General features: G+C 29.7%; 60 protein-coding genes, 1 pseudogene, 3 riboswitches and 1 other annotated feature (2 of these 65 only partly in view). Of the genes and pseudogenes, 12 read left to right on the top strand and 49 right to left on the bottom strand.

Features of this window, described 5'->3' with window-relative positions:
* Positions 1–69: the 5' end (the start) of a ribonuclease H1 domain-containing protein gene (locus AC4PG3_RS11750; protein ID WP_492196813.1), read on the bottom strand. It extends 588 nt beyond the left edge of the window; the window shows 69 of its 657 coding nt (coding positions 1–69); the start codon lies at positions 67–69; the stop codon falls past the left edge of the window.
* A 243-nt stretch (positions 70–312) separates the two neighbouring features.
* Between AC4PG3_RS11750 and rocF the strand changes: the two genes are divergently transcribed.
* A complete protein-coding gene (gene rocF / locus AC4PG3_RS11755; RefSeq protein WP_492196814.1) occupies positions 313–1,212 on the top strand; it encodes an arginase in 900 nt (299 codons plus the stop codon).
* A gap of 22 nt (positions 1,213–1,234) precedes the next feature.
* Here the strand turns inward: rocF and AC4PG3_RS11760 are convergent, their stop codons facing one another.
* Positions 1,235–1,726 carry a phosphatidylglycerophosphatase A family protein gene (locus AC4PG3_RS11760; protein ID WP_492196815.1) on the bottom strand — a complete coding sequence of 164 codons (492 nt, stop codon included), beginning with the start codon at positions 1,724–1,726 and terminating at the stop codon, positions 1,235–1,237.
* Between the two features lie 206 nt (positions 1,727–1,932).
* Between AC4PG3_RS11760 and AC4PG3_RS11765 the strand changes: the two genes are divergently transcribed.
* Positions 1,933–2,268, top strand: a complete 336-nt coding sequence (locus AC4PG3_RS11765; RefSeq protein WP_492196816.1) for an FMN-binding protein — start codon at positions 1,933–1,935, stop codon at positions 2,266–2,268.
* A 35-nt stretch (positions 2,269–2,303) separates the two neighbouring features.
* Here AC4PG3_RS11765 and tatC read toward each other — a convergent pair whose 3' ends face one another.
* The 13 genes and pseudogenes from tatC to AC4PG3_RS11830 form a co-directional block, all read right to left on the bottom strand.
* Positions 2,304–3,038 (bottom strand): twin-arginine translocase subunit TatC, encoded by a 735-nt coding sequence (tatC, locus tag AC4PG3_RS11770; RefSeq protein ID WP_492196817.1) that lies wholly within the window; start codon positions 3,036–3,038, stop codon positions 2,304–2,306.
* Positions 3,019–3,198 carry a twin-arginine translocase TatA/TatE family subunit gene (locus tag AC4PG3_RS11775; protein ID WP_492196818.1) on the bottom strand — a complete coding sequence of 60 codons (180 nt, stop codon included), beginning with the start codon at positions 3,196–3,198 and terminating at the stop codon, positions 3,019–3,021. Before AC4PG3_RS11775 ends, tatC begins: the two co-directional genes overlap by 20 nt.
* A 154-nt stretch (positions 3,199–3,352) precedes the next feature.
* Positions 3,353–3,751, bottom strand: a pseudogene (locus AC4PG3_RS11780) (C-GCAxxG-C-C family protein); the annotation flags it as partial.
* Positions 3,752–3,775: 24 nt separating this feature from the next.
* On the bottom strand, positions 3,776–4,000 hold the full coding sequence (locus tag AC4PG3_RS11785; protein ID WP_492196819.1) for a hypothetical protein: 225 nt from the start codon (positions 3,998–4,000) through the stop codon (positions 3,776–3,778).
* Between the two features lie 240 nt (positions 4,001–4,240).
* Positions 4,241–5,443 (bottom strand): carboxylate--amine ligase, encoded by a 1,203-nt coding sequence (locus tag AC4PG3_RS11790; RefSeq protein ID WP_492196820.1) that lies wholly within the window; start codon positions 5,441–5,443, stop codon positions 4,241–4,243.
* 274 nt (positions 5,444–5,717) lie between these two features.
* The gene (locus AC4PG3_RS11795) at positions 5,718–6,383 is read right to left on the bottom strand and encodes a class A sortase (RefSeq protein ID WP_492196821.1); all 666 of its coding nucleotides are present in this window, start codon (positions 6,381–6,383) and stop codon (positions 5,718–5,720) included.
* A 39-nt stretch (positions 6,384–6,422) separates the two neighbouring features.
* Entirely contained in the window at positions 6,423–7,130 is a 708-nt protein-coding gene (cuyB, locus tag AC4PG3_RS11800) for a cysteate racemase (protein WP_492196822.1), read from the bottom strand.
* Positions 7,131–7,153: 23 nt separating this feature from the next.
* Positions 7,154–8,236 carry an FAD:protein FMN transferase gene (locus tag AC4PG3_RS11805; protein ID WP_492196823.1) on the bottom strand — a complete coding sequence of 361 codons (1,083 nt, stop codon included), beginning with the start codon at positions 8,234–8,236 and terminating at the stop codon, positions 7,154–7,156.
* A 94-nt stretch (positions 8,237–8,330) separates the two neighbouring features.
* A complete protein-coding gene (locus AC4PG3_RS11810; protein ID WP_492196824.1) occupies positions 8,331–9,497 on the bottom strand; it encodes a hypothetical protein in 1,167 nt (388 codons plus the stop codon).
* 92 nt (positions 9,498–9,589) lie between these two features.
* Positions 9,590–11,125 carry a Mur ligase family protein gene (locus tag AC4PG3_RS11815; RefSeq protein ID WP_492196825.1) on the bottom strand — a complete coding sequence of 512 codons (1,536 nt, stop codon included), beginning with the start codon at positions 11,123–11,125 and terminating at the stop codon, positions 9,590–9,592.
* 50 nt (positions 11,126–11,175) lie between these two features.
* Positions 11,176–11,760, bottom strand: coding sequence for a DUF5317 domain-containing protein (locus tag AC4PG3_RS11820; RefSeq protein WP_492196826.1), 585 nt, complete (start codon positions 11,758–11,760; stop codon positions 11,176–11,178).
* Complete coding sequence (locus tag AC4PG3_RS11825; protein WP_492196827.1) at positions 11,760–13,016, bottom strand: HD-GYP domain-containing protein; 1,257 nt, start codon at positions 13,014–13,016, stop codon at positions 11,760–11,762. Before AC4PG3_RS11825 ends, AC4PG3_RS11820 begins: the two co-directional genes overlap by 1 nt.
* 215 nt (positions 13,017–13,231) lie before the next feature.
* The gene (locus tag AC4PG3_RS11830; RefSeq protein ID WP_492196828.1) at positions 13,232–13,867 is read right to left on the bottom strand and encodes a hypothetical protein; all 636 of its coding nucleotides are present in this window, start codon (positions 13,865–13,867) and stop codon (positions 13,232–13,234) included.
* Positions 13,868–14,145: 278 nt separating this feature from the next.
* Between AC4PG3_RS11830 and AC4PG3_RS11835 the strand changes: the two genes are divergently transcribed.
* On the top strand, positions 14,146–14,688 hold the full coding sequence (locus AC4PG3_RS11835) for a LemA family protein (protein WP_492196829.1): 543 nt from the start codon (positions 14,146–14,148) through the stop codon (positions 14,686–14,688).
* Between the two features lie 29 nt (positions 14,689–14,717).
* The gene (locus AC4PG3_RS11840) at positions 14,718–16,397 is read left to right on the top strand and encodes a DUF2207 family protein (protein WP_492196830.1); all 1,680 of its coding nucleotides are present in this window, start codon (positions 14,718–14,720) and stop codon (positions 16,395–16,397) included.
* A gap of 42 nt (positions 16,398–16,439) precedes the next feature.
* On the opposite strand, the gene AC4PG3_RS11845 is transcribed toward AC4PG3_RS11840, so the two are convergent.
* The 3 genes from AC4PG3_RS11845 to AC4PG3_RS11855 form a co-directional block, all read right to left on the bottom strand.
* Positions 16,440–18,545, bottom strand: a complete 2,106-nt coding sequence (locus tag AC4PG3_RS11845; protein ID WP_492196831.1) for a stalk domain-containing protein — start codon at positions 18,543–18,545, stop codon at positions 16,440–16,442.
* A gap of 73 nt (positions 18,546–18,618) precedes the next feature.
* Positions 18,619–19,662 (bottom strand): AI-2E family transporter, encoded by a 1,044-nt coding sequence (locus AC4PG3_RS11850; RefSeq protein ID WP_492196832.1) that lies wholly within the window; start codon positions 19,660–19,662, stop codon positions 18,619–18,621.
* 59 nt (positions 19,663–19,721) lie between these two features.
* Positions 19,722–19,931, bottom strand: a complete 210-nt coding sequence (locus AC4PG3_RS11855; RefSeq protein WP_492196833.1) for a thioredoxin family protein — start codon at positions 19,929–19,931, stop codon at positions 19,722–19,724.
* Between the two features lie 334 nt (positions 19,932–20,265).
* Between AC4PG3_RS11855 and AC4PG3_RS11860 the strand changes: the two genes are divergently transcribed.
* Positions 20,266–21,057, top strand: coding sequence for a J domain-containing protein (locus AC4PG3_RS11860; protein ID WP_492196834.1), 792 nt, complete (start codon positions 20,266–20,268; stop codon positions 21,055–21,057).
* A 10-nt stretch (positions 21,058–21,067) separates the two neighbouring features.
* Positions 21,068–21,460, top strand: coding sequence for a hypothetical protein (locus AC4PG3_RS11865; RefSeq protein ID WP_492196835.1), 393 nt, complete (start codon positions 21,068–21,070; stop codon positions 21,458–21,460).
* 14 nt (positions 21,461–21,474) lie between these two features.
* On the opposite strand, the gene AC4PG3_RS11870 is transcribed toward AC4PG3_RS11865, so the two are convergent.
* The 5 genes from AC4PG3_RS11870 to AC4PG3_RS11890 form a co-directional block, all read right to left on the bottom strand.
* Positions 21,475–21,681: a hypothetical protein gene (locus tag AC4PG3_RS11870; protein WP_492196836.1), complete on the bottom strand. Its 207-nt coding sequence runs from the start codon at positions 21,679–21,681 to the stop codon at positions 21,475–21,477.
* A gap of 12 nt (positions 21,682–21,693) precedes the next feature.
* Complete coding sequence (locus AC4PG3_RS11875; RefSeq protein WP_492196837.1) at positions 21,694–22,695, bottom strand: ABC transporter permease; 1,002 nt, start codon at positions 22,693–22,695, stop codon at positions 21,694–21,696.
* A 12-nt stretch (positions 22,696–22,707) separates the two neighbouring features.
* Positions 22,708–23,814 carry an ABC transporter permease gene (locus AC4PG3_RS11880; protein ID WP_492196838.1) on the bottom strand — a complete coding sequence of 369 codons (1,107 nt, stop codon included), beginning with the start codon at positions 23,812–23,814 and terminating at the stop codon, positions 22,708–22,710.
* A 1-nt stretch (position 23,815) separates the two neighbouring features.
* The gene (locus AC4PG3_RS11885; protein ID WP_492196839.1) at positions 23,816–24,670 is read right to left on the bottom strand and encodes an ABC transporter ATP-binding protein; all 855 of its coding nucleotides are present in this window, start codon (positions 24,668–24,670) and stop codon (positions 23,816–23,818) included.
* A 79-nt stretch (positions 24,671–24,749) separates the two neighbouring features.
* A complete protein-coding gene (locus AC4PG3_RS11890; RefSeq protein WP_492196840.1) occupies positions 24,750–25,385 on the bottom strand; it encodes a TetR/AcrR family transcriptional regulator in 636 nt (211 codons plus the stop codon).
* Between the two features lie 134 nt (positions 25,386–25,519).
* A riboswitch (Lysine riboswitch) is annotated at positions 25,520–25,701 on the top strand.
* Between the two features lie 86 nt (positions 25,702–25,787).
* On the opposite strand from AC4PG3_RS11890, the gene AC4PG3_RS11895 reads away from it, so the two are divergent.
* The 4 genes from AC4PG3_RS11895 to feoB all read left to right on the top strand — a co-directional run bounded on the left by AC4PG3_RS11895 (position 25,788) and on the right by feoB (position 31,291).
* Entirely contained in the window at positions 25,788–27,158 is a 1,371-nt protein-coding gene (locus AC4PG3_RS11895) for an APC family permease (RefSeq protein ID WP_492196841.1), read from the top strand.
* A 20-nt stretch (positions 27,159–27,178) separates the two neighbouring features.
* Positions 27,179–28,777 (top strand): amidohydrolase, encoded by a 1,599-nt coding sequence (locus tag AC4PG3_RS11900; RefSeq protein ID WP_492196842.1) that lies wholly within the window; start codon positions 27,179–27,181, stop codon positions 28,775–28,777.
* A gap of 111 nt (positions 28,778–28,888) precedes the next feature.
* Positions 28,889–29,131 (top strand): FeoA family protein, encoded by a 243-nt coding sequence (locus AC4PG3_RS11905; protein WP_492196843.1) that lies wholly within the window; start codon positions 28,889–28,891, stop codon positions 29,129–29,131.
* A gap of 15 nt (positions 29,132–29,146) precedes the next feature.
* Positions 29,147–31,291, top strand: coding sequence for a ferrous iron transport protein B (feoB, locus tag AC4PG3_RS11910; protein ID WP_492196844.1), 2,145 nt, complete (start codon positions 29,147–29,149; stop codon positions 31,289–31,291).
* On the opposite strand, the gene AC4PG3_RS11915 is transcribed toward feoB, so the two are convergent.
* The 16 genes from AC4PG3_RS11915 to AC4PG3_RS11990 form a co-directional block, all read right to left on the bottom strand.
* Positions 31,288–32,013, bottom strand: a complete 726-nt coding sequence (locus AC4PG3_RS11915; protein WP_492198233.1) for an amino acid ABC transporter ATP-binding protein — start codon at positions 32,011–32,013, stop codon at positions 31,288–31,290. The two genes, feoB and AC4PG3_RS11915, sit on opposite strands and share 4 nt — an antisense overlap.
* A 7-nt stretch (positions 32,014–32,020) precedes the next feature.
* Positions 32,021–32,683: an amino acid ABC transporter permease gene (locus AC4PG3_RS11920; RefSeq protein WP_492196845.1), complete on the bottom strand. Its 663-nt coding sequence runs from the start codon at positions 32,681–32,683 to the stop codon at positions 32,021–32,023.
* Between the two features lie 11 nt (positions 32,684–32,694).
* On the bottom strand, positions 32,695–33,561 hold the full coding sequence (locus tag AC4PG3_RS11925) for a substrate-binding periplasmic protein (RefSeq protein WP_492196846.1): 867 nt from the start codon (positions 33,559–33,561) through the stop codon (positions 32,695–32,697).
* 66 nt (positions 33,562–33,627) lie between these two features.
* Positions 33,628–33,870 (bottom strand) — a binding site (T-box leader).
* A gap of 70 nt (positions 33,871–33,940) precedes the next feature.
* Positions 33,941–35,140: a hypothetical protein gene (locus tag AC4PG3_RS11930; RefSeq protein WP_492196847.1), complete on the bottom strand. Its 1,200-nt coding sequence runs from the start codon at positions 35,138–35,140 to the stop codon at positions 33,941–33,943.
* Between the two features lie 111 nt (positions 35,141–35,251).
* Positions 35,252–36,157, bottom strand: coding sequence for an EamA family transporter (locus AC4PG3_RS11935; RefSeq protein ID WP_492196848.1), 906 nt, complete (start codon positions 36,155–36,157; stop codon positions 35,252–35,254).
* A gap of 125 nt (positions 36,158–36,282) precedes the next feature.
* Positions 36,283–37,422, bottom strand: a complete 1,140-nt coding sequence (locus AC4PG3_RS11940) for an aldo/keto reductase (RefSeq protein ID WP_492196849.1) — start codon at positions 37,420–37,422, stop codon at positions 36,283–36,285.
* Positions 37,423–37,515: 93 nt separating this feature from the next.
* Positions 37,516–38,259: an ABC transporter ATP-binding protein gene (locus tag AC4PG3_RS11945; RefSeq protein WP_492196850.1), complete on the bottom strand. Its 744-nt coding sequence runs from the start codon at positions 38,257–38,259 to the stop codon at positions 37,516–37,518.
* Positions 38,260–38,289: 30 nt separating this feature from the next.
* A complete protein-coding gene (locus tag AC4PG3_RS11950; protein WP_492196851.1) occupies positions 38,290–39,288 on the bottom strand; it encodes an ABC transporter substrate-binding protein in 999 nt (332 codons plus the stop codon).
* 16 nt (positions 39,289–39,304) lie between these two features.
* Positions 39,305–40,081 (bottom strand): ABC transporter permease, encoded by a 777-nt coding sequence (locus tag AC4PG3_RS11955; protein WP_492196852.1) that lies wholly within the window; start codon positions 40,079–40,081, stop codon positions 39,305–39,307.
* Positions 40,050–40,346 carry a thiamine-binding protein gene (locus AC4PG3_RS11960; RefSeq protein WP_492196853.1) on the bottom strand — a complete coding sequence of 99 codons (297 nt, stop codon included), beginning with the start codon at positions 40,344–40,346 and terminating at the stop codon, positions 40,050–40,052. Before AC4PG3_RS11960 ends, AC4PG3_RS11955 begins: the two co-directional genes overlap by 32 nt.
* Positions 40,347–40,426: 80 nt before the next feature.
* Positions 40,427–40,533: riboswitch (TPP riboswitch) on the bottom strand.
* A 63-nt stretch (positions 40,534–40,596) separates the two neighbouring features.
* On the bottom strand, positions 40,597–41,709 hold the full coding sequence (locus tag AC4PG3_RS11965) for a DUF4097 family beta strand repeat-containing protein (RefSeq protein ID WP_492196854.1): 1,113 nt from the start codon (positions 41,707–41,709) through the stop codon (positions 40,597–40,599).
* Complete coding sequence (locus AC4PG3_RS11970) at positions 41,709–42,314, bottom strand: HAAS signaling domain-containing protein (protein WP_492196855.1); 606 nt, start codon at positions 42,312–42,314, stop codon at positions 41,709–41,711. Before AC4PG3_RS11970 ends, AC4PG3_RS11965 begins: the two co-directional genes overlap by 1 nt.
* Positions 42,311–42,628, bottom strand: coding sequence for a PadR family transcriptional regulator (locus tag AC4PG3_RS11975; RefSeq protein ID WP_492196856.1), 318 nt, complete (start codon positions 42,626–42,628; stop codon positions 42,311–42,313). Before AC4PG3_RS11975 ends, AC4PG3_RS11970 begins: the two co-directional genes overlap by 4 nt.
* Before the next feature lie 120 nt (positions 42,629–42,748).
* On the bottom strand, positions 42,749–43,876 hold the full coding sequence (locus AC4PG3_RS11980) for an ABC transporter permease (RefSeq protein ID WP_492196857.1): 1,128 nt from the start codon (positions 43,874–43,876) through the stop codon (positions 42,749–42,751).
* Complete coding sequence (locus AC4PG3_RS11985) at positions 43,863–44,918, bottom strand: ABC transporter permease (RefSeq protein WP_492196858.1); 1,056 nt, start codon at positions 44,916–44,918, stop codon at positions 43,863–43,865. The genes AC4PG3_RS11980 and AC4PG3_RS11985 overlap by 14 nt, the downstream gene beginning before the upstream one ends.
* A gap of 1 nt (position 44,919) precedes the next feature.
* On the bottom strand, positions 44,920–45,852 hold the full coding sequence (locus tag AC4PG3_RS11990; protein ID WP_492196859.1) for an ABC transporter ATP-binding protein: 933 nt from the start codon (positions 45,850–45,852) through the stop codon (positions 44,920–44,922).
* A gap of 153 nt (positions 45,853–46,005) precedes the next feature.
* Between AC4PG3_RS11990 and AC4PG3_RS11995 the strand changes: the two genes are divergently transcribed.
* Entirely contained in the window at positions 46,006–47,043 is a 1,038-nt protein-coding gene (locus AC4PG3_RS11995) for a sensor histidine kinase (protein WP_492196860.1), read from the top strand.
* Position 47,044: 1 nt separating this feature from the next.
* Positions 47,045–47,665, top strand: coding sequence for a response regulator transcription factor (locus tag AC4PG3_RS12000; RefSeq protein WP_492196861.1), 621 nt, complete (start codon positions 47,045–47,047; stop codon positions 47,663–47,665).
* 206 nt (positions 47,666–47,871) lie between these two features.
* On the opposite strand, the gene AC4PG3_RS12005 is transcribed toward AC4PG3_RS12000, so the two are convergent.
* The 10 genes from AC4PG3_RS12005 to thiC all read right to left on the bottom strand — a co-directional run bounded on the left by AC4PG3_RS12005 (position 47,872) and on the right by thiC (position 57,452).
* Complete coding sequence (locus AC4PG3_RS12005) at positions 47,872–48,084, bottom strand: helix-turn-helix domain-containing protein (protein ID WP_492196862.1); 213 nt, start codon at positions 48,082–48,084, stop codon at positions 47,872–47,874.
* Positions 48,085–48,093: 9 nt separating this feature from the next.
* A complete protein-coding gene (locus AC4PG3_RS12010; RefSeq protein WP_492196863.1) occupies positions 48,094–48,570 on the bottom strand; it encodes a DUF2975 domain-containing protein in 477 nt (158 codons plus the stop codon).
* Positions 48,571–48,726: 156 nt separating this feature from the next.
* A complete protein-coding gene (locus AC4PG3_RS12015; protein WP_492196864.1) occupies positions 48,727–49,089 on the bottom strand; it encodes a zinc ribbon domain-containing protein in 363 nt (120 codons plus the stop codon).
* 124 nt (positions 49,090–49,213) lie between these two features.
* On the bottom strand, positions 49,214–51,376 hold the full coding sequence (locus AC4PG3_RS12020) for a type IA DNA topoisomerase (protein WP_492196865.1): 2,163 nt from the start codon (positions 51,374–51,376) through the stop codon (positions 49,214–49,216).
* Positions 51,377–51,451: 75 nt separating this feature from the next.
* On the bottom strand, positions 51,452–52,648 hold the full coding sequence (locus AC4PG3_RS12025; protein WP_492196866.1) for a class I SAM-dependent rRNA methyltransferase: 1,197 nt from the start codon (positions 52,646–52,648) through the stop codon (positions 51,452–51,454).
* A 182-nt stretch (positions 52,649–52,830) separates the two neighbouring features.
* Positions 52,831–53,532 (bottom strand): ABC transporter ATP-binding protein, encoded by a 702-nt coding sequence (locus AC4PG3_RS12030; RefSeq protein ID WP_492196867.1) that lies wholly within the window; start codon positions 53,530–53,532, stop codon positions 52,831–52,833.
* A 4-nt stretch (positions 53,533–53,536) separates the two neighbouring features.
* A complete protein-coding gene (locus AC4PG3_RS12035) occupies positions 53,537–54,295 on the bottom strand; it encodes an ABC transporter permease (RefSeq protein WP_492196868.1) in 759 nt (252 codons plus the stop codon).
* Complete coding sequence (locus AC4PG3_RS12040) at positions 54,270–55,250, bottom strand: ABC transporter substrate-binding protein (protein WP_492196869.1); 981 nt, start codon at positions 55,248–55,250, stop codon at positions 54,270–54,272. Before AC4PG3_RS12040 ends, AC4PG3_RS12035 begins: the two co-directional genes overlap by 26 nt.
* 400 nt (positions 55,251–55,650) lie before the next feature.
* Positions 55,651–56,136, bottom strand: a complete 486-nt coding sequence (gene thiW / locus AC4PG3_RS12045; protein ID WP_492196870.1) for an energy coupling factor transporter S component ThiW — start codon at positions 56,134–56,136, stop codon at positions 55,651–55,653.
* Between the two features lie 2 nt (positions 56,137–56,138).
* A complete protein-coding gene (gene thiC, locus AC4PG3_RS12050) occupies positions 56,139–57,452 on the bottom strand; it encodes a phosphomethylpyrimidine synthase ThiC (RefSeq protein ID WP_492196871.1) in 1,314 nt (437 codons plus the stop codon).
* A gap of 159 nt (positions 57,453–57,611) precedes the next feature.
* Positions 57,612–57,671: riboswitch (TPP riboswitch) on the bottom strand; it runs 50 nt beyond the window's last position.

Below are 57,671 nucleotides of genomic sequence, written 5' to 3' on the forward strand. Positions count from 1 at the left end.
ACATTCTTTCCAAGTATTATATACTCCTGGAAGCTTGCCTTCTTTTACTGCATAATAGTTTTTTTTCATACTTCACCTCTTTGTTTAATTTAGAACTCAAAAGGAGAATTTAGATTTTCCAAATTCTCCAATTCTACCCTTGTGTACAATATCTTTTTATCTATGTCAGATATATTTCATATTCATATCCTTTTCTAAATCTATAATTTGGATATAATAGCTTTGTTTTTTTAAATTATATCATATTATACTATAATGACAAAATAGGATATAAGGTATATAATAAAAGAAAAGCTTTAGGAGGCTAATGTTATGAATATCAACTTAATAGGGGTTCCACTTTATTATGGATGTGATATAGTTGGAGTACAATTAGGCCCTGATACTCTCAGAGACTCAGAGATTAAATCAATCTTACAGACTAATGATAATAAAGTATATGACATGGGAAATATCTACGTCCCTTATATAAATGAAAAAGATAAATATAAATGGCACAGTGAAATGAAATATTTAAATCCGATATTAGAGGCAAATACTGATTTGGCACATGCTGTATACTCTTCATTAAAAACAAATTCTTTTCCACTTGTAGTAGGAGGAGATCATAGCTTAGGTCTAGGGAGTATTTCAGGTGCTAGTAAATATTTTAAAAATATGGCTGTAATTTGGGTAGATGCACATGGAGACATTAATGACCATAAAACCTCTCCATCTGGAAATGTTCATGGAATGCCTTTAGCTGGGGCTATGGATGTAGGAGATTCATCTTTGACTAATTTATATTATCAGGGTCAAAAAGTAAAACCAGAAAATGTATATATAATTGGAGCTAGAGATTTAGATCCCGGAGAAGTAAAACTTATAAATAAACTAAATATAAATCTATACGGAATGGGAAAAATTAGAAATACTTCCCTTGAAGGAGTTTTAAAAGAGGTAATAGAGAAAATTAAAGCTTCTAATGTAGATGGTGTTCATCTAAGCTTTGATATAGATAGCTTAGATCCTTCCATTGTACCAGGGACTGGTACACCTGTATTGAATGGATTCACATTAGATGAAGGAAAGACTATACTAAAAGAAATATTTGACTCTAGATTAGTTACTTCTATGGATTTTGTAGAGTTCAATCCTAAAATAGACGATGAAAATAATACTACTTTAAAAACATGTATTGATTTAATCAAATTTTTCTCTAAGCTAATTTAAAATAGACCAAGTTTTTCTTGGTCTATTCCTTTGCTGAATGTGCAATTCTACTAGCTGTAGCTGCAGCTATAGCGGCAACTAAATCATCTAAAAATGTATTGCACTGTGTTCCCTTTTCTTCATCTAATTTTTTAATAATGCCTATTTTTTCTTTGTCTAAATATCCATAGTTTGTAAGGCCAATTGTTCCATAGACATTTACTATGGATAGAGGGATTATTTCATCTATTCCATATAAGCCTTCATCTACTTCAACAATGCTTTGAAGAGGTTGTGGTAATTGTTTTTTTTCTGCTAATTCATCTAGGGCTATGCCTGTTAGGATTGCATGGATAATTTCTCTTTTACTAAGCACAGCCTTTATATTTTCAATACACATTTCTATAGTTAAGCTAGGGTAGTATTTAGATTGTAGTTCCATTACTAGTTCTCCAATATCTTTTAGTGTAACCCCTCTTCTCTCTAACATCTCTATTGCTTCTTCTTTTAATTCCTTCATATTGTAATTATACATATTATCACCCTTTTCTAAGTAATTTAATTTTATACTTACTCACGAATTCCATATACTTACCTTACTATTTTTAGTATATCTTTGCAAGTATCATTGTATTCCTATTATTCTTAAGTCAAAGATAAAGATTTACATTATTTGACTTGATAAAAACTTGTTTAAGTTATATAATGATATTGTACAATATATGGAAAGGGGATGTTTTTGTGAAAAAACATATTTCAATGGTTTTGGTACTTGTATTACTTGCTACAGCTTTAGTTGGATGCGGTGGTACTAAGTATACAGACGGTACTTATGAAGGTGAAGCTACAGGTATGGAACTTTTAAAAGTATCTGTTGAAGTTAAAGATGGTGAGATCGCTTCTGTTGAAGTTACAGAACAAAATGAATCAGAAGGATATTCTGAACCAGCTTTAGAACAAATACCACAAGCTATAGTTGAAAAAAATTCAACTGATGTAGATGCGGTTTCTGGAGCTACTGTTACAAGTGATGCTATAAAAGAAGCTGTAGACAATGCATTAGAAAATGCTCAATAAATAAAAAATCCGTTATATTAAAATAACGGATTTTTTTATTTATCTTTTTTCTTCTTTTGTGCTATTTTTGATAGTAATATTCCCAGTTCAAATAGGGCTAACATAGGTATCGCAAGTAGAGATTGAGATATTATATCTGGCGGAGTCAAAACTGCTGCCAATACAAATATTATAAGTACCATATACTTTCTATATTTTACAAATAAACTTGGGTTTAACAATCCAAATCTTGTTAATAATAACATCACAATTGGCAATTCAAACACTACTCCAAATGAAATAAGTATGTTGATAACAAAAGTTAAATAGTTATTAAAGCTTATCATAGGCTTAATCTGCGATGTTTGAAATCCAGAAAAGAACTTGAATATTATAGGCATTACTGTTGTATAAGAAAATACCACTCCCAATACAAAGAATCCTCCTCCTAAAATCAATGATATTATCAAGTATTTCTTTTCTTTTTTATCAAATCCAGGACTTATAAAAAGCCAAATCTGACCTAGTATAAAAGGAGCTGCTATTACTAGTCCTGATACTACAGCAAGCTTTATATATGATAACATAAGCTCTGGAGGAGATATATATACAAAATCCATATCTGGGGCTCTTGAAATTATGTCATCAACTATAGTTTCAGCAAATCTATAGGAAATAAATGCTGCTATGATAAAGAGGAATCCAGAATAGATTACTCTTTTTCTCAATTCCTCTAAATGACCAACTACTGTTAGGTCTTTATTTTTATTTTTATTCTTCTTTCTTGTCATCTGAGTCATCCTTAAATTCATCTGTTACTTTGTTTGCTTGAGATTTAAATTCACTTAAAGCTTTACCTATAGATCTTCCCAACTCTGGAAGTTTAGATGGTCCAAAGATTACTAAAGCTATACCTAGAATCAAAATAAGCTCAGTTGTACCTAGTCTCATAATTTATTTCCCTCCTTATCTATCCGTCGTAAGATAATAAATTACAATAGATTTATATATATTTTACCTTATAATCAAAATAATATCTATCTAAAAAACGAGGAAATATTTCCTCGTTTTAAAATTCTAAATTATAAAATTTAATTTAATAGTTCTACACTAAAGTTTCGTTTAGCAATTCTACAGTCTTTCTAAGTACATCTCCTGTAACTCCTGCACAACGAGCCTTTCTCTCATGATCTCCATGCTCACAGCCTTGAATTTCTTTGAAAGTTTCAACACTATCTTCACATAGAGTTGATCCTGCTACTGTGTGTGCTAAGTTTAAGTTTTCAGGTTGATATATAGGTAGTTCTGCATCTTTATACCAGTTATAAAGATCTCTAACTAGTTTTTTAGAAGTGTCTACATCAGTTACCATACCTATACATGTAGCTGCTACCCCTAAAGCACCACAAAGTGTACCTTGACCATATCCTGAACCAGCATGAGTAAATGCTGCAGTTGGAATTTGATTATATGGATATCCTACTTCATCTGCTAATAAACCGAAGAACCCTTCGGCTACACCAACGCCTCAGCCACCCTTTTCGAAATATGTGTCATAACCTCTTTTTTCAGCTTCTGCTGGATCAATCTTTACGTACTTAAATGGATATGTTGGAGCTTCAACATCTGCTGATGCTGTAGAAGTACATCCAGTAAGTAAACTACTTACTCCACCTACTACTGCTACGCCTGCTATAGAAGTACCCATTTTCTTAATAAAATCTTTTCTTGAAATTTCTTTTGAATGAGTCATTTATATCCTCCTTTATTTCATATATTATATATCTTCTAGTATGACAATATAGTAACATAATTGTTAAGAATAAATCAATACCTTCCATTGAAGTCTATATATTCCGAATATTTATTTTTCATAAAAAGCACTATTAAAATAGTGCTTTTAGTCTATCCCTTAAAATGTTGGGCTTTATAAACCTTTAAGCTCCAACATTTTAAGGGATATATTCACAGAGAATTTAAAATAGGTCTATAATTATTTTTTATCCCTACCTAATTTTTTGCTTATTATTTTTCCACCAACAGTTTTCATAAAATAAAGTCCAGGTCTAGGGTCATCCCAACTCCAAGTTGAAGATACCTTTTTAAAAGTATGGTCTTTTAAAACCTTTTTAGTGCTCATTTGTCCAGTTTTAAGATATTCCCTTATTGCAAATAAGTCTTCATACATATAGTGGAATGTATATCCTGTATCATAATCTATACACTTGTTTGGAGGTATCTTATCTGTCATATCCATATATGTGATATATGGGAAATTAAGCCCTACTTTAGCTAACATCTCATTAAAGTTTATAATTCTAACATTTACTTCTATAAGATAGATTACCCCAGTATTTACATCTCTTTTAAATTCTATTTCAGCAAATCCCTTAAATTTAATCCCCTCTAAAAAAGGTTTACCTATTTTATGTAATTCAGGTATATACTTTTGTCTCGCATATGTAGATGCTCCAAAGTTTATAGGCCATTGTCTTATCTTATGAACAGTCATCCAATGGGTTACCTTTGAATCTTGGTTTAAATATGCATCATAGCAATAACAATTTTCTTCAGGTCCAGGTATAATTCTCTGTATCACTATAGGTGAATTATCACGATGGAATCTATCTACTTTTTCTATTAATTCTTTTTCATTCTCGATTATAAATACTTTATGTCTGTATTTCCTTACAAATGAAGCAGAATCCATAGGTTTTATTATACATGGATACTTAATTTCTTCCCTTACTCTTTCAACTAGGTTTTTGTCCTTTGAGTTTATAGTCTCTGGAACCTTTACATTGAATTTTTCGGCAAGTAAACTCATGGTATACTTATCCATGACCTCTGTCCAAAACCCTTTTCTATCCATAGGAAATAAATAATGCTCTTTTAATTCATAAAAATATTTATCTATAAATTCTACATATGGGTCTGCACCTGGAAATAAAACTGGCTTCTTATCTTGTTTTTTAGAAAACTCAATTAAAAAATCCAAAAGTCCCTTTGGGTCTTCTTTATAATGAGGTGCCAATAGTTTTTCACTCAAGAACCTGGATTTTGCACCATATCTACTCTCTTCACTATAATCTATAGCTGCAACAGGTATTCCTTTTCTTCCTAAGCTTCTTATAATACTAAGCCCTATATAATAATTTGATCCTAATACAACAGCTTTATTTTTTATTTTCCTCACCCCTCATAATATTATTTTTATAACGAAATAGGAAAGTTCTACTTTAATAATTATATAAAAGAACTTTCCATCAATAACTTTTAAGCAGATTACCGAAATCTTTGATTTCATGTAAGTCACTTATGCAAAGCCAAGAAAAGCCTCCTTAAATTTAAAATTTCATAGAAGCTTTTCTAATAATATTATCATCTACATGGATTTAATACAAGATGATAATATTATTATATGTTATTTTGTGTATATTAATTATTCCCATTTATAATATTTTATTATATTATAAATCTTCTAAACTATAGGCATATTTATCTTCTAGTTCTCCTAATGCAAAAAATCTCTTTCCATTTTTAGAGGTATAATAGCAAGACATAAGAGATATAATAGGCTTCCCTCTTTTTTCTGCTTGCTGTTCCTCTAACATATAAAGAGCCGTTTCAGGTACTATCTGTGTATCATAAATTATATATTCATATATATATTCTTTATCTGTTATCTTTACTTTAGATCCTATTTCAATATCTATAAGCCCTCCAAATAATACCCCTTTTCTGTTTGCATAATGACCAGACAAGGAGTAATTACCTTCCCCCATCTTTATTCCATCTTTCATAGTAGCAGCACCTACAAGTAGATTTGAATTATTTACTCCCTTTAAAATAGGTAGATGTAGGTCTATACTATCTATTTTAATTTCACCTATCATAGATTTGTAGTTAAATTTAGGTGTATCTTTAATCGTAGACACTATTTCTACATCCTGAATACTTTCATAATCAAATTCTGCATCTAAGTTTTCATTTTCTTTTAATTGTTCACTCGTAAGTTCTTCCATTACCTCTTGTTTCTTATTGACATTATATTTTATAATCTGTCTATTTATAAATGGTAAAGAAATTATAATTATCCCTATTATAATTAATACTGTTGAAACTATTTTTTTCATATAATCACCTACTATATTTTTATAGTAGATATATACCCACTAGATATCTTTTATCTCTCTTCCTGAAAATTTAATTGCCCTTTCAGTTAAAACTTCCAATGGATCTACAAACTTACCCTTTAAGCCATATAAGTCTAAAGCAACTGAAATCTCTGTACAGCCAGTTATAAATAAGTCTACTCCCTCTTGTTTCATTTCATCCATAGTCTTATAAAACCCATCTAAATTATCTTGAGGTATATCTTCTTTTATATTATAAATTAATCTAGTTACATATTTTTGATTTTCCTTAGATGGCTTTATCACGTCTATATTGTGTGGTTTAAATACATTATCATATACCTTTGCCTTTATAGTACCTTCAGTAGATAATAGTCCTACCTTTTTTATATCTGGATAGTTTTCCTTTATATACTCTAAACTAACTTCTATCATATTTATAAATGGTATATCTATTTCTCTCACAATATCTTTATAAAAATTATGGGCTGTATTACAAGGCATAACCAAAAAATCTGCCCCCATATTTTCCAGTCTTTTAGCAGAAGTAATTAACTCTGTTCTAGGATCTTCATTTTTATGGTCTAGTATAAAACTTGTTCTATCTGGAATATTTGTATTATTGTCTATCAATATATGAAGATGCTCTTGGTCAAAATTTGCTTTAGTTTTTAATACTATTTTTTCAAATAATTTTACTGTGGCTAAAGGTCCCATACCACCAATTATCCCTAATGTCTTATACATAAAATCATCCCCTATAATATTTTTTATTTGCCTCCAGTTGCACCTTCACTTAGCATAATATCTTTCATTCCCTTTGTAGTTATTATTTCTCCATCATCAAACACCCACATAGCCTCTACTCCTTCTAAAGATTCTACTAAATCTTTGGCTTCATCCATATTCATTAGAAATATACTCGTAGAAAGAATATCTGCTACTCCTGAGTCTTTAGTAACTAAAGTAACTGCCCTATAGTGATCTCCTGGCATTAATGTATCTGGATCTATTATATGATGATAGATTTTCCCACCTACTTCATAAAATCTTTGATAATCTCCACTACTTACTACAGAAGCATTATTTAAAAAGATTGTATTAAGTATATTTGACCCAGTATCAAATATTGATTTATCTGGATTCTGTAAGCCAACTCCCCATTTCTCTCTTATATTGTCCATTGGCTTGCCAATAGTTCTAATGTTTCCCCCTGCACTTATTATGGCAGAAGAAAGTCCTTCACTTTGTATTTCATTTGCTATTATTTCTGTAGCATATCCCTTTGCCACTGCCCCTACATCTAGGCTCATTTCTACATCTTCTAAATAAACTGTGCTATTTTCTTCATCTACAATAATCTTTTCTATATCAGTATACGCTTTTGCTTCCTCTAAGAACTCCATAGGGGGAAGCTTAGCATTTTCAGGATCATTCATGCCTTCTTCTCTATATTTTGACCAAATTTCAATGACAGGTCCAAAAGCTATATTAGCTTTTTCACCAGATTTATAATACCATTCTTTAGAAAATAGAATTAAATCTATTATTTCTCTATCTACTTTCACAGGCTTTATCCCCGCATTGTCATTTATGGTCTTTATATTATTTATCCCATCATAATTATTGTATTTATCAAATAGTCTATGTAGTTCAAAAAACCTATCTTCCATCTTTTTCATATAGGTATTAAACTCTTCTTCACTTGTAGTATAAGCTACTATATTAGTCCATGTATCAAATGCATCAAAGAAGCTTCCTGAATACTTTTCATAACTCTCTTGTTTCTCGCATCCTAAACTAAGCATTAGAAGTATGCTAATGACCAAAATAATAGAAATCTTTTTTTTCATTTTATCACCCTTGTGTTTTAAATCTATTTTATCAAAATTCTACTTTAGTAACAATACTAAAAAACTCTCCCGAAGGAGAGTTTTTTAATATTTATTATCTTGCGTTGTCTATTGCCTCTTCAGTTGCCTCTATATAAGTTCCAACATCTATTGTAACTGTTGAAGCTAACTCTGGTGTATCTGGAACTGTTGGATGAGCTTCGTCTTTTTCTTTAGTTGGAAGAGATGTAATCTCATCTTTAGTTTTTCCTATCATCCACTCTTGGAAAGAATTCATTTGCTCATACCATTCTTTACCTATACCTATTTTTTCTGAAACTGTCTTCATTCCATAGTCTTCTTTTAATTCATGTTTTGTCTTTAATTCAGCTTCTCTATCATTAGTTATCTTTCCATCTTTATCAAAATTCACTTTTACTTGAGCAGTATCCACTATAGATCCTACAACTTGATCATCAGAATTTAAAGCTATTGCACTCATAGTAACATCAGCTTGTGCCACTGGAAGTACTTCTTTTCCATCTTGGTCTGGATTATAGTCTTTAGATTTAGCTATACTAGCTTTTACTCCAAGACCTACTCTTTCTCCACCTTCTACATCAACAGCTTTTTCCCAAGCTTCTTCTACTGCTGCTATATAACTCTCTACAGTTATAGTTACTGTAGAAGTTAATTCTGGCACATCTGGTACGTTTTGATGAGATGGATCTCTTTCTTTAACTTTTAATCCTGTTATTTCATCTACAGTTTTACCTATCATCCACTCTTCAAATGAAGCCATTTGTTCATCCCATTCTTTACCTATACCTGTTTTTTCTGAAACTGTCTTCATTCCATAGTCAGGTCCTAAATCTTTTTTAGATTTAACTTCTTCATCTCTATTTGCTGTAACTTTTAAATCTTCATCAAATGGAACTTTAGCTTGAACTACATCTACTGTAACACTTGCCACTTTGCCTTCACTGTCAAATCCTACAGCCGCCATAGTCACATCCGCTTGTGCAGATGCTGTAACTGCCTTACCCTCTTCATCAGTTCCTGCATCTTTTGATCTATCGATTGATATTAAATTTCCTAAACCTAATTTTACAACTTCCCCAGCTTCTGCATCATCAGGAGTTTCTTCAGATTCATCTGGAGTCTCCTCTGTTTGCTCACCATCTACAACTGGATCTTCATTTTCTTCTGCTGGTTTGCTACAACCTACAGCAAATGCCATAATCATTGTAAGCACTAGTAATATTGAAATAAATTTCTTCACTTTTTTACCCCCTTAAATTTTTAAATATTATTTATCAAAATTATAGCATATTGATTAAAAATAAACAATATATTCATAAAAATTCAGTAAATTTATACTATTCTATTTTTTAAAGGTTTAAATAATTCTACTTCATCTAGTTCAGGTTTCATCCTTTTTAATTCTTCTAATATCACCTTTCCTCCCTGGTCCATGCCTTGACATCCTGCTAATAAAATTATATCCTTTTTCTCCACTTTATTTAGAGTATGAATTATTGATTCCTTTAAGGAGTCATATATGAAAGTTTTTATATTGCCTTCTTCCATAACTTCCTTAAATACTTTTTCTTCATCTTCATGAACCATATCCTTACTAGTTACATCTCCAATACTTTTAGTAGCTATAATCTCTTTTAAATTTAATTTATCTTTCCAATCTAATATGGTCTGTGCATTTTCTTTATTTACTGTAACACCTCTGTTTCCTCTTATTGCATATACTAAATGTAGATTATTATAATCCATGTATTTTAGAGTCTCAAGGGTTACATTTATGTTCCCTTTATTAGCAAAATGATCATCTACAATTATAAAGTCATCTTCATATATATATTGAAATCTTCTTTCTACTCCAATAAATTCTTCAAGTCCTTTTTGTATATCTTTAATAGAAATTCCATATATTAAGGCAATAGTTATTGCTGACATAGCATTTGCAACTGAATGGTATCCTGGAATACCTAGAGATATTTTAAACTCTCCTTCAACTTCTTCTCCAATCAAATTCTTAAATGGTTTATTTATTTTTACTATAAATTTTCCTCTTCCAGTCTTTAAGTCTAAATTTTTACAATAGAGATTTCCCTTTTCTCCAGTTAAGGAATATGTAACTACTTTCCCCTGAGTTTTATTTACTAAAGAGCTTGAGTAATCATCATCTAAGTTCAAAACCACATATGATTCCTTTTTTGCCCTTCTTATAAGACTAGACTTTATATTCCAGTAAGTTTCAAAACTTCCATGTTGATCTATATGTTCTCTACTTATATTGTTTAAAGCTACAATATCAAAATCCACATCTTCGACTCTTGAAAGTTCAAGGGCAGATGATGACACTTCCATAGCCACTGTTTCTATTCCATTATTTTTCATATTGTAAAGGTATCTTTGTAGATCTACACTTTCTGGAGTAGTCAAAGTAGACGGTATGATTTCATCACCAGCTTTAGTTATTACACTTCCAATGAGTCCGCTTTTTATATTTGTCTTACTAAATATACTATCCAACATAAATGTAGTAGTGGTTTTTCCATTTGTAGCAGTTACTCCTATCATCTTCATATTCTTTGATGGATGATTATAAAATTTATCACTTAATAAGGATAAAGCTCTTCTAGTATTGCTTACTTTATATTGAGGTATATTTATCCCTTCTTTAAATTCTTCTACTATTATAACTTTTGCCCCATTCTCTATTGCTTTGTCTATATATCTATGTCCATCAGTTATATATCCCTTTATGGCTACATATATATACCCTGGTTTTATATAGTCTGTATGATTGGCAATTCCCTTTATTTCTAAGTCTTCATTGGCATTTATTTTACCTATTACTTTAATTTGATTTATTAATTCGTATAATTTCATTTTTACCTCCTAAATATCTCCTAATAATATTATATCCCAAGTATATTGATTTAGTAATCATACTTGGGATTTTTCCTTTTAGTCTTTTCCACCATAGTCTCTTGAAAAAATATGAATACTCCACTGATTAAAAATATATCCCCTATACTAATTATCTTTGGTAAGGGGTATGGAGGTGGTATACGTATTATATCTGCTAGATAAGGAAGATTTGTATCCTCTCCAATAGATTTATGCTTTATATCAAAATCTTGAACTTCTATATCTATAGTAGAATTATTTATCCCTTTAATCCCCTCTATAGATACAGGCATTTTCCCCCCATTTGAAAAGATGACTAGAAAGTTTAATATAATTCCAATCAAAAAAGCTTTCATATATGTTCTCTTTATATTTAAAAATGCAACTATAATTAATAATAAATAAGTTAAACCATGGAAATAAAAAAAATATTTTTTTACAAATATATTCCAAATTTCTAAATTATATGCTTTTAATATGGAAAGCCCTATTTGCAAAATTGCAGAAAGGATTAAAAAATACCATCCTTTTATATGTACATTCTCTAAGTTTTTAAACTTTCCATTTCTTATCTTTGCTATAACAATAGAAAAAATAGTAGGTTCTAAGAACATTAAACCTCCTCCTTGTTAAGCATTATCAAGACAAATTTCCTTGCTAAAACCGGATGAAATTGAGTCCCTGCATTTTTTTGTATTTCCATAAGAGCAGTTTCTTTTTTCAAAGACTTTCTATATGGTCTATCTGAAGTCATGGCATCAAAGGAATCAGCAATAGCTAATATACAAGCCTCTATTGGAATTTCAGCTCCCTTTAATCCATCAGGATAGCCTGTCCCATCATATTTTTCATGATGATGTCTAACTATAGGTGTAATATCTTTAAATATGTCTATCTTTCCTATTATATCTGCTCCTATACTTGGATGTGTCATTATTTGAGCAAACTCATCTTGAGTCAATTTATCAGTCTTATTTAAAATACTGTCCTTTATTCCAATCTTGCCTATATCATGTAATATAGCCGCAGTCTTTAAGCTTTCCATTTTTTTATTATTTAATCCATAGGCTCTAGCTAAAATCATTGCATACTCTTCCACTCTAGTAGAGTGTCCACTTGTATATGCATCCTTTGCCTCTAGAGTCTTACTTAATGACTGAATAGTAGCTAAGTTGAAATTTCTCATCTCTACATAGAGTTTAAAAGAATATCTAGCTAAAAGAAGTGGTCCAAAGAATAACAATACAGCCCAATATCCATAGCCTATAAATGAAAGTGCAATTATTACACCCATGATTCCCACAGCTAAGGCACTCCAGATAACCCCTTTAATATTATTTATCCATATCTTAATAAATTCTTCTCCTTGAAGAAAGCTCATAAGTCTAGAAATAATTATAGTATTTAATATAGTTCCAATCAATAACATATATATGGTCTGTAAGAAATAAAAATCTCCAGTTTTCCCTCCAGTATATAGATATACTAAGCCCATAGCACCTGTAACTATAATTCCTTGGGATACATTAAACATGGTCATATAGTAGGGTGTATTTAATATATGCCTATAACTTTTCCTATGAGGTACATAGGGAACTCTAAATAATAGGCCTATTGAATAAACTATAGCCCCTAACAGTGGTCCTCCTATTATTATAGCTGCAAGATTTATAGCTGTACCTACAGATACTGCCATATTATTATTAGGTAAAATTATAGGAAGTGACTCTACAACTATGGACATCATCCCCCAGAATAATACTAATTTAAGACTGGGAAGTTCAAAGTTTAAAAACAAATAAGAAGAAAGTAAAATAGCAATAAAAAATACGAAAAATATATAATTATAAGCTCTTTTATTTGGTTTCATACTTACCTCCTATATATTTAAGCCGACTAATAAGTTTGTTAAATTATTAGATCCATGTAAAACTTGCGCCTGCTGATAAAACTAAAGCAAGAATGCTAAGCATAGCTAAAAATATCTTTTTCATCGAATATAGCCCCCTTTTAGAGTACTATACTGCTTCGCTATGGCAATATGCTATATTCGCTTCGCTTAATATTAGTCGGCTTAATAGCTAATTATTTTAAAATACATCTATTAATTGCATCTAAAGTTGCCTTGACAACTGATTGTCTATAATCATCTTTAATAAGGCATGATCCACACATTCTTTTTTCTTCTCCATTTAGAAGACACATTATAACTACTAATACCACCTTGTCCATGGATAGTTGTACACTCTTTATATCTTCTAATATAAAACTATCTTCAACTTCAAAGGCCTTTTCTACATTTTTTAATGTGGAGTTTACAAGCATCCTATCAATATTTCTACAGGTATTTACTCCAGTATCAGATTGTGTATAAATCTTTTCTCTATCAGATAAGCTAACTGTAATGGAAGCTTTTAGTCCATTATTTTCATAGGAAACTCCTTCTAATTTAAGTCTAGGATGGACCTTATTTAAATCCATATCAGGTATTTCTGCAATGCTTATCTTTTTATAGTCTACTTCTATATCATATGTAGCAATTAAAATTGATTGTATGTCTCGAGAAAGTTGTTTTGCACTTCTTTTTCCATTTGAAACTATATGTATTTCTCTTATATCTTCAATGTCATCTAGGACAAAACGAGCTGATAGTATTGATTCTATCTTTTCAAGACTTTTTTCAATTAGTTTAAAGTTATTTTTTGATGTTCCTGTCCCCATACTTATCCTCCTAATCCTATAAAGACTTAAATTTTATGATTCCCTATGATTTTATCACTAATATAGTGAATTTACAATGTATTTAGACAAGCTTTAGAAAAAATATGGAAATTATATATTTCCATATCCTACTTAAAATAATATAGTAAACTTTATTCTAAAGTATAATCCTACTCCAATGATATTAAATGAAAAGATAGTTATAACTCTATGTTTTAACTTTGTGGTATAATAATAAATACAAAAAAGTATAATATATTATTTGAGGAGGTTTTAAAATGATTTATATTCCTATTATTATTTTGGTGTTAATTGGACTTTGGGCAATTGGAGCTTATAATGGATTTGTAAGTTTAAAAGAGAGAGTTAATAATGCTAGGGCACAAATATCAACTCAATTAGAGTCAAGATGGGATGCACTTAAAAGTCTAATTCAAGCTACAAAGCAATATGCTAAACATGAAGCAGAAGTTTTAGAAAATGTAACCCAGTCTCGTGCCTCAATTGGTAGAGATGCAAGTGTAAATCAATTAGAAGAAAATGCTACAAAATTTAATAATGTCTTAGGTAGACTTATAGCTGTAGCAGAAAGCTATCCAGATTTAAAGGCAAGTACTGTATACCAAAGTGCTATGAATAGTGTTGATGAGTATGAAAATAAAGTAAGACAATCTAGAATGATCTATAACGACACAGTTACTATGTATAATAGAAAAACTAAAACATTTCCATCTAATATTATAGCTAGAATGTTTAACTTTACAGAGGAATCTTATTTTGAAGTTACAGAATCTAAGACAGATATGCCTAGTTGGGAATAGTAGATACCTTTATGCAAAGAGGTGATTATATGTTTAAGAAAAAATCTAGAATTTGGATTTTCCCATTAATTCTAATCTTATTGGTGGTTTTAAGTAGTATGTCATTTGCTGCACCCCATGAATTAGAAAAGTTAAATATAAATGTATTTATAAATGAAGATGGAAATGCTACAATCACAGAAAATAGAGTATCCTATCTCTCAGAGGGTACAGAAAACTATATAGTCATAGAAAATCTAGGTGATTCAGAGATTATAGACTTTAAGGTTGAAAAATCTGGGATAGTCTATGAATATATAGATGATTGGAATATAGATGCTAGTAGAGAAGAGAAAGCCTTTAAAAATGGGATTATAGAAACAAAAAATGGATATGAACTAGCTTGGGGTATAGGAGAGTATGGTCCACAGGAAGTTACACTAGAATACACTGTTACAAATTTCATAAAAAACTTCCAAGAAACCCAAGGAATGTTTTGGGAATTTGTAAATGATGGGACAAATATTCCACCTCAAGATGTAAGTCTTATAATAGAAAGCGAAAAAAGCTTTAATGATAATACTTCAAATATATGGGCCTTTGGATATGAAGGAGTTATAGAATTTAGTGAAGAAAAGATAGTGGCACAAAGTTCTAAATCATTTGAACCATCAAACTATCTTACAGTTTTGGTAGAATTTGAAGAACCTTTATTTAACAGCAACTCCTATGTAGATATTCCCTTTGAAGAAGTTAAAGAGAGAGCTTTTGATGGAAGTGACTATGGGGAAGAAGATGGTGGAGGATTTTTTAAATTCTTAGGTTATATTTTGCCAATTTTAATTTCAATATTCTTTGTATTTATGATCCCTTTTATTAAAGAAGTAAATAATAACTCTATAAATAGAAATATTAAGCTAAAGAGAAAGTTTAAAGAAGAATACTATAGAGATTATCCCTATGAAGGAAACTTTGAAGATTCATTTTATCTTTTAAATAGAATGGGAGTTACAAGTCCAGAGATGTTAATTACAGCTTTTATTTTAAAATGGATAAATCAGGGATGGATTGATATTAGAAAAGAAGAAGTTGGATTCTTATTTAAAAAGGAAGAAACTGCTTTTAAATTTATAAAAAAAGATGTAGATGAAAACTCTGTTGAAGGTAGTCTATATACTATGATGAAAAAAGCAGCAGGAGCTAATGAAATCCTTGAAAATAATGAATTTAGTAAATGGTCAAAGAAACATTACCAAGAATTTGAAAGCTGGGAAAAAACAGCCTATGAAAATTCCAAAGAAAAGATGAAATCCTTAGGATATTTTGAATTAAAACCTGAAAAGTTTTTATTTATAACTACAAACAAACTAGAGCTTACTAAAAAGGGGCAACAATTAGAAGATAATGTCTATAAATTTATAAATTATCTCCATGATTTTTCAATTTTAGGGGAAAGAGAAGCTATAAATGTAAAGCTTTGGGATAATTTAATGATTTGGGCAGGATTGCTTGGCTTAACTGAAGTGGTAAATAAGGAGTTCAAAAAACTATACCCTGAATATGAGACAGAAAGTAATTATAGAGGAAATGGTGTATACACAGCTTATATCTTTGCAAATAGTGCTACTAGAGCTTATACTTCAGCTGGAACTAGCGGTAGTGGTGGGTTTAGTAGTATAGGAGGAGGCGGCGGTTCATTCGGTGGAGGTAGCGGCGGTGGAACTAGATAAAAAAATTAGACTTTCAATTGAAAGTCTAATTTTTTTATATTATTATATCCCCACTTTATCTAATTCTCTTAGATCATATCTATCTATAATATCCATTAACTTTAAAGGATACTTACTGTCCGTTGCATACCCTGCTCTTCTTATAGCCCAAGCACCCTTAGTGCTATCATACATTACATCTCTAAATATAGAATATCTTTCACCTTCTAAAAGAAATGATTTATGGTCCTTCCAGCTATCCTCCATATTTTTATAAGCTCTGAATTCTGCATCTATACGATAGGTTGTCCCATTATATTCTTCCCAAGTATTTGAAATCACTGCTCCCGCGTCTGCTCTACCCTTTATTCCAAATAAATTGTTTGAAAGTTTTCCAGTATATTTATCTGTAGGCACACTTTGTCCCCAGCCTGTCTCTAATATAGCCTGTGCAGTTTGAAGAGCTGCTGACATATTAGTATCTCTATAAGACTCTTTTGCTAGATTTGATGCAAAATTTAAGAACTTATCCTTTTCAATAATAGGAGTAGGTCCATAAAGTTCTCCTAAATATATTTTAACAGGAATATCTTCACTTTTAATTATCTTTCCATTATACATAGCTATGGCTCTAAATATTCTTTCACCTTCGTCTTTAACTGTAGGTATAAATTTAAATTTAGAATTATAGTCTTCTAACGTTTTAAGGCTATTTTTCTTCCCAGTTTTAGGATCCTCCAAAATATATTCTACACTATCTAATTTCACATTGCTAAAACTAGATATTTCTAAATCTGAAGTTATGACTTGTTTTGGTCCTATTCCACTTACTATAATCTGAGGCTTCCCTTCTAAATAAACACTAACTGGCTCACTGTCATGACTTTTTCCTTTTGTATCTTTAACTCTTACTAAAAGTTCTTTGTTTCCTTTATATTCTTCTCCAGGAAACCAAGTATAATTGCCATATCCTTGAGTACTCAATATCTCTTCTCTACCAGTTCTTGTATCTTTTAAAATAAATTGAGTTTCACTTACGTGGAAATTTCTAGAAGCACCTAAACTAATAGGTCCATCAATAGTCATGTTTGACTCAACTCCAGTTAGCCTCAATCTATGAGGTGGATATACTTTTGCCTTTATAGCTTTGCTTTCATAGGCTTTTTCGTTTTCATCATAAGCTATTAGTTTAAATTCATATTCTCCTTTATCATGTACCATAGGAGACCATGTATATGAACCATAAGGATCTTGAGCTTCTGACAATACTACTTCATCTGTAAAGATATTTTTTATTTCATATTTTACATACATAGGAGAAAAATTCATCTCTGGTTTTAAACTTATTGATTTATCTAAAACCTCTCCTTCTTTGATGCCTTCTAAGCTAAGTTTAGGCTTTGGATCCACTTTTATTCCTAGAGCATCTCCTGCAATAAAATCTCCATTTTCATCATACAAAGCTGCTACTAGGACTTTTTCTCCACTATCTTCTATCTTAGGAGAGTAAGCATATTCTCCTGTTAGCAATTCTCCTCGAGCTATTATAAAGCCCTTTGCACTAACTGGGTCTAAAAGAAGATATTTTATCTCCTTAGCTTCTTTTTCTAAATCTCCTATAACTACTTGTAGTGGAATTTCTCCTTCTACAACTTGTCCAGAAACTGGAGTCACAAATTCCATATCAAATGCCTTTTCAATATCTGATGATTTTTTAGAATCTACATATATATTTCTATTTTCTTCATCCCAAGTAATTCCTATATTAAGAGCATTACTTACTAATCTCAATGGTACATAGGTACTTTCCTCTATGATTATAGGAGCAGTATCACTTAATCCATAAGTTTTTTTATCTTCACCGTAGGATATAAGTCTACTATCTATCTTCAAACTAATAAAACTATTATCTTTCTTGATTTTCACAATCCTATTTTCTCCATCCCAAGATACCTCACCACCAAGTTGCTCTGTAATGGCTCTAATTGGAACTAAGGACCTACCTTCTTTTATCACTGGATTGGCACTTTTAGTGATATTTTCTCCATCTACTATTAATTCTATAGGTTTTGCAGCTAAAGCATCTTGAATATATATCCCTACAAATGTAAATGCAAGTAAAAAAACTGTTAAAATCCCTAATTTTATAGATTTTTTCTTTGCCTTCATGTATCTATCTCCTCCCTATTATGTCCATTATATACTCTATTTTATTTAAAATAAAGTAGTTAAAGATTACAAATTATACTTCTTCCTTATTTATATTATATAGAGTTCTAAAAATAGTTACAGTTACTAAGAATAAAGGAGTTCCTATAAAGGCACCTATAATTCCAAATAAACTTATGCTCACAATTACTATAATAATTACAGCTAGTGGATGTAACTTTAATTTACTTCCCATAATATTAGGTGTAATTAAATTTCCCTCTAATTGCTGTACTACTAAAGCCGTTATTCCTATTTTTACAACTAATCCAAAGTCCATAGTAAGTGCTATTAGTATAGCAGGAAGTATTCCTAGAATTGGACCTATAAAAGGTATCACTGAAGTTATAAGAGAAAACACTCCCATAAGTAAAGCATTTGGCATTCCTATAATTATATATCCAATGAACATTAAAACCCCTATAACAAAAGCAACTAAAAGCTGTCCGTTTATATATGTGGAGAGTATATCATCAATTCTTTTAAACATTGACCTTATCTCAAATTTATGTTTATTAGGTATCTTTTCAAAAAGTTTCTCTTTAAACTCTTTATCATCTTTTAAAAGATAAAACACTATGAAGGGTACCAAGATAAGTTGGGTTACAATATTACCTACACTAGAAAATATTCCTATTGCATTTGAACCAATACTGGTTACAAAGCTATTTATATTATTACTTATCCTATCGAATATATTTAAATCAGGAAGTATCTCCTGTAACTTGCCATTTAAATACTCTCTATAATCTAGTAATTTATCTTTGTTTTTTATAAAAGCATCTTCAAATTGAGTTTTTACTACTTCTCCTCCATTTATAACTACAATAGTTAAAACGGCCAAAACTAATAATATGGCAAGTAGGGATGCTATTCCATGATTTTTCACAAGGTTTAAAAGCAATTTTTTTAAAGGTCTCAAGGCATAGTATAAAAATCCACCTATGATAATAGGAATTATAAGCATTCCTATTACTTCAAGTATTGGATTTATAATAGGTTGTATTTTCATAAATAAAAATATTATTGTAAGTATGATTAAAATTCGAATAAGAATTTTAGTTTCTTTTATGTTCAAAATATGCACCTCTTTAGACTTAATTTCACTTATACTGATTATACCCTTATTTAAGAAATCTAATTTGAAACCTGTTCCAAAATTTTCTCTATCCTATTAAAATCTATAAATCTTGCTTCTCTTAAGATTTCTTTTTCTTCATGGATTATTAGAATAGTAGGCATTACAAAGGCTAAAAATTGTCCAGCAATCTCCAATTGAGAATCAACATCAATTTTTACAAGTTTTATATCATAATCATTTACTACTTTTTTTAACTGTGGAAACACAGATGTACATATACTTCATTTATCTGTCCCCAAATATATCATAATAGCTTTTTCGTTTTTAATTAATTCGCTTAATTCTTCATATGAATCTATGTCTTTTATAATATGCATAAATTTCCTCCTATATAAATGATGTGTCATAATATTCTTCTAATATACCTTAATTATAACATAATTAATCAAATATTTTTTATTTATTAAAGCTAATACTATGAATAAATTTCTCATTACATTTATTGCATTTTTAATTTTACCTTTATACTAATAAGCTTTAATGATATAATGGATTTTATAACAAAATTTAAAATTAATAGTTTATTAGAGGAGTTAAAAAATGAATATATTTAATATAGGTTTTGGTAAATTTTTATTAGGCCTTTCCAAATCCATTTCATGGATTTTTGATGGGCTTATAATTGTAACCGAGACAATTATAAGTTTAATTGCAAATATCGCAAGAGGTTTTATTGCACTTTTAGGTATGGGAGGTTGTCTTCTTTTATTCCTACTTAGTGGTCCCCTGGGTCTGTTTATTTTATTAAATCCAGTTGTAATACTTACAGTACTATTTTTTATAATAGTTCCAATTTTAGGTACTAAATTTATATCTTATTTAAAGTACTTGAGATACTCACTTACCCAATATCTAAATGACCGAGCTGAATACTTTATATCAGGTAAAAAAGACTTTAAATCCTTCTATGAATATGGAAATAAATATAGAAAGATGGAAGAAGAAAAATGGAGAAAAGAACAGGAACGAAGAAGAGCTGAACAACAAAGACAATGGGAAGAAAGGTTTAGGCAATGGTCTGAATACCAAAATTCTCAAAGAGGTTCTGGTTATGGCGGATATTATACAGGTGGAAATGCTGGGTATGGGAATAATACCTATGTAAATCCTACAACAGAGTTCAAAGAAAAATATGAAAAGAGTTGCGACTTATTAGAAATCCCCTATAATACAGATAAATATGAAGTAAAACTTGCCTATAGAAAAAAGGCAAAGCAATACCATCCAGATATAAATAAGTCTCCAGATGCAACTCAGATGTTTCAAAAGATAAATGATGCATATGAATTTTTAAGTGATGGAAATATTGAAAGATATAAGAAGATGAATTAGGAGAGATTAGATGAATTGGTTAAGAAAATTTATGATAGGGCGTTATGGAGTAGATCAGCTTTCAATAGCTTTAATAGTTATATCCTTTGTATTTACAATTCTCTTTAGATTTTTTCCAAGTAGAATTCTAAGTACATTATATATACTAGTACCCTTTATTGCTTATTATAGAATATTATCTAAAAATACCTATAAGAGATATGGTGAAAATCAAAAGTTTCTAAAATATTGGAAGCCAATAGAAAACAAAATAAAATCTTTTATAAATAGATTCAAAAATAGAAAAGACTATAGATATTTCAAATGTAAAAACTGTAAACAAAGAATAAGAGTACCAAGAGGTAAAGGCAAAATAAAAATAATATGTCCTAAATGCAAAGAGACAATGATTAAGAATTCTTAATCATTGTCTCTTTACTATTTAGTCATCAACCATATTCCCAGTCCTATAAAGATTATAGCCCAAATATAAAAAAATATAACAGTTCCCTTTTCTCCGAACATTTTTTTAAAGAAATTAATCTTCCCCATGTTCCAAATTTTATCTGGCTTTTTAAAAGCAATATAGATAACACAAGCTGCATAGATCATTGCTAAAATTCCAAGTAGAGCCATACCATTCATCTAAATTCCTCCTTACTCTAAACCTTTTCTTATTTTAGGAGCCAATAAAATATAAACTACACTACTTAATGCTAATACAAAGAAAGAATACATAATTACTTCTCCCCAAGTTCCTGTTTGAGACAATACTATATCATTTCCCTTATATGCCCAATAAAATGGATTCCAATAAAAGAATTTTTGCCATTTATCTCCCAACATTTCAATAGATAAAGTTCCTGCAATTAAAGGTATAAATAGTAGCTTTATACTTCCAGCTGCATTCATTATGTCATCATTTGTAAGTCCTTGAATAAATCCTATTAATATACTCAATATACTTGATACTAATATAATTAAAATAATTTGAAATAGGTTTATATCTCCAAAACCTGTAATATATATAAGTGCAAGTGAGCCAAATACTGCAAGTAATATACCCATCACACTTTTTCCAGCTATATATGCTTTTCTACTGGTAGGAGTTAAGTTTATTGCACTTATAGTATTATCCACCTTTTCTTCAACTATATTTAAAGCTATAAGCATTCCACCTAGTATTGATATAAAAAGTATGGCAGTGTTTACCAATGTTTTTTTGAGTGGAGGTACAGTTCTTCCATATTCTATTATCTCTGCATTTGTATCTTCAATATCTATATCAAGTTCATAAAAGCTATTTAATAGTTTTGCATATTCTATTACTCCTTCAGGTTCATTTCCTTGAGTTAATATATAGTATTTTCCATCATCAGGGAGTATTCCTATTATATTGTCTCTCTTTTCCACTCTCTTTTTTATTTCATCTTTATTTGAAAATAACTCTATATTTGCAAATTGTTCAAAGTAATCAATTTGTCCTTTATTTTCGTCTTTTAAAAGTGCTAAATTTACTGTAGTATCATTTATGCCTGGTGCAAATACATTGATTAGAACTGCAAATATAATTGGAACAACTATTATATATAATGATAAAAAATCCTTTGTATTTACTTTTAAATCTCTTAAAAATATAGTCCATATTCTCTTAAACATATCTATCCCCCCTTATGCAAGTGTCTTTTTATATCTAATATTTGAGATTAAGAAAAGTATTAATCCCACAAATAGAAAACCTACAGATATTGTTAAAATATATATTGAATCTTGATTTCCAAGTAGTATACTTTTAAATCCTTCTAACATAGGAGCTGTAGGAATCATACTAACCCACTTTGGATTCCAACTTGGGATAAAATATGCTATATTTGGAATAATCATAATCATCATAAAAGCATAGATTGCTCCAAAGGCCTGAATAAGGTTTTTATAAAAACTCGCTATTAAAAGTCCTAATGATGAAGAAAAGAATCCTGTAGTTAAAAGCAATAATAAAAGCAGGGGATAATTTGGTTTTAAGCCCATTATAGGTATTAACACAATAAAACTAGATAATATACTTGTGGTTAGTATTACAAGTACCTTACTCATAAGATATTGCCATACAGGTGAAGGTGTAAGTGCATATGCCTTTATAACTCCTTCTTGCCTATCTAAAAATATATATGCTGCTATTATAAATAGTCCCATAAGACTTCCATTAAAAACCAATACAGATGGAATTATATTTTCTCTATCACTTAAAAATTTATAATCTGTAGATAAGGCTCTTACATCTTGGCTATCCATAGTTTTTTCTACTACTTCATCTGGTGCTACATGTAAAATCCTAACAAGATCTTTAAGTTTCTTTGTCTCATAGCCCTGTAGATAGTATTCGTACTGAAAATTATAATTTTCATCCATCTTTACTATTGCAGCTACTTCTCTTTTTTCATCTGCCATATACTCAATATCTTCTCTACTATTTAACAGGTATCCCTTTCTATCCTCTGTTTCATATAAAGTGACATGTTTTTCTACTCCATCTATTTCAATCTTTACTTCTTCTCCTTTTTTATCTAAGTCTTTTTCAAGTAAATTTTCTAAATAAATTTCTTTTACCTCTTCTGGTAAGTCTAAAAATATATATTCACTAGATTTACTTTCAAAATTATCAGGTACTACAAATAAAAATATAACCAATATTAAAACTGCCATAAATATTTCAATATAAAAGTAAAATCCTCTAGATGCAATTTTTAATTCTTTAATAAAGCTAGATAGGAGTTTCATACTATATAAGCCCCCTTCCAGTAACCTTTATAAATATTTCTTCTAAAGTAGCCTCTTTGGTATGCATAGTCTGTATATCATACTTGTCGATTATTTCTTGAAGAGATTTTTTTTCTTCCTTTAACACAGTTGAAAAAGTTTTATTTAAAATTTCTCCTTCCTTTATATATTCTACTTCTACTAATTTATCTCCATATTGTAATTTTAAGTTTTTAGGTGAATCTATTAACTTTATTTCTCCATCAACTATAAATGCTACTCTATCGCATAGTTCATCTGCTATAAACATATTGTGAGTAGTTAAAAATACAGTTACACCCTCCTCATTTTTTTCCTTTATTATCTTTTTTATATCTGCGGCAATTGTAGGATCAAGACCTGTAGTAGGTTCATCTAAAAACCACAATTCTGGATTATTTATCATAGATCTTGCAAAAGTCAATCTATGCTTCATACCTTTTGAAAATTCACCTGCTTTTATATTTTCTTTGCCTTCTAATCCTACAAGTTTTAAAAGTTCCTGAGGCTCTCTTGTATCTACATCAAATAACTTTCTATAGAAATCTAAATTTTCCTTAGCTGTAAGTTTACTATACACATTTGACTGTTCAAAACTCATTCCAATTTTGTTAAACATTTGTTTTGAAATCTCTTTGATATTATATCCAGCAACCCATGCCTCTCCTTTTTGAAGCTGTAATAGTCCTGTTAAAATATTTTGAGTAGTTGATTTACCTGCTCCAGATGGGCCTAAAAATCCAAATATCTCTCCCTTTTCTACTTCAAAGCTTACGTCTTTAACTTGATATTTTTCGTCCCTATTATAAGAATGATATAGATTTTTTACTTTTATCATAAAAACACCCCTTTACTTGAAAATAAATTTATATCTATAAAAATATCAAAACAATAACTTTCTTATTCTTTATAAAAACTTATTCTTTATAAAAAGACTTCTTCAAAAAGTCTATATATTCATAAATTTCTTTTTCAGTAGATTTATAATTAAATTCCCCATTAGATGAAATAATACTATTTCGTTTTTCTTCACTATATTTCTCTAAAGTCCACCTTATAATATTTACTGCTTTCTCTGTGTCTATATCATCTTTTAAAACTGAAAAATCAATATTATAGGTATAAATATCCATATATACCTTTGGGTTAAAATCTTCGCTTATCTTCATCATATCTTCTAAAGACTTGTCTTTAAAAGCGTTTATTGAGAAGTCCAATAAATATGGATACTCATTAAAAATTTTCAATTTAATCATAGATATTTCTTTTATCCTTAAAAATATATCTCTTTGATTCCAGTCTAGTTCCTTATTAATCCTTTCCATAATAATCTCAATAGTGAATTTTTGTAAATATTTATAGAGATTTTCCTTTGTTTGAAAATAATGATACAGTAACCCCTTTGACACCCTAGCATTTTCTACAATTATATTTGTAGATGCCTTTTCATATTCATTTTTTGAAAATTCTTCCAAAGCACTATTTATTATTCTATTTAATTTTTCCTCATCAGCATTGTTTATTAGTTCTCCTATTTTTCTCACCTCTATCATTTTGACTATCTAAGTCAATTTTATTGTATCACTAATAGACCAATGTAGTCAATAATTTAATCTTAAATTTATTTGACAAATATATATTATTGTGCTATTATATTGAAAATTCATAAAAATCCTCATCCTCTTTTGGGTGAGGTAGAGGCGCGATAATTAAAAGTAATCATATGGAGACCGGAAATCTTTGAAATATGACAAAAGGAATTACCGCCGAAGCAGTAGATACCAAAATCTATTGCTGGGACTAGATTTAATAGGTCTAGAACTGTCATCATAATTTCTGATCCATTTATGATGTTGAGCTATCTCACTATGATCAAAAAGGAGGATAGGTGTATACTTTTGTATTGAAAACATCTAATTCTATTAGATGTTTATTTTATTTTAAGGAGGATTTTAATGGCTAATAATAATGATACATTAAATGAAAGTTTGAACTCTGAGTTTAAAAAAGAAATTAGTCTTTTTGGTGGAGTAAGTATTTTAGGTGGAATAATGATAGGTTCCGGAATATTTTATTTAGGATCCTATGTTTTAATCAGAGCAGGCATGAGTCTTGGATTAGCTCTTTTATGTTGGGTTCTTGGAGGTGTTATCTCCTTACTTGGAGGAATTTGCTATGCTGAACTAGGTGCAGCAGACCCAAGTGCTGGAGGTCTTACTGTTTACTTAAATAAAGCATATTCTCCCATAGTTGGATTTCTTGCAGGATTTAATAGTTGGCTAATAGGAGGCCCTGGTTCTATTGCAGCTTTAGCTATTGCACTGCCTACTGCCTTAACTGCTGTCATACCTATGGGTGAATGGACTGTAAAACTATTTGCCATAGCTTTAATAATTATGCTTACAACAGTAAACTACTTTGGAGTAAAATCAGCATCTAAACTACAAAATATATCAATGATTGCAAAATTAATTCCAATCGGCATTATAATGGTTCTTGGTCTTATCTTTGGAGATGTTTCTCCCGATTTAAGCTTAACCCCTAAAACTGGTGATGTAAGTTTTGGATCTATAATTAGTATGGTTGCCTTTGCTGTAGTTGCAAGTTTATGGGCATATGAAGGATGGACTAATCTAAATACTGTAGCTGAAGAAGTAAAAAACCCTAAGAAAAATTTACCTTTAGCAATTGTCATTTCAATAGTATCTATTACAATTCTATATACATTATTTAATTATTCAATCTATAAAGTGTTACCCTTTAGTGAAATTGAAAGTTTAATAGCAAATGATCAATTCTATTTAGGAACACATGTAGCTGAAAAATTAATGGGGAGCACTGGAGGCATTTTGGTTACATTAGGTATGGTTATATCAATGTTTGGAGCTTTAAATGGTTGTATATTAGCTTTTCCTAGAATGTACTATGCAATGAGTGAAGAAGGTCATTTCTTTGAAAGTTTTAAAAAATTGCATCCAAAATACAAAGTACCTTATGCTCCATTAATTGCTCAAGCTGTTATATCCATTGCCCTTGTGCTTTTAAGAAACCTTAGTCAATTGACTTCACTTGTAGTATTTTCAGGTATGATTTTTAATACTTTAGGTGTATATGCAGTTATGATTTATAGAAGAAAATTTCCAAAGGCTGAAAGACCATATAAGGTAATAGGATATCCTGTCACTGTTATTTTGACAACTATTCTATTTATAGGTCTTATGGCAAATACATTTATTGAAGACCCTCAAACCTCTATAATAGGATTGACTGTACCAGCTATTGGAGTTTTAGTATATATGTACTTTGATAAAAAAATTAAAGCTTAAATCTACGAGGAGATGATTTTTTGAGAACAATTTTAAAAAACGGAAAAATTTATATTGAAAAAGGTAATTTTCAACAGGCAATTTTAATAGAAAATGGAACTATAAAAGACTTTGGCTGTGATGAAGATATTTGTAAAAATAAAGCAGACAATATAATAGATCTTGAAGGAAAAACTGTACTACCTGGTTTAAATGATAGTCACCTTCATATGACAATGATAGGCGAAGCTATGAATTCTTGTGAATTAGGTGGTGCAAAATCTATAGATGATATTATAAGACTTGGCAAAGAGTTTTTAGAGAAAAATCCTGATATCAAAGTTCTAAGTGGTAGAGGCTGGAATCAAGACTATTTTAAAGATGGAGAAAAGCGCCTTTTAAATAGATTTGATTTAGATAAAATATCTACTGAAATCCCAATTGTATTTAGTAGGGTTTGCGTACATGTAGCAACTGGAAATACAAGAGCCTTAGAAATGCTTGGCATCAATAAAGACACTAGAGTAGATGGAGGAACAATAGAAATTGGTCCTGACGGAAATCCAAATGGCATATTTAATGAAAATGCAGTAGGACTATTGGATTCTATAAGAGAAAGCCAAACTAAAGATCAAATACAAAACAATTTCCTTAAGGCTTGTAACTATGCCTTAAGTGTTGGTATTACTTCGGTTCAGTCTTGCGATGTTTTAAGAAGTAATTTTGATAAGGCCTTTAGTGCAATTCATGATATCTATAACTCAGGTAAAACAAAATTAAGATATAGTCATCAATTTAATTTCCAAGATATAGAAGACTTTAGAGATTATCTAGATGGAGAATTCAAAACAGGAAAATATGATGAGAAATTTTTATCTAAGGGTTCACTAAAATTATTTAAGGATGGTTCCCTAGGTGCAAGAACTTCATTTATGTTAGAAGACTATAGAGATGAACCTGGTACCCGTGGAGTAGAAGCTTTAAGCGACACTGAACTTGAGCGTCTATGTAATCTGGCAACAGAAAATAATATTCAAGTTGTAACCCATGCAATTGGCGATGGAGCTGTAGAAAGTGTAATAAATGCCTACGAAAAAACTATGAACGATGGAAAGAATCCACTTCGTCATGGAATTGTCCACTGTCAGATAACAAGTAAGGAGCAATTAGATAGAATAGCTAAATTAAATATCCCTGTAATGTATCAACCTATTTTCTTAGACTATGATAGTAAAATAGTGGAGTCTCGTGTAGGAGCCGATTTAGCAAGTACTTCTTACGCCTTTAATACACTTTATCAGTTAAACTCTCCTATCAGTATGGGGACAGATTCTCCAGTAGAAAACTGTAATCCCTTTCCAAATATCTACTGCGCTGTTACCAGAAAAGATTTAGATGGAAACCCTAAAAATGGATTCTATCCAGAGGAAAGAATGAATGTAGAAGATGTAATAGACGCTTATACCTACGGAAGTGCATACAATGAATTTAAAGAAGACTTCAAAGGAAAATTAAAACCTAATTATGTAGCTGATTTAATTGTATTAGACCGTGATATATTCTCTATCGATTCAGATGAAATAAAGGATATAAAAGTTTTAAAGACAATGATAGATGGAGAATTTGTATACGAAAGATAATTTTTTCGGAACCACTTATATAAGTGGTTCTTTTTTTGTAACAAGAGAAGTACTGTTGAATATCTTAATTATTAAGTAATATTTAAAAATATTATAATTAGGAGAATTCATATGAATAAAAATTTAATTTTATTACATGAGCTACCAATAGGTAGTGTTGGAAGAGTTAAAAAACTTAATTCAGATGGAATTTCAAGAAGAAGAATGTTGGACTTGGGAATTATAGAAAATACTAATATAAAGCTTTTAAGAAAAAGTCCCTGTGGAGACCCTATTGCCTATGAGATAAGAGGAACTGTAATTGCCTTTAGATTAGAAGAGTCATCTAAAATAATTGTTGAAAGAATCGAATAGAATAGGAGGGATAATATGGGACTAAATAAAGCTTCTACAGGACTTTCTGTCATAAATGATATGTTTAAAATAAAATTAGAATCAGAAGAAGATATAGTTGTAGCTCTTGCAGGAAATCCAAATACAGGAAAAAGCACAGTTTTTAATAACCTGACAGGTTTAAAGCAACATACTGGAAATTGGCCTGGCAAGACTGTTAGTAATGCCCAAGGGAAATATAATTATAAGGATGAAAAATATATTTTAGTTGATCTCCCTGGTACTTATTCTCTATTATCAAATTCTTTGGAAGAAGAAATTGCTAGAGATTTCATATGTTTTGGGAAGCCAGATGTAACAGTAGTTGTAACAGATGCCACTTCCCTTGAGCGAAATTTAAATTTAGCACTTCAAATTATGGAAATCACAGAAAAAGTAATAGTATGTGTCAATCTAATGGATGAAGCTAAAAAGAAGAAAATCCATATAGATTTAAAAAAACTTGAAAATATCTTAGGCATTCCAGTAGTTAGTACTACTGCCAGAAATGGAGATGGTTTAGATAAATTAAAAGAAAAGATAAGGGAAGTATCTAAATCTAAAATTAATCTTAATCCTAAACAAATTAATTATGATAAAGATATTGAAAATGCAATAGAGGCAATTTCTAAACCAGTGGAAAATTTACTACATAATAAATTAAATACTAGATGGACTTCTATCAGACTTTTAGAAAAAGATAATTTGATTATAAAATCTATTAAAGAATATATTCATTTTGATCTATCTAAGGATAAACCTTTAAATAACCAATTAATAGAATCTAGAAAGGCTCTCTTAGAAAAGGATTTAGGACTAGTAGATTTAAAAGATCTAATTGTATCAAGTATAGTTAAAACTGCTGAAAGCATTTCAAAGGAAGTTGTAATATTTGAAGATAAATCTCATAATCTTATAGATGAAAAAATTGATGATATTCTCACCTCCAGACTATTCGGAATTCCAATTATGATAGCTTTATTAGGCTTAATATTTTGGATTACTATTGAAGGAGCTAATGTCCCCTCTAATTTATTAGCTAATGGATTATTTTTTATTGAAGATAAATTAAGTGCGTTTTTTCTCTCTATAGGCGGACCTATTTTTCTACATGATATTCTTGTCCTTGGAATTTATCGTACCTTAGCCTGGGTTGTATCAGTGATGCTTCCACCAATGGCCATATTTTTCCCTTTGTTTACTATTTTAGAGGATTTAGGATATCTACCTAGAGTTGCTTTTAATTTAGATTATTATTTTAAAAAAGCTTGTACCCATGGCAAGCAAGCACTTACAATGTGTATGGGATTTGGATGTAATGCAGCGGGGATTATTTCTTGTAGAATAATAGACTCTCCTAGGGAAAGACTTATAGCTATTATTACCAATAATTTTGTACCTTGCAACGGAAGATTTCCTATATTAATAGCTATGGCTAGTATATTTATTGGAAATAGTGGAATTTTTGGATCCTTCATAGCTAGTCTATCCGTTTTATTTTCCATTATATTTGGAGTCATAATCACTCTTTTTATATCAAAAATTTTATCAAATACAATCTTAAAAGGTCTTCCATCTTCTTTTATTTTGGAATTACCTCCATATAGAAGACCGCAAATTGGTAAAGTTTTAGTTCATTCAATCTTTGATAGAACCCTATTTGTATTGGGTCGTGCAGTAGCAGTTGCTGCTCCTGCTGGATTTATTATATGGATAATGGCCAATATAATGATAAATGATATAAGTCTACTCACTCACTTCGCAACATTTCTAGATCCTTTTGGTAAAATTATAGGATTAGATGGATATATATTGATGGCATTTATCTTAGGATTGCCTGCAAATGAAATAGTGATTCCCATACTTATTATGAGCTATATGTCAAAAGGAGCTATGCTAGAATTATCTAGTTTACATGAAATGAAACAATTATTTATAGATAATGGTTGGACCCTTTTAACTGCAATTTGTACCATGATTTTCACCTTAAATCATTGGCCATGTGGAACAACACTTTGGACAATAAAAAAAGAAACCGGAAGTTTAAAATGGACCTTTATTTCATTTATAGTCCCTACACTTACGGGAATTATCCTGTGTTTCATAGTAGCTCAAGGTGCAAGGATACTAGGACTAGTTTAATATAATACTTTACTTAAAAATTCAATTGTACGGGAATTCTTTGGATTATCAAATATCTCCCTAGGTGTTCCCTTTTCTTGTATAATCCCTTGGTCCATAAATAATACTCTACTACTAACTTGTTTAGCAAATCCCATCTCATGGGTAACAATTACTATGGTCATTGAAGATTTAGCTAAATCTTTAATGACCTCTAGTACTTCTTTTACCATCTCTGGATCAAGAGCACTTGTAGGTTCATCAAACAACATTACATCTGGATTCATGGCAAGGGCCCTTACTATTGCAAGTCTTTGCTTTTGCCCACCTGAAAGTTTAGTAGGGTATTCATCTTTTTTATCCAGTAGACCTACTCTTTCTAAAAGTTTTAAGGCTTCTTCTCTAGCCTCAACTCTAGGTGTTTTTTTCTCTAATATTGGAGCTAGTGTTATATTTTCTAAAACACTTAGATGTGGAAATACATTAAAAGATTGGAATACCATACCTATGTTTTGACGATATTTATCCACATTTATCCCTCTATCCGATATATCTATTCCCTTAAAAATTATCTTTCCACTTGTAGGTTTTTCTAATAAATTTAAACATCTTAAAAATGTACTCTTACCACTACCCGATGGTCCTATTATAGATACTACTTCACCTTGATTTATACTTTCATTTATATTTTTAAGTACATTTATTTCATCAAAGGATTTATATAGATTTTTTACTTGAAACAATGGTTTATTAGTCATTTACTTGCAATCTCCTTTCAAATATATCAAGACCTTTAGTTAAAACTGTAGTAAGTACAAGATATATAATCCCTACAATTATAAGGGATGGAACAGCTAAGAAAGTTGCTGATTGTACAGTTTTATAAGATGTCATAAGCTCTCCTACAAAAAACACTGATGCAAGGGAAGTTTGTTTTATCATTGTGATATACTCATTTCCCAAGGCTGGCAGTATATTTTTTATAGCTTGAGGTAGAATTATTCGTTTCATTGTATTTATATTACTAAGACCTAAGCTCTTAGCTGCTTCTATTTGTCCTTTATCCACTGCTTGTATTCCAGCTCTTATAATTTCAGCTACATAAGCACTGGCATTTACCACAAGTGCAATTAGGATACAAAGAGTATCACTAATCTCAAAAGGTATAATCTTAGGTAATATCAACCAAAAGAAATATAATTGCAGTAGAATAGGTGTACCTCTCAACACCCCTATATAAGTTCCAGTTATAAAGTCTAAAATTTTCACTTTAGATAACTTTATAACTCCAATAAACGTTCCAATTATAGTAGCTATAAATACTGTAATTGCTGCTAAGTATAAAGTCCCTACTAATCCATTTAAATATACATATCCATATTTTGCCCATAGATTGATAACTGTCTTAAACATATATACCCTCCTTAAAGACCTAATTTTTTAGCATACTCTGCATATTCTTCCTGCCATTTATTAAATAGTCCCTGATTTGTAATATCATCTATTATTTCATTTATTTTTTTTGTTAACTCTTCTTCTCCCTTTGGAATTCCTATTCTGGTTCCAGCTATGGATTCATCCTCTATAAATTTAAATCCATCCACAACCATTATGTCCCTATTTGGGTTTGCTTCAATATAAAGTTTTGCTGTAGAAATATTAGTTGCACATACATCTGCTTTTCCCTCTTGTACCATCAAAAATCCATCTGTAGTAGAAGAAACTCTTTTAAATTCTTTATACTTTGGAATTTGAGTATTTATAAACATCTCTTGTAGTGATCCACTTTGACCTACTATTGTCTTATCAGCCATATCTTCTATCTTTTTTATATTGTCTTTATCTTCTTTTCTTATAAGTAATCCATGACCATCTCCACCTTTAGAAAAATGATATCCTTTAGACATATTCATAGCTTCAGCTCTAGCTGGAGTATAGGATAAAGCTGAGATAGCTAAGTCATACTTGTTTTCTGTAATACTACTTAAAACTGCAGAAAATTCCAAGGGAATTATACGAAGCTCTACATCAAGTTCTTTTGCTATGTATTTAGCTAGTTCTATGTCACTTCCCACATATTGCTCATATCCTTGTTTTGTAGGGTCTATAAATTCATTTGGCGGAAAATAAGGCTCTGTAGCAACTTCAATATACCCTCTATTTACTATATCCTCCAGACGATTTTCTGATTTCTTAGCTCCTGATGTACTTTCTTTACTACATCCACTTATAAAACTTACCATTAAAACAAGTGTCAAAATAATTGTTATTAATTTTGTATATTTTTTCATTTAAATCCTACCTTTCCTATTATAATTTTTACTAAATAAAAAATCCCGCCTCTAGTATAAAATATACTAGAGGACGGGATGATTAATCACGTGGTTCCACCTCTTTTTAATGATGTCTCACGACATCAAACTCATCAGGTACTAACATACCTTTGCACTATAACGGGTGCGAGTATCCGAAATTGACTACTTAAACCTTCGCCAATTTGCTCAAAGATGTGTTCAATATATAGTATCTATGCATTTTCACCAGATATGCACTCTCTAAAAGATATTTTTATATCTACTATTTCTTATCATTGCTTTAGTATATTAATTTGATTTCTTATTACTTTACCATAGTATCATAGTATTGTAAAGCATTATTTTTTTATTATTATTAAAGGAAGTTGATAAATATACCAGCAATTATAACTGATGCTATGGTAACTGTTGCAAATCCTCCAACTAGCATCTTAGGTAGCATATTATCCATTAAATAGTCATACTCATCTTTAGTTTCTGCAAGTGCTTTTGATGCTTCATCTGGCAATATATATGTTGGTGGGAATCCATAAAGAGCTGTAAGTGCAATTGCAAATGACATCTCCTTTGTATATCCAAAAGCCTTTCCAAGTAACATAGATAAAATTGCCATACCAGCAACACCTAAAACTACTATTCCGACCATTGGAACTGCCATTTCAGCAATCATTTCTGGAGTAGCTCTAGCAAGACCTGCAAATACAAATGCCATAAGAGCTGTTAGGAAGAATCCAAAAGATCCAGATAGATTTAATGGCTTTCTATCTACAAAACCTAATTCAGCTGCTATAACTCCAAATAACAAGCATAGTACCCACTGAGATATTACTCCATTTGTAGCAGCTGCTGCTGCATAAGCCGCCCATGCAACTATACCTAGTTTTAAAAATATCACATAAGTGGTATTATATTTTTCTGGTACCTGAGGAAAGATTCTAAATTTGCTCTTTTCTTCTGTTTTTTCATCTGAAGTTCCCTCTCTATTAGCCAACCAATCTTTTGCATCTCCATCCCTATAACCGTTTAATAATCTCTTGCCTTCTTTTTTCAGCATTAATGCAGTAAGAGGATATCCTGCAAATCCTTGTATTACATACATAAGTATGGCTAAAACTGATAAATCTGTAAGTCCTTTTGCAGCCGCTGCATCAGACATCATTAAGGCTGCAACTATACCTCCTGTCAATGGTGGAGTCGCTATTACAACTGATTCCCATCCAAATAGTGCTCTACCTATTGTCAGTGTAGCTAAAATTACACCGCCGATACCAATAACAGCTATAGCTATAGTTTTCCATTCACCTACTAATTCTTTAATGCTCATCATAGTACCCATATGAGTTATCAATAATAGCATACTCAATACAGTTACATTTCCACCCAGTCCAGATAGTTCCACGATATTGTCTGGGAAAAAGGTCCAAAAACCAAATAAAAATAATAGCGCTGCTACAAATACCGATGGAATAAATGCTTTTGTTTTAGCAGAGATAATATCTCCAATTGATAGTACTCCTAATACCACAACAAATGCAGCAATAAGACTCATTTCCATATAAACGCCTCCTTTTTTATATTTGCATATTTTATAATTTTCAAATATATTATCACACTTTAAAGTGATTATCAAGGTTTTTTACTTTAATCTGATAAATTTTTATCTGAATTATTCAAAAAAGCCAAGTATAAATACACCTGTCATAACTATACCAATTACTATATATTGACTATAGTTTAGCTTTTCTTTTAAGAAAATTCTTCCAAGTATTACTGATACTATGCTATAACTTGCAATCATAGGAGCAACTACTACAGAATTTGTATTTAAGGCATATACATAAAAAAATTGGCCTGCTGTTTCAAACATTGCAGCTAAAGCTCTATCCTTTTGTTTAGCGATTCTAAACTTCTCTTTTTTAACTACTACAATATAAATAAATGCTAAAATTGCTGTAAATAGAAATGTCAATTCATAAGAAATAAGAGCTTCCTCTGGCCCCATCATATTGCTTAAGTAAACATCATCTAAAAATGTTCCTAAAGCATCAATAATAGCATAAAGTATAGGAAATATAAGTGCCATTGCTCCTATTTTATATTTTTTGTCTATCTGTTTTTTATTGATTTTCAATTCTTCTTCTGCAAGATGTCTCTCAATAATTCCAAGGGCAACAAGTCCAAAAGTAATGAGAGCTATTGCAAATAACTGTAATTTATTCATAGTTTTTCCAAGAATTAAAAAAGCTAAAATCCCAGCTATAGCACCTGAAGTATTACTTACTGGAGAGTTTATAGATACTTCTAAGTATCTAAGCCCCATATATCCTATAGTCATGGATAAAATATACATAAAAGAAACTGGAAAATACTTTATTATATTGATGGGATTAAACTGCCAATCCATCTTGTTCAGCTCAAAAAAAGCTTGTATTCCCATGACTAAACCAACCATAATTACAATTTTAAAGTGACTATATTTATCGTTAGGATCACTCCCCTTTTTATAAAAAAGATCTGCACTACCCCAAAATAATATAGTAAGTATAGACGATGTGTACCAAGAAAAAATCATATTTAACCTCCAATTATAAAATTTGTCACTATACTATGATAAATTCCTTAAGTTTAATAGTCAAGAATTATTTAATTTGTAGATATAAATAATAGACCTAGAAAAATCCAGGTCTATTATTTTTATTATTCAAAAGTATTCTTTACATCTTTTAATTGCTTTATAATCTCTATAGATTGAGGGCAATGAATTTCACATTTACCACATTCTATGCAATTTGAAGCTGTTTTTTCTTCATCCAATTTATCGTATCCCTCTTTTTTACCAAATACATGATAATTATTATATATACTAAAGTTTTTTGGAATATCAACTCCAGAAGGACATGGCATACAATATCCACAAGCTGTACAATGTACTTTAATTCTACTTTCAAATATTTTTTTAGCTTCTTCTACTATATCTAATTCCTCTTTTGTAAGTGAGTCTATATCTGCATCACCAGCTATATTCACATTTTCTATAACTTGCTCCATAGCACTCATTCCACTTAATACCACATCTACCTGAGGATGATTCCAAACCCATCTCAAGGCCCATTCTGCTGGGGTCTTTTTTGTTTTTGATTTATTAAAAGCATTCAAGACATCCATAGGTAAATCCTCTGCTAGTTTTCCTCCTCTTAATGGTTCCATTATAACTATTCCTAAACCCTTCTTATAGGCATAATTTAAACCATTTAATCCTGCCTGAAAGTCTTCATCTAGATAGTTAAATTGAATTTGACAAAAAGACCAATCATAATAATCTACAATTTCATTGAAATATTCTTGTTTATCATGATAGGAAAAGCCTGCATACTTTATCCTTCCATCTTCTATAGCTGAATCTAAAAATTCACTTATCCCTAATTCTTTTAATTTTTCCCAAACTTTTTTATTTAAGGTATGAACTAGATAGAAATCTATCATTTCTGTCTCTAGTCGCTGTAATTGTTCATTTAAATACCTATCCATATCCTCTCTAGTTTCTATAAGCCAACTGGGTAGTTTTGTTGCAAGTTTTACTTTTTCTCTATACCCATCCTTTAAAACTTTAGCCACAAAGGGTTCACTAGCTCCTGCTTTAGACATTCCATCTCCATGATAGGGATAGGCGGTATCAATATAATTTACTCCTTTGTCAATTGCATGTCTAACCATTTCCATAGATTTTTCTTCATCAATTTTTGAAGAATCTCCCCCAGGCAGTAAAGGAAATCTCATACATCCAAAACCTAGAATTGAAACCATCTCATTTGTCTTTCCAAATTTTCTATACAGCATTTTACCACCCCTATGATTAATTTCTTATACAATCATTATATCATTAAAAAGTTCATATATTAATTAATCTAAGAGAATTTATAAGACATACATCTAATTTTCATGTAGTATATTTAAAATTTGTCTCTTATATGAAATAAATTCACTACTTAATAAAAATTCTTCTCCCCTTGGTTGAGGATGTTCTATTTTTATTTCTTTAGTTATCATTCCAGGAGATCCTGTCATCATGTAAATTCTATTGGATAGCAAAATAGCTTCATCTATATCATGGGTAATAAAAAGGGTTGATAATTTAATCTTCTCCATTATATTTAAATACCAATTATGCATTTTCCCTTTAGTTATAGTATCTAGTGCACTAAAAGGTTCATCTAGCAAAGCTACTTCATGAGAAAAAAGATAAGTCCTAAGTAGGGCTGCCCTCTGTCTCATACCACCTGATAGTTCATGGGGATACATCTTTTGTGTTCCATCAATTCCAAATATTTTAAAGTGCTCTTCTGCCTTAAGTTTAGCTTGCTTTTTATCTTCTCCCTTTATAATAAGAGGTAAAGCCACATTGTCTATAACAGTCTTATAGGGCATTAATAAGTCTTTTTGCAGCATGTAACTAATATAGCCAGCCTTTCCTGTGATATCCTTATCCTCTAAAAAAACTTTGCCTTTATCTGGAACAGATAGACCTGCTAATATATTAAAAAGTGTAGTCTTCCCCACTCCACTAACTCCAAGCAAACATACAATTTCACCTTCATATACCTCTAGTGAAACATCTTTTATAATATCTTTTCCATCAAAAGATTTTGATATATTTTCTGCACTGAGTTTTTTCATTTTTTACTCCTGTTCACTTCTTGACTCTTATTATTCAGGAAGATATTCATTTGTAAATCCAAATCCTTTTTCTATTTCTTTTTCAATTAGATTGTTTTCAAATAGCCAAGCATAAAAACCATCCCATCTCTCTGGGTCTATATAACCCCATCTATCTACTTCTGCTTTATACTCATTGGAAAGCCATTTTTGACTTTCTACTATTAATTCTCTATCTAATTCTGGATTTAACTTAACAAGTATATCAGCTGCATCTTCAGGATTTTCTATTGCGTATTCATATCCATTTGCTACTGCTTGTAAAAATACCTTTGCTTGCTCTTCATTATTTTCAAGATATTCATTATTTGAGATTAAAATTGGACTATAATAGTCTAATACTGGTTGAATATCTTTAAATGCAAAATAATCTGTATCTAGTCCTTTGACTTTAGTTGCTATTCCATCCCAAGCATAAAAGACCCAAACTGCATCTATATCTGTATTAAGTGCAGTTACTACATCTGTTACAGTACTTGGAATCATCTCTATAGAGTCATAATCTCCTCCATCAGCTTCTACTACTGATTTTATAATTGCCTTTTCAATAGGTAAATCCCATGTTGCATAAACTTTTCCACTCATTCCCTTGGGAGTATCTATTCCATTTCCTTTTAAGGATATTATACCTGATGTATTATGTTGAACTAATCCAGCTACTGCTGATACTGGAAGAGGAGATTCGTTTGAAAATGCTGGAGCTATAGTATCTTGAAAATCAATTCCAAATTGTGCCTTCCCTGAGGCTACTAAAGCTGTTGCTCCATCTTCTGGTGGTTGAATAATCTCTACATCTAAACCTTGTTCTTCAAAGTATCCTTTTTCCATTGCTACATATAATCCTGTATGATTAGTATTAGGTGTCCAATCTAGAACTACAGTTATTTTTTCATTTTCTTTTCCGGTTTCACTTTCATTTCCTTGAGTACAAGCTGTCATAATCATGGCTAATGACAATATACAAAGTAAAATTATTGATCGTTTTTTCATGTTCATTCTCCTATGTCTATTTTAAATTTTTTTCTTCCTTTGTCCATGGCATGCTAATCTTTTGTAAAACTGTTACTCCATTCATCAATAATAAACTGATGATAGATATAAATAAAATTACTGCAAACATCTTGTCAAAAGAATAAGATTTTTTTACTCTAGTCATATACACTCCAAGTCCACTAAATCCACCTAGCCACTCAGAAATCACAGCACCTACAATTGAATAAGATGCAGAAATTCTAAGTCCTGCAAAGAAATGCGACATAGAGCTTGGTAATTTAATATGTTTAAATATTTGTGCCTTTGAGGCATTCATAGATTGTAAGAGTTTTATAGTATCAGAATCAGCAGATTTAAACCCATCTAACAGTCCTATGGTAATTGGAAAAAATGTTACAATAACAATTAAAGTTATCTTAGGTGCCATACCATAGCCCAGCCATAAAACTAGTAAAGGAGCTATAGCTACAGTAGGTACAGTTTGAGTAATGACTAATATTGGATATACAGCTCTATATACGAAATCAAACCTGTCCATAAAAACTGCAACTACAAATCCTAATATCACCCCAATACCTAGCCCCAAAAAAGCTTCTAATAAGGTAATCTTTGCATGGTGCATAAGTAAGGGAAAATCTAATATAAAAGCTTTAATCACATCTGTGGGAGATGGTAACATATAACTTGGTACTATCTCAGTGGCAGATAGAATTTGCCAAATAATAAGTATAAATACTATAAGCGTATAGGACGATAACTTATTGGTGATGCTTTGTAACCTTTTGATCAATAGTAAGGACACCGCCTTCTGGTTTAAAGTTAATCTTTACATAGCTCATTACAGATGGACATCCTGCTTCAATGGCAATATATTGACATTGTTTTATAATCTCCATTAACTGTTCATACTCTCCTTCAATAGCAGTTTCAAATGGGCCTACATAACAAGGTAAACCTGTAGATTTAATATAAGCTATTACTTCATCTACTATCTTTACAACTTCCTCATCTGTATTAACTCGTGGTAATACTTGAATAGCTACACTTGCATTCATCATAATCTCTCCTTGTAATTTGGTTTTTAAGCATTAAAAATCCTCTCTAGCACAGCCAAAGAGGATTAAATACAATTGATTTATCAATATATTTTTGTTCCTACGCTGGCATTATCCAGATCAGGTTACCGGTTAGAAATCTTCATTTCTTCTCAGCCCAATAACTTGAGCACCCGTTATATACTGCTATGATATACCAGACTTATTCTATTGTCAAGTTTAATAATTGCATACAATAAACCCTATCTTGTTAATCTTTAAGAAGTTTTATATCTCCAGATGATGTATTTATTTCAATAGTATTATCTCCAGAACCTATTAAAGCTTCAAACTTTCGATTATTATTTTCTTCTTCTATGCTTATAGGCAATGAGGATCTAAATTCACCACTATAAGACTCACCTTCTATTGTATAATTAGATTTCCCTCCAAACTCTATGGAAATATCTCCAGAGCTAGAATTTATTTTAACATCCTCAGTATTTTCTTTATTATCTAATTCAATATTTCCAGAACTAGACTGCAAATTCATCTCACCCATAGAATCTTCTATCTCCATGTAACCTGAACTAGATGTGATATTCAAATTTTCTCCAGATATATTTTCAATATCAATATCGCCTGAGCTTGAAGATATATTGAGATTTTCTATTGCAAGATTTTTAATATCTATATCAGATGAGGAACCTTCAATACTCAGATTTCCAATATAGTTTTCAGGAATAAACACTTCTAATATTACATCAGTTTGTCTAATTGTATAGCTATTTTTATTTGAAATTTCTACTTTTATTTCTATTTCATCAGATACTTCATTTATTTTAAGTTCAGGAACTACATCTGCTTCCATACTTCCTGAGTATCTAATCTTAATATCCTCTCTATCCATAGGAGATATTTTTACATCTACAAAAGGAGAATATATATTTATATCTTTTATTCCATCTATTTTCACCAATTTTTCTTCATCAATCATTACCTTCTTTAAATTTTTATTAATATCAAACCAATTTTCAATACTAACTCTTGACTTGCCTCCCTCTTGTATCTTAATACCATCCCATCCGATGGACACCTTATCATCACCATCGTCTACTTTTATTCCGTCCCATCCAATGGATACCTTGTCATCGCCATCATCTACATTTATTCCATTCCAGTCAATGCTTACATAGTCCTCTTCATCTTTAACTTTTACTCCATTAGAATCTATTTTAATATTCTCATGTTCACTAATTTTAATATCATTCCATCTAATATTTTCAAATCTTAAACCATCATTATATCTTAAGGATAAAGCACCTATTCCAAAGGAAATTAAGACAACCCCTATTAAAGTATATATTAAGCGTTTCATATTCATTACCTAGTCTCCTCCCCATTGATTAATCTTATATTCCAATTCATATAACTAGCTGTAAGCTTTATAAAACGTTTTGACAAATAAACTAATGGTATAATTACAAGTATACCTAAAGCAATAAAACCAACACTAAAGGACAATGATGTAAGTATATGTGGTAAATATATGGTGATAAAAAAGCTAATTGGCGATCCAAACAATATGAAAAACCCTGCAACAATAAATGAAATTCCCATTACATATCCACTAAACAAAAGTCCAGCTACAGCTACATAAGGTGCTAATACTACTATTAAATTAAAAAATAATAATAATATGGAAAGTAAAATTTTTCTGCTAATACTATTTGATTTATAATATTTATTGTAGTTTTTATAGCTATCTTGATTTTCATAACTATAATTATTTGAGCTATAGTTATTTTTGAAATTTTGTGCTATATCTTTAGGATTCCCAAGTTCTATTGATATTTCTTCTTCAGATTTTCCTTTAGATACTCCTATATCAAAATGTTCTTCATAGTCAAATAATATATCTTCTATCTCATCTTGAGGAAACCCTTGTAGATGCTGTTTTAATCGATCTAGATATTCATTTTTATTCATTCAATGTCACCTCTTAAAATATTGTTTACACTATCTACGAATCCTTCCCACTCAACTTCCAAATCTTCATAGACTTCCTTGCCACGATCTGTTAATTTATAGTATTTTCTTGGAGGCCCTTCCTGAGACTCCTGCAAATAATTATTTACATACCCTTCATTTCTAAATTTCCTGAGTAGAGGATATATTGTTCCCTCAGAGATATCTATAAACTTTGAAATATGTTCAACTAATTCATAACCATAAAAATCTTTTCTTTCTAGCAAGGAAAGAACACAAAGTTCTAAAACGCCTTTTTTAAACTGTATATTCATGAGCTTCTCTCCCTATTATTTTATCAAGTATAATATATCATATGCTACCTTGTAAAACAAGATACTAAAATAAAAAAATATTAAATATAAATTTCAGGGGCAATTACCCTCCCCTGAAATTTATATTTTTTGCCTTATCTTTGAAAAGTACAGACCCATGGATAAAAAAGCAAATCCAAATAATAATTGCATAGATAATTCATATCTCATATCTAAAAATGAATTAACATCCATTTCATTTATCCTTACATAATAATAGGTTGGAAAAAATTTAGCTATGGTTAAAACCTTTTCTCCTAAAAGCTCTTGAGGAACCATTACTCCTGAAATCATTGAAGTTCCCAGAGATGCCACTGTACTTATTCCACTTACAACAAATTTATTTCTAGATAGATTATTAATTAAAAATGTAAAACATAAGATTGAAAATGAAAATACTGATACATTAATTAAATATTTACTGAAATCTACTTCTCCTATATGCTTTCCTTTTAACACTATACTACCTAATATAAATATTGATGTCATTAATATCCCTAAGGTTATTTGTCCTAAATATATTTCACTATTATATTTAATAAATTTTTTAGATGATATTTTCATCCTATTTTCAATTTTTTCGTCTTTAAATTCCATCATAACTAGTCCAATCACTGTAATATAAATGGCAACTATAATATAGCTAGTAAAATTATAATAATACTTAAACCATATTTTTGCTCCTATATTTCCTTCTTTAGCATTATCATCTAAGATTTTTACATTTGCTTTTTCGTTTAATGCTATTTTTACACTATCTAAATCTAACTCTCCACCTTCATTACTTGCGTTTACAAATATGAGAAACTTTTCTATTTGCTGAGATAAATAAGAAGCTCCTACTTTTCTATCATCTTTATAAACTTTTATACTTTCTTCCTTATCAACTACTTTTTCATCAAAATCTTCTGGTATTATAATTACTCCATCTAACACTTCTAAAAAGATTTGCTCCTTTATATAAGCCTCATCTTCTATAGTATCAACAATATTATGTTTTTCTCCTAAATAATCTATTAACCCCTTAGATAGTTCACTATTCATATTATCAATTATTCCGATATTTAACTTTGTACCTTCAAACTGAACTTCTTTTCTTTCTGTACTAACTCCATTTATTATTGACAGCATAAAAAATATAATGGTATAAATTAATATTGCTACTTTATGCTTTGCTGCCACCCTTAAAAAATATTTATATACTGTCATAATTTCTCCTCCTTAAAAATACATAGGATGCCATTATTAAAATTACACTATATAAAGCTAAAATAAAAATTCCCATTCCTGCTCCCTTAGTATTTTCTAAAAGATTTACTCTATATAAATTATTAGATACTATGGCTATTGGATTTATCTTACCTAGAATTGGAACATGCTTGTCTAAAATATTTTTTATATCTGTAGACATCATACCTGATAGAAATGATAAAAATAAGGTTATACCTATTGAAATCATTATCTTAGTACTAGGGCTTTGTTTATTAGATGCTCCAATAAATATTCCTAAAGCTACTCCAAATAGATTTCCTAGTAATATAAAAATCAAACTATATTTTAATTCAGTAAATAAATCCATTTTTAAAACAAACTCTAAAAACAATAGTAGTGCTCCATTTGATAATAGATTAAATCCTAATGCTACTATGACTCCTGCCAACAAGAAATTTTCCTTTTTTAAAGGTGTTAAGTTAATTCTAGCACCTATATTAGTCAAATTAGCCTGAACCAATACTACTGTTTCAATGCCAGCAAAAACTCCATAGGTAGATACCATTGCTATTAAAGAATAGAAAATAACTAATAGTCCATTGGATTTTTGATCCTTTCCTTCAATATAATCTGCTGTAAAATCATAGTTTTCTATTGGCTTATTAAGTGCGTTCATCTGTTTTATTTGTTCTACTATCTCTTTTATTATAGTCTGATTAAGTCCTGAACTATTTACTAATATATTTAAATCTTTATCTACAAAACCGTCTATTTCTTTATCTTTTAAACTTTTCTTTGCCTCATCCTGAGAAGTCTCCATTACATTTACAATATCTATAGTTTCTAAAGCATACTCTATTGGATTTCCCTTTTCTATTCCTACATTGATATTTTCTATTTTGCCATTTGTAATTCCACTAAAGGCTGTATAAAAAAATGTTACTAATATTATTGGATATAATAAATTCCAAAAGAAAAAACTCCAATCTCTAAATATATTCTTTACTTGATATATACAGTTCCTAAATAAGCTTTTCATATTAATCTCTTAACTCCTTCCCTGTAAGCTCTAAGAATACATCATTTAGTGTAGGAAGCTGACTATAAAGCTTTGTATATACTAAATCATTTTCTTTAATAAAGTCTAAAAGGTTAGATAGATTGTTTACTCTATTTTCAAACTTAATGATATAATCATTTTCATCTTTTTCTATAGCTATTACATGGGATATATGTTTAATTTTTTCTAAGGTTTCATTATTAATTTCCGAAAAGCCTACTACTATTTTTTCAGTTGTGGTTATCATAGCCTTTAGTTCTTCATTAGTTCCAGAAACAATGCTCTTTCCCTTATCCATAATAATTATTCTATTACAAAGCATTTCCACTTCTTCTAAATAGTGAGTTGTATATATAATTGTACTACCTTCTTTATTTAGTTTTTTTATACCTTCCAGTATAAAGTTTCTACTTTGAGCATCTACTGCTACAGTAGGTTCATCTAAGAAAATCAACTTCGGCTTATGGGCTATTCCACAGGCAATATTTAATCTTCTTTTTAATCCCCCACTTAACTTCTTAGGATAAAACTTTATATAATCCCTTAAACCTACAAATTCTATGGCTTCTTCCACATATTTTTTCCTTGTCTCACTATCATTTATATAAAGTCCACAAAAATAATCTATATTTTCTCTTACGGTTAAGTTTTCAAAAACTGAAATCTCTTGTGGCACCACTCCTATTTGTTTTTTTATATCATAGGAATTAGGGGTCATTTTCTTCCCAAAAATTTCTATTTCCCCCTTATCAAAACTTAATAATGATAATATACAGTTTATTGCTGTAGTTTTTCCGCATCCATTTGGCCCTAATAGTCCTAGTATTTCACCTTGTCTTACCTCCATATTAAAATGATCAAGGGCTATCAATTCTCTATATCTTTTAACTACATTATCCGCTTTAACTATCATTTTACCACTCCTTCCATTTAATTATATTTTATCATCCAACGCCTTTTGTATGTAGTGTGGATAGTCACTATCCTATATGACAAATGTCATATATTGTATTTCAGTTAAATTAAATATATAATTGTATTGAATGAAAAAATGGAGGAAAATACTATGAGAAGATTTATTGAAAAGTCAATAATTATAAGCTTTTCTCTATATACTACCTATAAACTTTTTTTAGGTATAGATATAGTCTATTACTTTTTGATAAGTGTAGTATTTTCATTTATTCTAGACCTATTAAATCATAAAAAATATAGACTAATTCTGTATTTTGTATTTATAGTTCTTATTCTCTATGATAATTTATTTTTATTTTATTTTCCTCTTATTTTTTACAATATCTATATGGACTTTAAATCCTTTAGCATACTTTCTTTATTAATATTGCTAATTGATTTCTCCCCTATAGTTTTGATATTATCTCTTTTATCTCTATATTTTTCACAATCTAACTATAGAATAGATAATATGCTAAAAGAAAATAGAAATGTAAGGGATAATTTAAAAGAAGATACAATATACCTTAAAAGATACAATAAACAATTAAAGATAGATAAAGAAAAAGACATCCATATTGCGATTCTCACAGAGAGAAATAGAATTGCAAGAGAAATCCACGATTCAATAGGCCATGCTATTAGCAGTAGTATTTTACAGGTAAAGGCCTTAAAAGTAGTATCCGACCAAAGTTTAAAAGACCCACTTGATTTACTACAAGAAACTTTAAATAATGGGATGAATGATATTAGAAAAAGCCTTCAAGGACTTAGAGATGAGTCTTTTGATTTAAAGAGTAAGATAGAAGCCTTAATAGATGAAGTGCCTAATCTAGATGTGGAGCTTTTATATAATATTGAAGAAGTCATAGAATATAAACTAAAATTTGATATACTTTCAGTTATAAAAGAAGCTATGACTAATACAATTAAACATTCAAATGCTACAAAGCTTCATATAAGTGTATTTAGTCAACCAAAGTTCTATTCAATAATTATAAAAGATAATGGAGAAAAAATACCTTTATTTGAGAATAGAGGAATAGGTCTTGACTATATGAATGAGACTGCAAATAAATATAATGGTTTATTTAATTATAAATTTGAAAATGGATTTAGAATACATTTAACCATGATGAAAGGAGAATAAAATGAATATTATAATTGTAGATGATGACCCTTTAGTGGTAAATTCCCTAAAAACAATTGTAGAAGCAAGTGGAATAAAAGTTTTGGGAGTAGCTCATAATGGAATAGAAGCTGTAAATTTATTTAAAGAACTTTCTCCTAATATTGTTCTTATGGATATAAGAATGAAAGATATGGATGGAATAGATGCAACTAGGGAGATACTCAAAATAAATAATGATGCTAAGGTGCTACTTATTACCACATTTGAAGATGATGAATATATTAGAGAAGCCCTATCCCTTGGATGTAGAGGCTACATATTAAAACAAAATATAGATAGTATTATCCCTTCAATAAATGCAGTGCACTCAGGAAATATGGTATTTGACAGTAAAATTGTATCTAGTATGAAAAAATATAGAGAAAAGGACATTGAAGGAGAACTGTCAAGTAAAGAATTGGATATTCTCATTCTTTTAGCTGATGGTATGAATAATAAAGAAATTGCAAATAAGCTCTATTTAAGTGAGGGCACAATCAGAAATTATATCTCAACTATGTTAGATAAACTTTCCCTAAGGGATAGAACTCAACTTGCAATTTATTATTATAAATCTAAATTTGGAGTAGAGGATGATTAGGAGTAGAAAACCAAATAAAATATGCCCATGATTAGGAAAAAATAAATACTTAAAACAACTATATAATAAGTCAATATGAATTTAAATTCCCAACTTATTCTTCTGTTTTTCCACTTTATATAGACCTTATTTAGCTTCAATTATATAACCTCCACTATTATACTAGCTATCAAATTTAATATAATAAAAGACATTTCTATTTGAATCTATTGATCTTCTTCTACATACTCTAATATATCCCCAGGTTGACAGTCCAATGCTTTACATATTCCTGCTAAGGTGGAAAATCTTATGGCTTTTGCCTTACCATTTTTTAGTATAGATATATTTGACATAGTTATTCCAACTTTTTCAGATAACTCTGTAACACTCATACCTCTTTTTACCAACATAATATCTATATTTACTTTTATATTCATATCATCACCCTATATCGTAAGATCATTTTCGTTTTTTATTTTGACGGCTTTTAATAGTAATTCTTTTAATATTTCTATAAATATATATAATATAAATGCAACAAATATAATTAATAAGCTAAGCAAAACTATTCCAGGTTGCATTGCATTTTCAATATATAGATATATAAGTCCTAAAGAATATAACACTATCTCCCCAATACAGCATTTAGATATAATATTTAAATAATTTATAGAATTCATTGTAAATACTGCATCATTAGATACTAGTTTTAAAAGTCTGAATACATTAAACACAGCTATAAAAAATGGAATTCCCGTAAGATATATACCTAGTAATAATGGTAGCTTCATGTGAGAATATTCTGGAGCTGTTTTTTCAAAATAATTAGCTATATAAGGAATCCAAAATACTAATAAAGACAATATAATTATTGAAATTAAAACAATAGACATTCTAAATATATTTATTTTCCAAGATTTCATGATGTTTTCCTCCTATTCTTATTAATTCCTTTTATATATTATATCCAATTCATGATTGAATTACAATATTTATTTATCGATATTCAATAAATATATTCACAAGAACAATAAAAAAACTGTTGCAAAAATAAATGCCAACAGTTTTCGAACCTTTTCTTATAACTTTTCTCCACATCTAGGACAATATTCAAAGTCTTCTTCTATAGGATAATTGCAATTTGAACAAGATTTATGATGATTTATATTTATTGGGTGAAGATCTGATTCACTTATATTTGTCCTTTCTCCTCTTTCAATATCTTGTCCCAAATCCTTATTTATAGAATAAAGGCTACCACAACAAGTACTTCTGATATAATATTTTTTATCCCATTTAAATAAGGGGATAAAAAACAAACTAAAATATGAATAAGTGATAAAAGCCTGGTATCTTCCATAAGACCCACAACTTTCACAAACAATTGTCTGTGAAAAATCTATTTCTTTTTCTTTTGTGGATATTCCAAATATAAAAAACATATTAATCCCTCTTTTTTAATTCTTTATAGTCTAAAATTTCATGCCATTGATTTTCAATCATTTTTACCATCATACTATTTTTTGTCCGCATCTAATAAAAATCACTCTCTAGATTAAATAATATTTATATAAATTCAATTTCCCAATTATAATACCCAGTTTTTTCATTAAATATATATTTAAAATAAGCAGAAAATAATCTTCCCTTTTTGCTCCTTAGATTTCTAAATCCAACTTTCCCATTTTTAAGTAATAACTCTACCATTTCCTTCGAGACCTTTTTACCAAAACTCTGAATATATTTGTCATCTTTCCAGATTGTAAATTTACAACCATTCTTCCAATTAATACAACCAAAGTTTTTTCCATTTTCTACTACATCATTCCCACATGTAGGACATTTTCCTATGCTCTCCATCCCCTCTTCCAATTCAACTTTAAAGGTACTTAGCATAGAAGTATCATTTTTTATAGAATTTACTGCATTTATGGTAAATTCCTTAATCATATCTATGAAGTCTTCTTTTTTAAACTTATCTTTTTTTATATCAGATAGTGTCTTCTCTAATCTACCAGTGTATTCTAAATCAAACAATTCTTTGCATGGGAAAGTTTCAACTATAGTCCTACCAAGTTCTGTACATCTAAGACTTTTACCCTTCGATTTAATATATCCTACATCTTTTAATTTTTTAATAGTTTCTGCTCTAGTAGCAGGAGTTCCAATAGAGAAACCACTTAAAATAGATTCCATCATTTCTTCTGTGTCTTCCTCATCCTCTTCTTTAAAGCTTTTACCACAAGTCTCCATAATCCTCAAAAGTGTCTTTTCAATATGTGGTTTAGGTGGTCTTTTAGTAACACTACTTATATTGCTATCAAATACATCTACAATTTCTTTTTCTGAAACCATTGGCAATATTGTATCTTTACCTTCTGTTTTTTCAACAACACGCCACCCTAGGGATATTCGAACCTTTCCCTTGGATATAAATATACCTTTAATCTCATCATCATTTGCTTTTAAAACCAGCTTAGTTTCTTCATATTCAGCCACAGGTAAAAACTGCATTATAAATCTATCTTTAATTGCATTATATACAGTGATTTCATCCTTACTTAGTTTGCTTGGTTTCATATATGTTGGAACTATGGCACTATGTCCTTCTACCTTTCCATTGTCAAATATTCTTTTACTGTCACTAAATTTAATTTGTTTTTCATATGATAATCCAACTTTTAATATATTTAAAACCTTTTCTGTCTTTTCTTTTAAACTTTCTTCTAATGCAACACTTCCAGTTCTAGGATACGTTATAAATTTTTTCTCATAGAGGGATTGGGCAACTTTTAATACTTTATCTGATGTCCATCCTTTGTACTTACTTGTAATATGTCCTTGTAAGTTTGATAGATTAAATAGTAAGGGTGCATATTCTCTCTTTTTCTCTATTTGTTTTTCTATAATTTGTACATTTTTTCCCTTTAAAATTTTAACTATATTTTCTAATATTTTTTTATCATCAAATTTTTCACTGCCATTTTCATAATAAGTTCCTTTAAATTCTTCATCTTTTTTTGTTTTAAAACTTCCTATTAATTTATAATAAGTAGATGGTTTAAAAAGTTCTATTTCTTTATCCCTGTCATAAATAATTTTTAATGTGGGCAATAAAACTCTGCCTATATTTAATATTTTCTTATCATTAGGTTTATATCTTAAGGTTGCTACAGAAGTTAAATTTATTCCTATAATCCAATCTGCCCATTGTCTTCCAATACCTGCATCTTGAAGTGTTTGCATTTCCTCATTAGGTTTTAAGTTTTCAAGACCTTTTTTTACTTCATCTTCAGTCCATTCATTTAATAACATCCTAAATACAGGCTTCTTTTCATCAAAATATATAAATAATTCATCTCCTATAACTTGTCCTTCTCTATCAAAATCTGTTGCTGATATAATCGCATCCACATCAGTTCTATCTATAAGAGTTTTTATTATATTTAGTTGTTTTTCTGCACCTCTGTCTACAGATTTTCTATCCAGGTTATCACGTTTAACTTTGTACTCAAATTTTCCTGGAATAAAGGGAAACTTTTCAAGTCTCCAAAACTTCATATTTTCATCATAGTCCTTCGCATCAAACAACTGTAACAAATGACCAAAAGCCCATGTGATTATGTAATCTTCTCCTTCAAAATATCCATCTCTTCTTATCTTTATATTTAAAGCATCAGCTATATTTTTAGCCACAGATGGTTTTTCTGCAATAATTACTTTTTTCAATAAATACATCCCCTATATCTCAATCTTTTCTTTTGACCTAATAATATTCTTAAGTAATAAAATCAAAGCCATTATTTAAGATAGTTTTTTAATAAATACAACCTTTAAATAATCTCCTTCTTTAAACTCATTTATAGTTTTAAAATCATCGGGAAGACTGTGTTCTTCAAGTATTTTATATCCTATGTTGGATTCTTTAAAGGCATCTCTGATAAACTCTTTAAATTTATCCATATTGAAACTACTACAATTAGTAGATGCTACTATGGTGCCTTTATCTTGTGTAACTGTTATAGCTTGTTTTAGAAGATCTTTATAATCCTTTTCTGCACTAAATATGAAGTTTTTAGCTTTAGCAAAACTAGGAGGATCTAAAATTACTAAGTCAAACTTTAATCCCTTTTTTACTGCATATTTGAAGTATTTAAATACATCATCAACTGCAATTTCTTGGTCTTCATAATTAACATTATTTATGTCAAACATTTCTTTTGTCTTTGGTAAACTTCTATTTGCAAGATCTACACTGGTAGTAGTTTTAGCTCCACCAAGACTTGCAAAGACTGAAAATACACCAGTATATGAAAATGTATTTAATACAGATTTATTCTTTGAATATTTATCTCTAATGGTTTTTCTAACTTCCCTTTGATCTAGAAACACACCAACCATAGCACCTTCATTTAAATAAATTGCCAGGTTTACTCCGCTTTCTTTTACTATAATGGGAACTTCCGCTCTTTGTCCCATTATGAAATCATCTTGCTCTATATACTTTCCATCTTCACTAAATCTTTTCTTTTGATATATTCCTTTAAATTCTACTATTGTTTTAAGTGAGTTTATAACTTCATCTCTAAACTTATATATTCCTTTGCTATACCAGTTTATAACATAGTATCCATCAAAGTATTCAATAATAAGGCCTCCTATCCCATCACCTTCACCATTAAAAACTCTAAATGCAGTAGTAGAGGGATCATTAAAAAATTTTGTCCTTTTATTTAGGGCTACTATGAGTTTCTTTTTAAAAAATTCTATATCTATGTTTTCATTTTCTTTTCTAGTAAGTACCCATCCAACACCTTTGTTTTGTATGCCATAATATCCTCTAGCTATAAATTCACCCTTTTCATCTACCAGGTTTACTATAGCTCCTTCTCTTTCTTTTTTGTCTATATTTAAAATTGCAGATTTATATATTAGGGGATATCCACTTTTATATTTATTTATAAATTTAGATTTCACTTTAAAATTTACTTGTTTTTTCACAATATCATCCTTTTACTTTTTATAAAAATATTTTTATTCACCTGTATTATATCACATAATATTTGGCAGTGAAATCAACAGGATTTATTACTAATGCAAAAACCAGAGTAGAATTTTATCAAATTTTCTTCTCTGGTTTTTATGCTTCTATTATTTACTATATTTATCTGTATATTTTCTCTTTAATCTATTAATTTACTCTCTATTAACTCTTTTAATCTAATCTTTTCTTCTTCATTCTTATCTAATATAAATCTGTTGTCAATGACTTTCTTTACCCTTGTAGGTTTATTAGAAAGTATGACAATCTTATCTCCTAAAGTTAATGCTTCCTCTATATCATGTGTTACTAAAATACATGTCTTTTTTTCAAGCATTCGAAGTTTTTTAAATAACTCAATTACAATTTGTTTATTGTTAATATCTAGTGATTTAAAAGGTTCATCCATTATAAGTACATTTGATGGATATGCGAATGCTCTTACAATACTAATTCTCTGTCTCATTCCTCCACTAAGTTCTTTAGGAAAATAAGATTTATATTCCTCTAAGTTTATTAGTTGCAAATATTTGTCTATAGTCTTTTCAATTTCTTCTTTAGTCATCTTTTTTTCTAATACAAAACTTAGATTGTCTTTTACATTTTTCCACTGAATAAGCCTATCCTCTTGAAAGACAAAACTAATGTCCTCATCTTCAAATCCGACTATTTCACCACAGTCTTTATCTGTTATTCCTGTAATTACATTTAACAAAGTGGTCTTACCTACTCCTGATTCACCTAAAATACATGTAGTTTTGTACTCATCAAAATCAATGCTTATATCTTCCAATATCTTTAAATTATTATAACTTTTATTTATATTTTTGATTTGATACTTCAAATTATCACTTCCATTTATTCATACCTAGAGAATATTTTATTCCCTTTCCAATATAATCAAATACCCATGCAATAAAAAGTATTATTACTATCCAGGCAAAAACTCCTGAAGTATTTAAATACATCCTCTGTAATTGTAGATTGCTTCCAATGGCATATTTAGGTTGCGCCAATACTTCTCCTGCAATTACCATCTTTAAATTAATACCTAGTACACTATTAAATACAGAGCTTAGATTGTATAAAATACTGGGCATATAGATATTTTTTAAAATGGTGATTTTACCAACTTTATATAATTGGGCCATTTGGATAATGTTTTTATCTACATTTATTATGCTATTAAAAATAGTTTCAAATAACACTGGAAAAATCATCACAAAACCTACAAACATAGGTACAATCTCATTATTAAGCCATATTAAAGCAAGTACAATTATAGCAATAGTAGGTATTGAGTTTAAAAATTTTAATATTGGAAGCATGAAATTATATATAATTTTAGACATACTTGATAAAATTCCTGTTACCATTGCTAAAAGCAAAGATATTAACAGGCCAAATAAAGTCCTAAATAATGTATATTTAATCATATTCAAAAAATCAGGTTCTTTAATTATCTTTATCATGGCAATAAAAGTACTCTTAATAGAAGGAACTATAACCTGGTTATTTACAATTTTAGATAATAATATCCATGTAATAATTATAAATATCTTTGAAATTATAGATAATCTTCTATCTTTCAAAATATAGCTCTTCACCTGGAATCTTTCCTCCTATAAAATCAGGTGCAAAATCTAAAATAGCCTTATAATAAGTTTCATATTCTAGAATGCTATCTTGGATATTGAAATCTTCAGGATTTGTCCATCTAATCCCCTTATTTATTATATCTTTTGCAACACTAATCTCTAGCTCTTCAGCATATTCAGCCAATTCATCTTGATTTTCTATTGCCCATTTTCTACTAGCTTCATAATTTTCTATAAATTTTTCTACAAATTCTCTATCCTTCTCTATTAAATCTGTTTTAACTATTAGGCTTGATTGGGGGAACCCTTTTTGAGCACCAGTTACATTACTCCATTCTTCATTTAAATCAAACACTATATTAGCATCTTCTTTTTTTGTCATAACAACACTTAATAATGGTTCTGGTAAAACTGCTAAATTAGTTTTTCCACTTAAAAATGCAGGTCCCATTTCTGGAGCACTATTTAAATATGTTATCTTTACATCATTATCTGGTTCAATTCCATTATTTGAAAGAACATATCTAAGGACTAAATCTGGAGTAAGTCCTTTGCCAAAGGTATATATTTCTTTACCCTTTAGTTCTTCAAAATCCTTTATATCTTCTGTACTAGTTAAATACATAGCCCCCCATGTAGAAGTACCTAATACTGTATATTTAAGATCTTTATTAAAAGCTTGTGCAGCTAAATTAGATGGAACAATTGCAATATCAGCTTCCTCTTTAAGTACTTTTGTTACCAATAAATCTGGTGATTTTTGCATTTCATAATCTATTGTTATATTCTCATATATATCAGGATTTTCCTTTGCAAGTTTTGACACTGTTAATGCAGGGGTTCCATCTGGATAATAAAATTTAATATTTTTCGGTTCTGTCTTTACAAATTCTTCTTTTTGACAACCAATAGCTATTATTCCAATTATAGCTATCAATAGATATAATAAATTTCTTCTTTTCATACAATCACTCTTTCTATAAATTTTGATTTAATCTATTGCTACTCTCCTTGTTAAATAATTATCTAACTGTATTTTGAATTATATCATAAATATTCTAAAAATAAAACACTACATTTTTACTTGCTTTTATTGTCTCTATTATTATAATTGGTTCAATTTTTTAAATAAAAATATAAGTATCAAGTTTAAAATTCTTTAGAATCATTTAAGAAGGCTAAGTTTTAGTTAACCTAAAAACTTAGCCTTCTTAATTTTATTTTGTTTTTATTTATCCTCACTACTCCATAATCCATGTTTGCTACAATAGGCATATATTTTCCCTTTTCTTTGTTTGGGAATACGAATCTCTGCATTCTGTTCTGGATATAGCTTTACTAATAGCACTCGGTCAAAGGATTTATTATATTGGCTGCCTACCTTTTATGCCTTGGAAGGCCTTAATAAGGATATGGGCTATTATAGCTCCACCTACTGAACTTAAAATAAAGGGATATACAAAGAATAAAGCCAATACTTCCTTTCCCATTATATATTTTGCTATAGGAAAAGCTACAATTCCTCCTATTATCCCAGTACCAAAAATTTCACCAATAGCCACCATATAATTATTTCTCGTCTTCTTATATATTATGCCTGCTAAAAAGGCACCTATCATACTGCCAGGAAAGGCTAGTAAGCTTCCAGTACCAATTATATTCCTAATTAAGGAAATTAAAAATGCAATGCTTGTACTATAAAAGGGTCCAAGGATAATAGCTGATAATATATTTATTGTATGTTGGATTGGAAAACATTTAGATACTCCTACTGGAATATATATTAAATTTCCAAGGACCACACCTAAAGAAATAAACATGGCTGAAACAGTGAGTCTTTTTATATTCACTTTTAGTCCTCCGCTCTTAGTATGTTTATATCTTTTCCTTCCATAATCCTATTCATATTTCTCATTGAGCACATTTTGCCACACATAGTACAACTATCCTCATGCTCTGGACTAGATTCTTTCCTATATCTTCTTGCTTTTTCCTCATCTATACTCAATTTAAATACTTCTTCCCAATCTAATCTTTGTCTAGCTTTACTCATCTTTAAATCCCATTCATCTGCACCTTGTACTCCTTTAGCTAGATCTCCTGCATGGGCAGCTATCTTGGAAGCTATGATTCCTTCTTTCATATCTTCTAATGTAGGTAGTCTTAAATGTTCTGCTGGTGTTACATAACATAGAAAGTCTACTCCATGACTTGCAGCTATAGCTCCACCTATTGCTGATGTTATATGATCATATCCTGGTGCTATATCTGTAACTAATGGCCCTAATACATAGAAAGGTGCTCCATGACAAAACTTCTTTTCTAATAATACATTCGCCTCAATTTCATTTAATTTCATATGGCCTGGTCCCTCTATTATAATTTGCACATTTTTCTCCCAAGCCCTTTTTGTCAACTCCCCTAATACCATTAGCTCTGCGATCTGTGGTGCATCTGTACCATCTGCTATACTTCCTGGCCTTAAGGCATCACCTAGACTTATAGTAATATCATACTCTGCACATATATCTAGTAGTTCATCATAATATTCATAAAAAGGATTTTCCTTATTATTTAATTCCATCCATGCATATAGTAAGGATCCTCCTCTTGAAACTATATTGGTAACTCTACTATTTTTCTTAAGTATTTTAACTGTATCTCTATTTAGTCCTGCATGAATAGTTACAAAGTCAACCCCATCTTCTCCATGCTTTCTCACTACATCTAAGAATTCTTTTTCTGTAATATCTTTTAATTCTTTATCATAAAATCCTACTGCATCATATATTGGCACAGTACCTATCATAGAAGTAGACATATTTACTAATTTTTGTCTAAATTCTTCTGTCTTGCCAAAGGAACTTAAATCCATAATTCCTTCTGCTTCCATATCTATTGCAATCTTTACTTTTTCTAACTCTGTATCCACATTAGGACAATCTCTAGAAATGCCCAAATTCACATTTATCTTAGTCTTCAATCCTCGACCTACTCCTTGTGGATCTAAGGATTTATGATTTTTATTGGCAGGAATAACAATTTCGCCCTTTGCAATTCTTTCCCTTAGTATTTCTATATCTATATTTTCTTTTTTGCTAACTATCTCCATCTCTTTAGTTATAATTCCTTTTCTTGCAGCATCCATTTGAGTTGTATATTTCATTTTCATCTTCTCCCTGTCTTAATTTTCCTTAAGCCATTTCAAAGAATCTAGCCCTTCTGACACTTTATTTATATTTGTGTCATTATTTTAAACTTGACTATACTCGCCTCCTTTATAAAACAAAAAAACTGTATACTAACAAAAGTATACAGCATAAATACAACTTCCCTAGCTAAATCCCTTCGTTGGCATTACCCAAATCAGGTTCTTAGGGTCAGG

Source organism: Tissierella sp. QWL-11, from assembly GCF_058683765.1.

Coding starts and splice junctions, on each gene's coding strand:
- rocF (WP_492196814.1), top strand. CDS start 313: ATGAATATCAACTTAATAGGGGTTCCACTTTATTATGGATGTGATATA.
- AC4PG3_RS11760 (WP_492196815.1), bottom strand. CDS start 1,726: ATGTATAATTACAATATGAAGGAATTAAAAGAAGAAGCAATAGAGATG.
- tatC (WP_492196817.1), bottom strand. CDS start 3,038: ATGACAAGAAAGAAGAATAAAAATAAAAATAAAGACCTAACAGTAGTT.
- AC4PG3_RS11775 (WP_492196818.1), bottom strand. CDS start 3,198: ATGAGACTAGGTACAACTGAGCTTATTTTGATTCTAGGTATAGCTTTA.
- AC4PG3_RS11785 (WP_492196819.1), bottom strand. CDS start 4,000: ATGACTCATTCAAAAGAAATTTCAAGAAAAGATTTTATTAAGAAAATG.
- AC4PG3_RS11795 (WP_492196821.1), bottom strand. CDS start 6,383: ATGAAAAAAATAGTTTCAACAGTATTAATTATAATAGGGATAATTATA.
- cuyB (WP_492196822.1), bottom strand. CDS start 7,130: ATGTATAAGACATTAGGGATAATTGGTGGTATGGGACCTTTAGCCACA.
- AC4PG3_RS11805 (WP_492196823.1), bottom strand. CDS start 8,236: ATGAAAAAAAAGATTTCTATTATTTTGGTCATTAGCATACTTCTAATG.
- AC4PG3_RS11815 (WP_492196825.1), bottom strand. CDS start 11,125: ATGAAATTATACGAATTAATAAATCAAATTAAAGTAATAGGTAAAATA.
- AC4PG3_RS11820 (WP_492196826.1), bottom strand. CDS start 11,760: ATGTTCTTAGAACCTACTATTTTTTCTATTGTTATAGCAAAGATAAGA.
- AC4PG3_RS11825 (WP_492196827.1), bottom strand. CDS start 13,016: ATGAAACCAAATAAAAGAGCTTATAATTATATATTTTTCGTATTTTTT.
- AC4PG3_RS11830 (WP_492196828.1), bottom strand. CDS start 13,867: ATGGGGACAGGAACATCAAAAAATAACTTTAAACTAATTGAAAAAAGT.
- AC4PG3_RS11835 (WP_492196829.1), top strand. CDS start 14,146: ATGATTTATATTCCTATTATTATTTTGGTGTTAATTGGACTTTGGGCA.
- AC4PG3_RS11840 (WP_492196830.1), top strand. CDS start 14,718: ATGTTTAAGAAAAAATCTAGAATTTGGATTTTCCCATTAATTCTAATC.
- AC4PG3_RS11845 (WP_492196831.1), bottom strand. CDS start 18,545: ATGAAGGCAAAGAAAAAATCTATAAAATTAGGGATTTTAACAGTTTTT.
- AC4PG3_RS11860 (WP_492196834.1), top strand. CDS start 20,266: ATGAATATATTTAATATAGGTTTTGGTAAATTTTTATTAGGCCTTTCC.
- AC4PG3_RS11865 (WP_492196835.1), top strand. CDS start 21,068: ATGAATTGGTTAAGAAAATTTATGATAGGGCGTTATGGAGTAGATCAG.
- AC4PG3_RS11870 (WP_492196836.1), bottom strand. CDS start 21,681: ATGAATGGTATGGCTCTACTTGGAATTTTAGCAATGATCTATGCAGCT.
- AC4PG3_RS11875 (WP_492196837.1), bottom strand. CDS start 22,695: ATGTTTAAGAGAATATGGACTATATTTTTAAGAGATTTAAAAGTAAAT.
- AC4PG3_RS11880 (WP_492196838.1), bottom strand. CDS start 23,814: ATGAAACTCCTATCTAGCTTTATTAAAGAATTAAAAATTGCATCTAGA.
- AC4PG3_RS11885 (WP_492196839.1), bottom strand. CDS start 24,670: ATGATAAAAGTAAAAAATCTATATCATTCTTATAATAGGGACGAAAAA.
- AC4PG3_RS11890 (WP_492196840.1), bottom strand. CDS start 25,385: ATGATAGAGGTGAGAAAAATAGGAGAACTAATAAACAATGCTGATGAG.
- AC4PG3_RS11895 (WP_492196841.1), top strand. CDS start 25,788: ATGGCTAATAATAATGATACATTAAATGAAAGTTTGAACTCTGAGTTT.
- AC4PG3_RS11905 (WP_492196843.1), top strand. CDS start 28,889: ATGAATAAAAATTTAATTTTATTACATGAGCTACCAATAGGTAGTGTT.
- feoB (WP_492196844.1), top strand. CDS start 29,147: ATGGGACTAAATAAAGCTTCTACAGGACTTTCTGTCATAAATGATATG.
- AC4PG3_RS11920 (WP_492196845.1), bottom strand. CDS start 32,683: ATGTTTAAGACAGTTATCAATCTATGGGCAAAATATGGATATGTATAT.
- AC4PG3_RS11925 (WP_492196846.1), bottom strand. CDS start 33,561: ATGAAAAAATATACAAAATTAATAACAATTATTTTGACACTTGTTTTA.
- AC4PG3_RS11930 (WP_492196847.1), bottom strand. CDS start 35,140: ATGGAAATGAGTCTTATTGCTGCATTTGTTGTGGTATTAGGAGTACTA.
- AC4PG3_RS11935 (WP_492196848.1), bottom strand. CDS start 36,157: ATGATTTTTTCTTGGTACACATCGTCTATACTTACTATATTATTTTGG.
- AC4PG3_RS11940 (WP_492196849.1), bottom strand. CDS start 37,422: ATGCTGTATAGAAAATTTGGAAAGACAAATGAGATGGTTTCAATTCTA.
- AC4PG3_RS11945 (WP_492196850.1), bottom strand. CDS start 38,259: ATGAAAAAACTCAGTGCAGAAAATATATCAAAATCTTTTGATGGAAAA.
- AC4PG3_RS11950 (WP_492196851.1), bottom strand. CDS start 39,288: ATGAAAAAACGATCAATAATTTTACTTTGTATATTGTCATTAGCCATG.
- AC4PG3_RS11960 (WP_492196853.1), bottom strand. CDS start 40,346: ATGAATGCAAGTGTAGCTATTCAAGTATTACCACGAGTTAATACAGAT.
- AC4PG3_RS11965 (WP_492196854.1), bottom strand. CDS start 41,709: ATGAATATGAAACGCTTAATATATACTTTAATAGGGGTTGTCTTAATT.
- AC4PG3_RS11970 (WP_492196855.1), bottom strand. CDS start 42,314: ATGAATAAAAATGAATATCTAGATCGATTAAAACAGCATCTACAAGGG.
- AC4PG3_RS11975 (WP_492196856.1), bottom strand. CDS start 42,628: ATGAATATACAGTTTAAAAAAGGCGTTTTAGAACTTTGTGTTCTTTCC.
- AC4PG3_RS11980 (WP_492196857.1), bottom strand. CDS start 43,876: ATGACAGTATATAAATATTTTTTAAGGGTGGCAGCAAAGCATAAAGTA.
- AC4PG3_RS11985 (WP_492196858.1), bottom strand. CDS start 44,918: ATGAAAAGCTTATTTAGGAACTGTATATATCAAGTAAAGAATATATTT.
- AC4PG3_RS11990 (WP_492196859.1), bottom strand. CDS start 45,852: ATGATAGTTAAAGCGGATAATGTAGTTAAAAGATATAGAGAATTGATA.
- AC4PG3_RS11995 (WP_492196860.1), top strand. CDS start 46,006: ATGAGAAGATTTATTGAAAAGTCAATAATTATAAGCTTTTCTCTATAT.
- AC4PG3_RS12000 (WP_492196861.1), top strand. CDS start 47,045: ATGAATATTATAATTGTAGATGATGACCCTTTAGTGGTAAATTCCCTA.
- AC4PG3_RS12005 (WP_492196862.1), bottom strand. CDS start 48,084: ATGAATATAAAAGTAAATATAGATATTATGTTGGTAAAAAGAGGTATG.
- AC4PG3_RS12010 (WP_492196863.1), bottom strand. CDS start 48,570: ATGAAATCTTGGAAAATAAATATATTTAGAATGTCTATTGTTTTAATT.
- AC4PG3_RS12015 (WP_492196864.1), bottom strand. CDS start 49,089: ATGTTTTTTATATTTGGAATATCCACAAAAGAAAAAGAAATAGATTTT.
- AC4PG3_RS12040 (WP_492196869.1), bottom strand. CDS start 55,250: ATGAAAAGAAGAAATTTATTATATCTATTGATAGCTATAATTGGAATA.
- thiC (WP_492196871.1), bottom strand. CDS start 57,452: ATGAAATATACAACTCAAATGGATGCTGCAAGAAAAGGAATTATAACT.